We start from the raw sequence: 57671 nt of genomic DNA on the forward strand, positions 1-57671 counted from the left end.
TGGAAGTCACCCGGTTCCACCGCCGGGCCCGCGCCCTGCTGGCGGAACCGGCAACGGTAACCCCCGCCGGCCCGGGTGCGGCCGGGACGGGGCACGAGCTGACCCTGGGGGAGTTCCTGGCCCGGGAGAAGTTCAGCAGCTACTTCATCTCGCACTTCATGACCCCCGTGGTCAGCGCCGTCTGGTCCTGCGACCCCACCACCGCCCTGGCCTACCCGGCCCGCTACCTGTTCACGTTCCTCGGCCACCACGGCCTGCTCGGCGTCAAAGGCTCGCCGCAGTGGCGGACCGTCACCGGCGGCTCGCGCAGCTACGTCGACAAGGTCGCCGGGACCCTGCCGGACATCCGGCTCTCCAGCCCCGTCACATCCGTGCAGCGGCACGCCGGCGGCGTCGGCGTCACATACGCACAGAGCGCGGACAGCACCGGCGGCGACACCATCACCGAAACCTTTGACGCCGTCGTGATCGCCACCCACCCGGCGCAGGCCCTGCGCATGCTGTCCGATGCCTCGGCCGCCGAGAAGGACGCCCTGGGCGGCATGCCGTACTCGGTGAACCAGACAATCTTCCACCGCGACGCCGCCGTGCTGCCGGCCAGCCCCAACGCCCAGGCCTCCTGGAACTACCGCCTGCCGTCCTGCGACGCCCGCCCGGACAAGGTCCTGGTCAGCTACGACATGACCCGGCTGCAGCGGCTGGGGCCCGTGGACGGCGGCCGGTACATCGTCAGCCTCGGCGAATCGGAGCTGATCGACCACACCACGGTCCTGGACCGCATGGTCTACGAGCACCCGCAGTACACGCCGGACTCGCTGAGGGCCCAGGAACGAATCCTCGGGCTCGGCGACGAACGCCTGGCCTTCGCCGGCGCCTACCACGGATGGGGATTCCACGAGGACGGCGCCCTGTCCGGCCTCCAGGCCGCCGCCCGGCTGGGCCGCGACTGGGACCGGCTTCCGGTCAACATCGGCGCTGTCAATACCGGTACGGCGGCCGTGGACCCGGACCTCCAGCCCGCCGCTATCCGGCCCGCCGCTGTCCAGCCGGCCACAGTGGAGGCGCCATGAGCGAACGGGCAGCGATCTACCGCACGTCCATCTCCCACGTGCGGCGCACCCCGCTGCACAATGCCTTCACCTACCGCAGCTACAGCTGGTACGTGGACGTCGACCACCTCCCGCAGCTGCCCCGGCCGCTCCGGCCGCTGGCCGGCTTCCGGGTGGAGGACCACCTGGGCGACCCGGACGGGACCGTGCGCGGCAACGTGGAACGCTACCTTGCCACCCAGGGCATCAAGCTCGACGGCGGACGCATCACGATGCTCGCCAGCGCCCGGGTCTTCGGGCACGTATTCAACCCGCTGAGCGTGTTCTGGTGCCATGACGCCGCCGGGGCGCTGCGCTGCGTCGTCGTCGAGGTCCACAACACCTACGGCGAACGGCACTGCTACCTCCTCGAAACGGACGGCACCGGCCGGGCGAGCGTGCCGAAAGCCTTTTACGTCTCGCCGTTCAACGACGTCGACGGCCAGTACCGCATGAAGCTCCCCGAACCCGGCGACCGCCTCGCCGTCTCGATCGTCCTGGAGCGGGAAGGCCACCAGCCCTTCATCGCCACCATGGACGGCGTCCGCCACGAAGCGACCCTGCGGAACATCCTGTCCGCGGCGCTGGCGGTACCCCTGGCCCCGCTGCGCGTCACCGCGCAGATCCGCTGGCAGGGCATTAAACTGTGGGCGCGCCGCCTGCCCATCATCAAAAGACCACACCACCCTTCACAGGAGGCAGTTCAGTGACAATGACCGAAGCGACCGGATCCGGTACGGGACGGACAGAGGGCACCACGCGCACCAGCGCCAACACCGCGGGAGCGGTGACCAGTGCTGTGACGGCCACTGTGCCGTACACGGTTCCGCAGGCGCCCGTCACCATCGACCCGGCAATCTGGCCCAGCATCGCCACCGTGCCCACAAGCCTCAAGGCCCGCGTGGCCGGACGCGCCGCGGACGCCATCTTCAAGGCCGCCGTGCGCTCGCTGCCGCTGGCCGTCCGCTACCCGGACGGCACAGTGCTGGGCAAAGCCTCCCTTGGCCAGGCGCCCGGCGGCACCGCATACCCCGTGATGACCATCAACCGGCCCGAGGCGTTCGCCGCCCGGCTGGGCGACGGCGGCCTGATCGGCCTGGGCGAGTCCTACATGGCCGGTGACTGGGACGCCGACGACCTCACCGCCGTCATGGAGGTCTTCGCTGCCCGCGTCGGCACACTGGTTCCCGAACCGCTGCAGAGGCTCCGCGGCCTCTACCTGCCGCGGCAGCCGCGCAAGGAACGCAACACCGAAAAGAACACCCGCTCCAACATCTCGCGGCATTACGATCTCTCCAACGAGCTCTTCGCCTCCTTCCTGGACCGCACCATGACGTACTCCAGCGCGCTGTTCCCGGAAAGCGGCGACGCCCTGCGGAGCGTGGCCTGGGACGGCCTCGCCGCCGCCCAGCAGGCCAAGATCGACCGGCTGCTGGACAAGGCGGGCGTGAAGGAAGGCACCCGAGTCCTGGAAATCGGCACCGGCTGGGGCGAACTCGCCCTGCGGGCCGCCGCCCGCGGCGCCACCGTCTACTCGGTCACGCTCTCCAGCGAGCAGCAGGAACTGGCCCGCCAGCGCGTCGCCGACGCCGGCTACGCTGATGCCGTCACGATCGAGCTCAAGGACTACCGTGCCGTGGAGGGCGAGTACGACGCCGTCGTCTCGGTCGAAATGATCGAGGCCGTCGGCTTCGAATACTGGGCCACGTACTTCCAGACGATCGAACGCGTCCTGGCCCCCGGCGGCAAGGTGGCCATCCAGGCCATCACGATCGCCCACGACCGCCTCATGGCCACCCGCACCAGCTACACCTGGGTGCACAAGTACATCTTCCCCGGCGGCGTCATTCCCTCCGTCCGGGCCATCGAGGACATCACCGAGAAACAGACCGGACTGCGCGTCCGCGAACGCCTCGCCATGGGCGAGCACTATGCCCAGACCCTGCGACTCTGGGAGGAGCGGTTCATGGGCCGGGCCGAGGAGGTCGGGGCCATGGGCTTCGACGCCATCTTCCAGCGGATGTGGCTGTTCTACCTGTGCTACTCCCGGGCCGGCTTCGAGACGGGCTACCTCGACGTGCAGCAGATCGTGCTGGATCGTGCCTCCTCCAAGGGCGCGGCCGCATGACGGCGGCGCTCGCTGACACCATCGCCGAGGTCCTGCGGCCCGTCGTCGGCGGGGAACTGCCCGTCCGGCTCGTCGTCTGGGACGGCAGCGAGACCGGCCCGTCCGGCGCGCCGGTGGTCCGGCTGAACTCGCCCGACGCCATACGCCGCCTGCTGTGGGCGCCGGGGGAGTTGGGGGCCGCCCAGGCGTACGTCACCGGTGAACTCGACGTCGACGGCGACCTCAATGCCACGCTCGAGCACCTGTGGAAGGTGGTCCGTGACCGCGGCCTCTCCGGCATCCGTCCGACGCCGGCCCTGCTGGCCGGCGTCGGACGGATCGCCAAAACCGCCGGCGCCCTGGGCGCCCCGCCCCAGCCCCCGGCCAGTCAGGCACGGGTCAGGGGCCGGCTGCACAGCCTGATGCGGGACCGGGCGGCCATCAGCCACCACTACGACCTCAGCAACGACTTCTACGCCCTGATCCTGGACCCGCAGATGGCCTACTCCAGCGGTTACTGGACGGACAGCTCACCCGGGTACGGACTCGAGGACGCCCAGCGGGACAAGCTGGACCTCGTCTGCCAAAAGCTCGGCCTGGCCCCGGGGATGCGGATGCTCGACGTCGGCTGCGGCTGGGGCTCGCTGAGCCTGCACGCCGCGCAGCACTACGGCGTCGACGTCGTCGGGGTCACCCTCTCGGTGGAGCAGAAGGCGTTCATTGACGCCCGCATCAGGGAGCGCGGGCTGGAAGGACGCGTCGAGATCCGGGTCCAGGACTACCGCGAGATCCCGGACGGGCCGTTCGACGCCGTCGCCTCCCTCGAGATGGGCGAGCACGTCGGCCAGCGCAACTACCCCGTCTACGCCGCCGCCCTGTTCGGCAACGTCAGGCCCGGCGGCCGGGTCCTGGTGCAGCAGATGTCCCGGAACGGCAAGCACCCCGGCGGCGGCCCGTTTATCGAGTCCTTCATCGCCCCGGACATGCACATGCGCCCGGTGGGGGAGACCCTCGGCTTTTTGGAGGATGCAGGGTTCGAGATCGAGGGGGTGCAGGGCATGCGCCGGGACTACGTCCGGACGCTGGAGGCCTGGTACGCCCGGTTCGAGGAGAACCATGACGCCGCCGTCGCCATGATGGGCGAGGAAATCGCCCGGGTCTGGCGGCTGTACCTCGTGGGCGCGCTGCGCAGCTTCGCCGAGGCCCGGATGGGCGTCGACCAGATTCTCCTCAGCCGGCCGGAGTCGCTTGGGTAGGTACCCGTGGCGCCGGTCACTGCGGAGTGTTGGAACGCGGGGTGTTAGAACAATCACGATCCGATGAGGCGGACACCACGGTGTCCGCCTCATTCGTGTTCCCGGACACCAGATGTAGTGGCCGCCACCACCACCGGACACCCCCGGACACCCCCGAAAAACGTGCGCGACACGCCGTCTGCGGTGCGACACGCGGGGGTGATTAATGTGGCTAACTACTCCACAGGGTGTGGATTTCGTCCGCCAAAACAGCTGAATTCCGGACATTTGGCGGGCCCCCTCCTGTGGATTATCGGTGGGTTAAATGACATACTTGTAATACATCATCTTGGGGTCCACGTGAGGCTCTTGCACTACATGTAGTATCGACATACAGTTCCAGCAGAGCATCAGCGCGGGGCAGTCGGAGCCGGGGAAGCGCTCCGAACAAGACTTTCAACAAAGGGGACAAGGACCATGACCGTTACGGTTTACACGAAGCCGGCCTGCGTTCAGTGCAACGCGACCTACCGCGCGCTGGACAAGAAGGGCATCGCCTACCAGAGCGTCGACATCTCCCAGGACGCGGAGGCCCTCGAGCGCCTGAAGTCCCTGGGCTACATGCAGGCCCCGGTCGTCGTCACCGACCAGGACCACTGGTCCGGTTTCCGCCCGGACAAGATCGAAGAACTGGCGCAGGCCGCCGCCGTCGCTGTAGCCTGAAGCGCTCCGGACGCCGCTACCAGGCAGGATTTGACGGTAGATGAGGTGAGTCCAGTGGTTGTGACAACTGAAGATCGGGCAACTACTGAAGATCGGGCGGCCGCCACGGCTGACAGCGGGGAAGCGGTCAGCACAGCGGCTCCCGAGATCACCCACAGCCGCCTCATCTACTTTTCCTCCACCTCGGAAAACACCGCACGTTTCGTTGCGAAACTGGGCGTCGAAGCCGCCAGGATCCCCCTCTATTCGAAGGACGCCCCGCTGGCGGCCCGGGAACCGTACGTTCTGGTGGTGCCGACCTACGGCGGCACCGGGGGAGAGGGATCTGTTCCAAAGCAGGTCATCAGGTTTTTGAACGACCCGGGCAACCGGACGCTGATCCGCGGAGTGATCGGGGCCGGCAACACGAATTTCGGGGATAACTACTGCATGGCGGGGGACATCATCGCCGCAAAATGCAACGTCCCCCACCTATACAGGTTCGAACTCATGGGCACGCCGGAAGACGTCTCCCGTGTACAACAAGGATTGGAAGAGTTTTGGACACGACTGTCGCAGACAAAACAGTAACCGGGGGCACAGGCTCCCACGGGGGCACGGCCACGGCTCTTGAGAAGCAGGAAAAGCACGAGATGCCGGCCGCGTACAAGGGCCTGGGCTACCACGAGCTGAACGCCATGCTGAACCTCTACGGCCCCAACGGCGAGATCCAGTTTGAGGCCGACCGCGAGGCCGCGCACCAGTATTTCCTGCAGCACGTGAACAACAACACCGTGTTCTTCCACGACCTCGAGGAAAAGCTCGACTACCTCGTCAAGAACGAGTACTACGAGCGAGAAACCCTCGACCAGTACACGATGAACTTCATCCGCGAGCTCTTCAACCGCGCGTACAAGAAGAAGTTCCGCTTCGAGACCTTCCTGGGCGCGTTCAAGTTCTACACCTCCTACACGCTGAAGACGTTCGACGGAAAGCGCTTCCTGGAGCGCTACGAGGACCGCGTCTGCATGGTGGCCCTGCACCTGGCCCGCGGCGACGAGAAGCTCGCCACCCAGATGGTCGACGAGATCATCGAAGGCCGCTTCCAGCCGGCCACTCCGACGTTCCTGAACGCAGGCAAGAAGCAGCGCGGCGAGCTGGTCTCCTGCTTCCTGCTCCGCATCGAAGACAACATGGAGTCGATCGGCAGGTCCATCAACTCCGCCCTGCAGCTGTCCAAGCGCGGCGGCGGCGTGGCCTTCGCCCTGACCAACATCCGCGAGGTCGGCGCGCCGATCAAGCAGATCGAGAACCAGTCCTCCGGCGTCATCCCCGTGATGAAGCTCCTCGAGGACAGCTTCTCCTACGCCAACCAGCTCGGTGCCCGCCAGGGCGCCGGCGCGGTGTACCTGCACGCGCACCACCCCGACATCTACCGCTTCCTGGACACCAAGCGCGAGAACGCGGACGAGAAGATCCGCATCAAGACCCTCTCGCTCGGCGTCGTCATCCCGGACATCACCTTCGAGCTCGCCAAGCGGGACGAGGACATGTACCTGTTCTCCCCGTACGACGTCGAAAAGGTCTACGGCATGCCGTTCTCCGACGTCTCGGTCACCGAGAAGTACTACGAGATGGTGGACGATTCCCGGATCAAGAAGACCAAGATCAAGGCGCGCGAGTTCTTCCAGACCCTCGCCGAGATCCAGTTCGAATCCGGTTACCCGTACATCATGTTCGAGGACACCGTGAACCGGGAAAACCCGATCGACGGCAAGATCATCATGTCCAACCTGTGCTCCGAGATCCTCCAGGTCTCCCAGCCCACCACGTACAACGATGACCTGTCCTACGACCACACGGGCAAGGACATCTCCTGCAACCTGGGCTCGCTGAACATCGCCAAGACCATGGACTCGCCGGACTTCGGCCTGACCATCGAGACGGCCATCCGCTCGCTCTCGGCCGTCTCGGACATGTCCAACATCACCTCGGTGCCCTCGATTGCCCGCGGCAACGACCAGAGCCACGCGATCGGCCTCGGCCAGATGAACCTGCACGGCTACCTCGCCCGCGAACGGGTCCACTACGGCTCCGAAGAGGGCCTGGACTTCACCAACATCTACTTCTACTCGGTGGTGTACCACGCGGTCCGCGCCTCCAACCTGCTGGCCATCCAGACCGGCCAGACCTTCGGCGGCTTCGAGAAGTCCAAGTACGCCACCGGCGAGTTCTTCGACAAGTACACCGAGCAGGAATGGGTCCCGCAGACCGCCAAGGTCGCCGAGCTGTTCAAGAACATCCACATCCCCACCCAGGATGACTGGCGCGAGCTGAAGGCCTCCGTCATGGAGCACGGCATCTACAACCAGAACCTGCAGGCTGTTCCGCCGACGGGCTCGATCTCCTACATCAACAACTCCACCTCCTCGATCCACCCGGTGGCGTCCAAGATCGAGATCCGCAAGGAAGGCAAGCTGGGCCGCGTGTACTACCCGGCGCCGTACCTGACGAACGACAACCTGGAGTACTACCAGGACGCGTACGAGATCGGGTACGAGAAGGTCATCGACACGTACGCCGCCGCCACGCAGCACGTGGACCAGGGCCTGTCCCTGACGCTGTTCTTCAAGGACACCGCCACCACGCGCGACATCAACAAGGCCCAGATCTACGCCTGGAAGAAGGGCATCAAGACCATCTACTACATCCGTCTCCGCCAGCTCGCGCTGGAAGGGACCGAGGTAGAGGGCTGCGTCAGCTGCATGCTGTAGCTTCAACTCAATCGTGACTGTACGACGGCGGGCGCCCGCCCGCCGTCGTACGCTTAACTTAACGAAGAACCCAACCTTTAGGGGATGACATGACCGAAAAGGTCAAGCTGCTTAGCCACGTCGAGGCGATCAACTGGAACCGCATCCAGGACGACAAGGACGTGGATGTCTGGAACCGCCTGGTCAACAACTTCTGGCTGCCGGAGAAGGTGCCGCTGTCCAACGATATCCAGTCGTGGGCGACGCTCACCCCGGACGAGCAGCAGCTCACCATGCGCGTGTTCACGGGCCTGACCCTGCTGGACACCATCCAGGGCACTGTCGGCGCCGTCTCCCTGATTCCGGACGCCCTCACCCCGCACGAAGAGGCTGTCTACACGAACATCGCGTTCATGGAGTCCGTGCACGCCAAGAGCTACTCCTCCATCTTCTCCACGCTGGCCTCCACCAAAGAGATCGACGAGGCATTCCGCTGGTCCACCGAGAACGAGAACCTTCAGAAGAAGGCCCAGATCGTCATGGACTACTACCAGGGCGACGACCCCCTTAAGCGCAAGGTGGCCTCCACGCTGCTGGAGAGCTTCCTGTTCTACTCGGGCTTCTACCTGCCGATGTACTGGTCCTCGCGGGCCAAGCTGACGAACACGGCCGACCTCATCCGCCTTATCATCCGCGACGAGGCCGTGCACGGCTACTACATCGGCTACAAGTTCCAGAAGGGCCTGGAGAAGGTCTCCGAGGAGCGCCGGCAGGAGATCAAGGACTACACCTTCGAACTGCTCTTCGAGCTCTACGAAAACGAAGTCCAGTACACGCACGACCTCTACGATTCCGTCGGCCTGGCCGAGGACGTCAAGAAGTTCCTGCACTACAACGCCAACAAGGCGCTCATGAACCTGGGCTACGAGGCCATGTTCCCGGCTTCGGTCACCGACGTGAACCCGGCCATCCTGTCGGCCCTGTCGCCTAACGCGGACGAGAACCACGACTTCTTTTCGGGTTCGGGTTCGTCTTATGTGATTGGCAAGGCTGTCAATACTGAGGATGAGGACTGGGACTTCTAGTCTCCTACCTTTAGTTTGGTCGACAGCGAGTCGGTGGCGGCACTGTGAGGTCTACTGCTGGCCGATTTCCAACATAGATGGGCATGTTGCACGGTGGTTGGCCACGTATTTCGATTATCTGGCCAACCACAAGAGGACTTCCATCCTTGCTTGAGCGCAGATCAGTGCTTGGCGCTGCTTGATCTGTACTTCTACTGAAACAGCTCCGGTGCGCAACGCATGCTCCTCCGAGGAGGGCTATGAGTCACCAACATTCCACGGTTCCACTTCAGGTAAATCACGGGCAGCGTGAATGTCCGCTCGGTTTGGAGGCAATATTCATGAATACCGAAAGCAATTCAACATATCAAGGCGACTCCACTGGGGGCCAAACGCTGGAGTTCTCCGAGTCACGTAAGTCGTTTGACTCGCTGTTCGTTTCGACCCCGATTGTATCTTCGCAGTCGCTGCTCGCAGTGGCGGACAGCGGCAATTCCGGATCGGTTTCGGACTCGTCCAGAGAGTGACATTGTCATCTTGGACCTCACTGGTCCCGTTTGTGCTGTTCGTCGCGCCAGGGCTTCTGTTTGACCTTCTGAGCCGCGGACGCAGGGTTGAAGTCGATGAGTCTGCTTTTCGGGAGGCGAGCCGGGTTGCGCTGGCGTCGGTTGCGCTCGGTGTCCCTGGTGCAATCGCTGCGTATCTCGTCTGGAGGGCCACAAATGGCTCGTCGCCCGACTTGGGCAAGCTAGTCTCCGGAGACAATGAGTACTTCCGCGAACAGGCCGGGGCTCTCTTCTGGGCCGTCGTCGGCTACGCCGTCGGCAGTGCCGTAGTTGCCTGGGCCGTCAACTACGTCCTGGAGCTAGCCAAAGGTAAGAGTCTCACTCCGAGTCACTCCCAGTGGACCCAAGTATTCCGGCTAGAGCGGCCAACAGGTTCGCGAGCCTACGTTCGGGTGAATACGAAATCTGGACTGTGGTGGGGAGGCCTGGTGATCCACTACACGGCAGATCTTGAAGTGGCTGGGCGGGAAATTACACTTGCGCCTCCGATCTCTCGGGGTAGCGAAGGCGGAACGGTCTGGTCGCGGGATGCCGAACTCCAACGTCTGATTATCCGTGGTGATGAGCTCGAAAGCATGTCGGTCATGTACGTGGCATCCGATGAGACCGTACCGTCCCAGCGGTCCAGGCAGTGGCGTTTCTGGCGCCCGAGGACGGCAGCACGAGATCAACCGAGCGACGGCCTTCCGGTGCAGAACGCTGGAAGTCGAGATCGCGATTAGAACGGGTCTAACCGCGACAAGGAGGCACCACCGTGCGGCTCCAATGCTTTTGGTTGTCTAGGGGCTAACTTGCTTGAATGAGCATGTAGCGTACGCAAAATCTCCGTTTCATTGTGAGGAAGCGCCGGCAATTTGCCCAAGGCTCGGACGCAAGCCCTCTTGCGACTCACCTGCGAGATCAAATCGGCGGCGTCATAAGCAATAAAGAGGGGCCAGCCTTTTGCAACGAACACTCGAAAAAGTCCCGGCCATGCAACTCCGCTATGGGCTTCATACTCTCTGGCCTCGGCTGTACTTTGTCGATTCTTTACGGCACGAGAGATTGTTGTTGCGCTAGTTTCCGAAAGCGCGACGGTGACAGTTGGAAAAATGGTCTTGCGCGCTGAACCATCATCTTTGAACGATCTCCAGGTGGCATAGTCATCAAAGTTGAGCGCTTGCTCTAGCGCCTTGTGCCCCTGACCGCATAGCCGCCTTGAGAAGTCGATAAGGACGGCTGGGTTAGACCGTACATACGATTTGGATTGCAGGACGTCTAGAATCCATCGGGCCTTCTGGCCAAAGGATGCACTCCATTCGAGCCGGGCATGGGGTTGGAGGGAGTTCGAGGTCTGTCGTGCAAACTCGAATGCTGAGCATACGCTCAACATATAGGAATCTTTGATGTGCCATCCGTGCAGGGGGCAAACGACGGCATCAACTGACATAAAAATATTGGAGCTGTTCGGGAAGCGCAGTGTCTCGACGGAGGCAGATTTCACCCAGCCGTTTATCATGGACAAATTGTCTAGCATATATTTCCAATGCCGTTGGGCTGTCTTTAATTCGAATGGAGTTGGATCCGCAGCCTGTCTTGATCGGTTACATCTTGAGCAAGAAAGTGCATAATTAAACAGAGAGTCCTTTCCGCCTTTGGAAGCTGGAATGACGTGATCTATGTCGACTTTGAGGGCAGTCCGCCTGGGGTTTGCCCCTTCAAATAGTTGATAATAGTCAACTAGTATCTCGGCACATCGATAGCATCGACCATCGTAAACAACGCAGGTGACAATTTTAGATCTCACGTCCGAAGATCTAAACGGGAACAGCCAATGTGGCAGCGTGAAGTCGTCATGCTGTTGTTGTGTGTTCACCCAAGTCTCAATTCTGATAATGCAACGCGGCTATTTCAGCCCGCTGTGTCGAACTTCCAGGATCGTTCGATATTACTCAAGTCCTCTACTTCTCGTCCCAAGGGTAGATGCCTACGTGCCCCGCGCCTCAGCAAACCGCGGCGCCATGGATTCCATCTGCTCCATGACGAGCTTGATCGCCTCGGGCTGCTTGTCCGGCGGGTATCCGAAGCGGACCAGGAGCCGCTTGATCGAGGACCGCAGCTTGGCCCGAACATCGTCACGCACGGTCCAGTCTGTGCGCACGTCCCGGCGCATCACCGACACAAGCTCGCGGGCGATGTCAGCCAGTACGCCTTCGCCCTGAACTTCGACAGCCGATTCATTCGAAGCCACAGCGTCGTAGAAGGCTAGTTCGTCTGTATTCAGCGGGGGAGTGAACTGCGCACCGCGGTTGCCTTCGGCGGCCACCTCACGCGCCAGCTCCACCAGCTCCGCGATTACTTCCGCCGACGTGAGCTGCTGGTTGGTGTACTTCTTCATCAGCTCGGTGATCCGCTCGGAGAAGGCGCGCTGACGGATGACGTTATTGCGAGTCGTCTTAGCCGACTCATCGGCGATGAGCTTCCGCAGTGCCTCGATGGCCAGCTGCGGATTCCGCGCCTGCTGCGTCTTCGCGATGAACTCCGGCGTCAGATCATCCAAGGACGGCTTGGGCATGCCGGCAGCCTCGTAGATGTCCAGGACCTCGCCCGAAGACGTTGCGGTAGCGATCAGATTGCCCAGCAGCCGCTGTATCTCTTCCGGCACGGGCTCGCCGCTGGCCTGCCGGTCCGCGGCGTCGAACTTGGCCATGTACACGCGGGTCTCTTCGTAGACCTGGATCTCTGGCCGCAACTCCGCCAGGGTCTCTGACCCCGAGCACAGTGCCCAGGCCCGGGAGAGCTGGCTGGAAAACCGCCGGTACTTCGAGGCCAGAGTCTCCTCGCCGGGGACCTGCTGGTTCCCTGGCGTCTCCGGGCTGCGCAGGTAGTTGGCCGCGCCCGTCGCCGCGGACACGAACGCCTTGGGGCCGCCCTTCATCAGCACGGACTTCCAGTCGTATCCGGCGAGCAGCCCCCGCAGGGACTCCACCAGTCCAAGGGCAGCACCTACGGCTTCGTCAATGTTCTTGCCGACGGGCTTGTTCGCTCGGTCGGACTGCGTGTATTCGCCCAGGGCCTTGGCCAGGTTTTCCGCCAGCGGGGCGTACGCCACCAGCAGACCGTCCTCCTTGCCGCGGAATGTGCGGTTCACGCGGGCCAGGGTCTGCATCAGCAGCGCGCCCTTGAGCGGCCGGTCCAGGTAAAGGGTGTGCAGCGGCGGGGAGTCGTAGCCGGTTAGCATCATGTCCTTGACGATCACCAGCTCCAGCTCGTCGTCCACGTCTTTGAGCCGTTCCTTCACCACAGCATTCGCAGAATCTCGACGGACGTGCTCGGAGACCGGCGGGACGTCAGACGCGGTACCGGAGTAGACCACCTTTATCTTGCCTTTGGCCAGGTCATCGGAGTGCCACTCGGGCCGCAGCTCCACGATCGCCGTGTACAGCTTTGCGCAGATTTCCCGCGTGCCGCCCACGATCATCGCTTTGCCCGGCGCTTCGATGAACTTGACCATCCTGGCGCTGCGGTTCTCCCAGTGCGCAACCAGGTCGGCGGCCAGGGCCGCGATCCGCTGCGGCGCACCGTACACGGCGTTAACGACGGCGACGCTCGCCTCGATGCGCGCCCGCTCGGTGTCGTCCAGACCAAGGGTGGCCTCGTCGGCGGATTTGTCGAGGTCATCCTCAGTGATATCGGCGGCCAGGCCAACCTTGATAAGGCGCGGTTCGAAGGACACCGGGACCGTGGCGCCGTCCTCCACTGCGCGGGAGAGGTCGTAGATGTCGATGTACTCGCCGAACACGTCCTGGGTGTTGCGGTCATCGAAGGAAATCGGCGTGCCGGTGAACGCGATCAGCGTCGCGTGCGGCAGGGCATCACGCAGGTGCCGGGCGTAGCCGTCCAGGTCGTCGTAGTGGGAACGGTGCGCCTCGTCCACCACCACGATGATGTTGCGGCGGTCGGACAGCAGCGGGTGGTCGGCGCCGGCGTCCTTCTCGGACTTGCTGCGGCCGAATTTCTGCAGGGTGGTGAAGTAGATGCCGCCGGTGGTGCGGTTGCTCAGCTCGGCCCGGAGTTCGGAGCGTTTCTTGATCTGCTTGGGGGACTGTGCCAGCAACAGGCTGCGGTCGAAGCCCTCGAACAGCTGGCCGTCGAGTTCGTTGCGGTCCGTGATGACCACAACGGTCGGGTTCCTGAGCTTGGGGTGCCGGGCCACGAGGTTGGCGTAGAGCTCCATTTCCATGGACTTGCCCGAACCCTGGGTGTGCCAGACAACCCCGGCCTTGCCGTTGCTTTCTACAGCCTGAACAGTGCTGCCCACGGCCTTGGTCACGGCGAAATACTGGTGCGGCTTCGCGATCCGCTTGGACAGCCCTTCCGACCCCTCATCAAACGCGGTGAAGTTGCGGACCAACTGCAGGAACCGCTCCTGGTTGTACAGGCCATGGAGTGCGGTCTCCAGCGCGGTCACCGCCTCGCCGTCCTCCATGTACCCGGGTGCGACGGGTAGGCCGTCGTCGTCGACGTTCCAGGGCGAGAAGTGATTCAGTGGAGTGAACGGAGTGCCGTACTTGGCCTGGATCCCGTCCGAGGCGAGCGTGAACACGCAGAAGCGGAACGCCATGGGGAATTCGCGCAGGTAGGTCTGCAGCTGGGCGTGCGCGGTGGCGACATCGGCCGTGGCGCTGCCGGCCTTCTTCAATTCGATGACGCTCACCGGCATGCCGTTGCAGTAGAGCACGACGTCGAAGCGGCGCTTGTAGTCGCCCTGCACCAGAGTGACCTGGTTGACGGCGAGCCAGTCGTTCTGGTCCGGGTCCGAACTGAGCAGGTGGATGGTGGGGTTGGCGTCGTTGCCGTCCGAGTCGATATAGCTGAGCCGGTAGCCGTCCACCAGGTAGTTGTGGACGCGGTGGTTCTCGGTGATGGCGTCGTTGGACTTGGGCGACGTGATCTCGGCGAGGGCCTGCTGCAGGTACTGGACCGGAACCGTCGGGTTGAACCGCTGCAGGGCCGCGAGGAGCCGGTGTCGGATCAGCAGCTCACCCCAGGAGTCCCGCTCGCCGGTACCCGGGGCGATGTCCTGCCCGGCAGCGGGCCGCCAGCCGAGCGGCTCGGCCAGGAGCTCCAGGGCCATGCCCTCCCAATCGGCCTCGGAAAAGGCTACTGCGGGTGCTGCTGTCACGATGGTTCCCCCTGATGGACCGGATGTCATTCTGAAATGTTGTGCAAATCCTGCTTCGAGGTCGGAGGCGCTGGTCAGGCCGGCTCGTCCGACCTCACACTCCCGCGTCCTCCAGCACCTTCTCCGCGTCCTTGACTCGCAACTTGCCGGACATGAGTTGGGGGAGGAGAGCGTCGCGGAGGCGGCCCAGAGAAGCATTTTCGACGACGGCTGCCACAACCGTGTTGAGGAGTGGTCCAACCTCGGCTTCTGTGGCGAGCATTGCCTCTGAATCGAAGTCGGGAAAGTCCAAATGGTTAAACGTCTTCATCGTAATGGTGTCGAATACGGAGCCGTGGGCAATCTCCTTGGCTCTCAGAGTTGCACGCAGGACGGCGAAATAAAGGACGCCGGGTGGAACATCACCAGGAACGAATCCGTAGCAGGACTGATTGAATGACGCGGGTACGGCTAGCCGGGCCACCGTGCCGACGGTTCCCCTAGCTGTGAGGATGACACTTCCCTTGGGGAGCGGCCTCGCTTTGGTTCCCTCGACGGCGACTTCTGTGATCTTTTCAGCCGTGTCGGTCACGACTCCAAACTCGGCGCCTGTTATGTCTTTGGCTGAAGCCCAGAGCCGGTCGCCGTCCCAGAAATCCGGACGAGACCGCGGCGGGGTTCCCCCCAGAACGGGGCTCAGCACGTCGCTCATGGGACGCGTCTCGAATTGTTCAGCCGAACGATCATAGATCAGGTCAGCAAGGCCGCCCGCCCTATCTGCAAGTTTTGTGTTGGCAGCGATCTTGTCATCGAGCGCACCCAGAACCTCAGCGATGGCACGCTGCTGATCAAGCGGTGGGAGCTGAAGCGGAACCCGTTCCAGTATTTTCTGGTTAAGGGAAAGCATTGTGGACCCAGAAGCATGCTGCAGCAGCCAGGCCTTTGTCGCCTCGCTTTGAAATTGGTAGCCGACATAGCGGGAGTCCACAGTGGACGGCAGTCGGACCCGAATTCCATCGGAACCCAAGAACCAGCCTTCCTCTGATCTCTTGACCCACGCACTTCTGTCAACGGCGCCCTTCCGGCCGAATACTATGTCACCGGTCTCCAGCAGATATTCGGGCAGGCGCTCGGTCACTTCAGCGGGTGCACACGGAGTGTCTCTTCTCAGACTCAATGATCCATAACCGACTTCACCCACCGAAATGATCGGAACGCCCGTTTTTGAGTACTCATTCGCTTTCAGCGCGGTGCCGAACGGACCGGTCTTAATTGACCCACCGTATTCATGGATGAGCCCTCCGAGAGTTTCTGTCGTTGTCACGAAACCCTCCCCAACTGCTCGCGCACAATCGAGGCTAGCCGTTCGGATTCCTCGAACTGCTCAAACAACTCCTTTGAGAGCCGGGCGATCTTGTCCTCGATCGGCTCGCCGTCGTCCTCGACATCGGCCGCCCCGACATACCGGCCGGGGGGTCAGGGCGTAGTCCGCGGCCTTGACCTCCGTGAGGGTGGCTGAGTAGCAGAAGCCTGCTTCGTCGTCGTACGTCAGACCGGCCTCAACCGCCGAAGGTGTGCCGCGCCAAGCGTGGAAGGAGTTGGCGATCTTGGCGATGTCCTCATCGGACAGCGCGCGCTCGGCACGGTCTACCATGTAGCCGAGGTTGCGGGCGTCTATGAAGAGTACCTGCCCGGTGCGGTCCACGGAGCCGTTCTTGCCGGCGGTCTTGTCTTTGGCGAAGAACCAGGTGCAGACGGGGATGCCGGTGCTGCGGAAGAGCTGGGTGGGCAGCGCCACCATGCAGGAGACGAGGTCGGCCTCGACGAGCTGGGCGCGGATCTCGCCCTCGCCGCCGGAGTTGGAGGACATGGAGCCGTTGGCCATGACCACGCCGGCGCCGCCGCCGGGAGCCAGCTTGGAGATGATGTGCTGGATCCAGGCGTAGTTGGCGTTGCCGGCCGGGGGGACGCCGTACTTCCAGCGGGGGTCGGATTCGGAGCGGGCCCAGTCCTTGATGTTGAAGGGCGGGTTGGCCATGATGAAGTCTGCGCCGTTGTTGCCGCTGAGCTCCGGGTGCTGGTCCCGGGCGAAGGTGTCGCCCCAGCGGGAGGCGAGGTTGGCGTTGAGGCCGTGGATGGCGAGGTTCATTTTGGCCATCCGCCAGGTGCGCTCGTTGAGCTCCTGGCCGTAGACGGAGATGTCCGAGCCCTCCATGTTGTGCGCGGCCAGGAACTTCTCGGCCTGGACGAACATGCCGCCGGAACCACAGCAGGGGTCGTAGACGCGGCCGCGGTGCGGCTCCAGGACTTCCACCAGGACCCGGACCACGCCCGCCGGGGTGTAGAACTCGCCGCCGCGCTTGCCCTCGGCCTTGGCAAACTTCTCGAGGAAGTACTCATAGACCTCGCCGAGCAGGTCGCGGGCCTTGCTGGCGCCCTGGCCGGTGAAGCGGGCGGAGTTGAACAGGTCCAGGAGTTCGCCGAGGCGTCGCTGGTCCACGTTGTCGCGGTTGTAGATGCGGGGGAGTGTGGCGGCCAGGGACTTGTTGTCCGCCATGATGAGCTCCATGGCTTCATCGATGAGCTGGCCGATCGACTTGGGCTCGGCGCCGTCCATCGCAGGGAGGCCCTTGGCGTTGTCGGCCAGGTAGGCCCAGCGGGCCCGCTCCGACACCCAGAAGACGCCGCGGCCGGTGTACTCGTCCACGTCGTCGATCAGCTGGGCGATCTGCTCTTCATTGAGCCCATCGGCCTCCAGCTCGGCCTGGATCTGCCCGCGGCGTTCCTCGAATGCGTCCGAGACGTATTTCAGGAACACCAGGCCGAGGATCACGTCCTTGTACTGGGAGGCATCCATGGAGCCGCGCAGTTTGTCCGCGGCCTTCCACAGAGTGTCCTTGAGTTCCTTCACGGTGGACGGGGCGAGGTCCACCTTCATTTTCGGGGGCATTACTGGGTTCCTTTGGTCTGTGGTTCGGCGAGTTTAGCGCTGGGGTCTGTCAGGGTGAGGCTTCCGCCCGCTACGCCGTCCGTAATCAGGGTAGCGAGTTCTTCGAGCCGCTTGAGGCGTTCGCGGCTTTGCTGCTGTTCGTGTTGCAGCCGGGCGAGCGTTTCGCCCAGTTTCTTGCGCTGGGCGTCCGGGACGCGGCGCAGGCGCCACTGGCGCCAGGACTTATCCGCTGCGGGGAGCTTGTTGATGTCCGCAGCGACGACGTCGGGGAACAGCCCGCCGGGGTCACCGGCGTCGATCCGCAGCACACGAGCCGGGAAGGCGACGGCGGAGCCACCTTCCACATCCACCAGCGCAGCGGGGCGGGGGCTGGTGCAGAAGACGACGTCGCCGGGCCCGGTGAGCCGGCCGGAAGGGTTGTTGGTGGCGAAGTCGAGAAGGTTTATGTGCCGAGGCTGCGCGGTGTGCGGGTTGAGTAGCTCCGCCGGGCCCAAGATCCGTGTTCCGTCCCTAGAGGTCAGATCGGCGTCCTCTAGCCTGTTCCCCTTGATGTATTTGAGGTTGCCGGTAACCACAAGTTCTTGGACGGAGGTGGGCCGAGCATTCGTGCTCGGATCGCTTGGGAGCACTGCGACTTCCCGGGATTGTTCAGGCCGTGCGGCCTGCAGCATGCGCACGAGTTCCTCCACCCGAAGGGCAGCCTCCGCGCCGCTGGAACTCGGAGCCGAACCATTGGACTGGGCTGCCACCAGGGACTTCCGGCTGGCCAGCAGGAGACGGGTCTGTACCAGCCGGGCGAAGCGGAAGGAGTGGGCCCGGATGATGGCGCGGTCACCCATCGATGCGACGATGTCGCTGACAAGGTCCTGACTGACATCTTCTGTAAGGGCGCGGGTGCTGAGATCCGCCACCATGGTCCACCGCTCCGCAATGGGAACTTCAGCGAACGATGGCCCCAGCACCCACAGCGCCTGGGCTTCGCGTGGCTTGGAACGCAGCAGTCCCTGCGGCAGCCGCACGATGGCACGCACCCGGCCGGTGCGCAGAAGCCCGGACCGGAGGCCGGCGGCCGCGGCGGCCAGTGGCACATCGCAGAGAACCCGTGCCGGCGCGACGATGACAGCCCGCTGCTGATCGTCCATCTGCAGGACAAGGTGTTCCACCGCCGAGAGAATCTGCGGCGCGTCCATTCCGGGTTCCCCGGGAGACGGGTACTGCGCCACGTGGACTACAGGTCCATGGACGGCGAACTCGCCACTGGCACCGACACGGATCTGTCCGCCGTCCACACCGTGCACGCGCAGGCGGCGGCGCACCAGGCGGCCTGCACCGCCGTCGTCGTCCGCGGTCAGGAAGGTGACGGGTGCACTCTCGCCGGCAGCGTGCGCGACGCCCATCAGGAGGTCGCTGCCGCCGCGGGTGGAGTCGGCAAACACGGGGTTTCCGCCAAGGGCCGCGGCCAGTTCGACGGCCGCAGCGGCAACCAGCCCCACGGCGGATTCGGTGAGGGCGGTATCCGAGTGCTCCCGCAGCCCCGCCCGGAACCGGGCGGCAAGCAGTTGCTCGAAGGCGGCGGCGGCGTTGTAGGCACTGTCCACCAGCCGGTCCGCGAAATTTGCCGTAGAGGTGAGCGACGGGCTCTGGGCCTCAAGTTCCGAATACAGGAACGTGTCATCGGGATCGCACTCGTCCGCGATGTCCAGCAGTTCATCCCTGCTCAGTGTCCCTAGCACTTGGCCGGACATCGCCTTAAGCGTCAGCAGAGCAGTGAGGGCGTCGAATGTTTTTCCCCGTGAGGCGCCGGCAGCGGTGCCGGGCATCCGGGCGAAGGCGGCGACGTCGTTGCGGGCTTCCGGGTTGTTGCCCCGTCCGGTGGCGGCCAGCCAGGCGGCGATGTGGTCGGCGTCGAAGAGTTCCCGCCCGCCGTCGAGCCCTGCAGGCTCCGGAAACGGGTGTGAAGTCGCGGCGCTGCGTTTGCGCCACATGGAAACGACGGGGCGCTGGACCTGTGCGAGGGCGGCAACGTCCGAGAGGGTCATGCACAGGGCTTCTGCTTCGTTCACTTGCGCCTCCTTACGACGTCGATCCTCAGCTTAACTGGGCCCGGCGGCTTTTCTTGTGAGGTGCTGATAACGGGAGTTATCAGTGTTCTTTGACCTTTGATTGGCCGGGCCGCCATACCTTCGTTCTGCAGCTACGAAGGAATCCTCCGGAGCTGCGACGGCGGCGGGGAACCACGCATTGGGGGACTGGTATCCCGCCGCCGCTCAGCAGCCATCCCTGAACAGAGGAAGACACGATGTTGAACACCGAGACCAACGAGCCGGCGGGAACGCAGACCAAAGACGTTCTGGAGGAGGCGCGGCCGGCCAAGGAAAAGGCAAGGCCGGGACGGAAGCGGCGGACCTTCGCTGCGGTGGCCGTCCTGGCCCTGCTGGCCGGTGCGACCGCCGTCGGCAGCACGCTGCCGGACCCGAAGTCCAGCGACGCCTATGCGGCACTCGCGGGGGAGAAGGCGTCCGTGGAGTCCGAGCGTGACACGGCCAAGTCCAGCTACGAGTCGATGAAATCAAAGTTCGACACGTTGGAGAACGGCATGGCGGCCCGGGAAGCCAAGGTGGCCTCCCGCGAAACAGAGGTCGGAACGGCCGAAGCCTCTGTGAAGACCGCCGAAGCCGAGGTCAAGAAGCGCGAAGAAGCAGTAACCGGCGCCGAGAAGACGAAGGCGGCCAACACCATCGGCGATGGAACCTGGACCGTCGGTACGGACATCGAGCCAGGCACCTACCGTGCGGCAGCCGACGTCGGGTCCTCCTGCTACTGGGGCATCTACGCAACAGGGAGCAACGGCAGCAATATCATCGACAACGATCTCCCCGGCGGAGGCCGGCCCTCCGTTGCCCTGTCCGGCGGCCAGGACTTCAAGTCCAGCCGGTGCGGTACGTGGGAAAAGCAGTAGTAACCTGAGCATCACCTGAAAGAACTATGAGGAATTCATGAACGAAACAGACATGCCAACCGAGACGTACAACGCGGCTGCGCCAGCCGATCCGACACCGCACCCCGCTGTGCCTGGTGAAGCACAGGCGTCAGCGCAACCGGGACCGCCACCCGCCTACGCTCCGGGAGGCGGCGGGCCGGCATACGGCCATACGCCCGTGGCGGCCAAGTCCTCGAAGAAGTACCTCTGGATCGGCTTGGCCGCAGGGTTTGCCGGCGGATTGGTGGTTAGCGCACTGATCGCCGGCATCGGCAGTGGGATTGCTGCTGCATCCGTTTCGACCGTTCTTCCCAAAGCCGTCGACACCTGCAACGCGCGGGAAAAAGCCGGCATCTCCCTCGGTGATAAAGACACCTCCTTGACGGTAGACACCGAGGGAAAAGATGACACGACCGGAGCCGCCATGGAGGACCTGGTCTGCATCGTGAAAGAACTCAAGGTCCCGGACAGCGTCGTGGCTCAGATGGACTCCACGACATCTTTGCAGGGCCGACAGTCCGCCGAATGGGAAGACCTCAAGGCGTCCTGGACCTACCACCCGGACTCCGGCATGAAGCTGATTGTCACAGTCGCTAAGAAATGACCGGGTCCGGGCACCCCGTCCTCGGGGTAAAACGCGGCTGTGTGTCGTGTCCGGAACGCCCCGTCCCTTTCCAACCCTTACAGTTCAACTGATCACTTTCGCGTTACATAATTTGGGGGAATTCCTTGAGCATCAACAGCGAGCAAGTCTTGCCGCATGGGCAGATGCCTGCCGCGAGTCAAAGCACCATGGTGGCCGCCGACGCCGGGGCGGTCCCGGGGATACAGATTTACCAGTTCCGCGGCGGGGCCGGTACATGGTTCGGCACCCAGATTCTAGGGGTACTCATCACGATCTGCACCGTGGGAATCTGTTACCCATTCGCTGTCGTTCTGGTTGAGCGATGGCGGGCCAAGAACACATACCTCTACGGCCGGCAGCTTCAGTTCGTCGGCACCGGCTGGGGCATCTTCGGACTGTGGATCAAGTGGTCGCTGCTGAGCATCATTACGTTGGGCATCTACACCTTCTGGGTCTACCCGCGGCTCATGCAGTGGAAAGTCGAAAAGACCGTCTACGCGTAGACAGAACGGCCCTGCACCCTTCGGGGTGCAGGGCTTTTTTGCAGGTCGCCGGATCGCCAATTATCACTTGGGTCCGAGGCCGCCACGCACCACACCTGAAACACCACACCCCATAGACGAGGCCACGACGCATGGACCAGCAAGCAATCTTTATCGACGCCGGATTTCTCCTCGCCGTCGGGGGCATGCAAACAGCAGGCACCTCGCTCCGGTCAGCTACCAACGTCAACTTCGAACCCCTCATCCAAGGCATCCTCAAGTGCACCGAAGAATTCAGCGGCCTCCCCACCCTCCGCACTTACTGGTATGACGCATCCCGTGACGCCCTGTTCACGGACCAGCACAAACGCATCGGCATGATCTCCGGAGTGAAGGTACGCCTGGGACGCATGTCGGTCGATGGGACCCAGAAGGGCGTAGACCTGAAACTGGGCCTGGACCTCGTAGGCGTCGCCCGCAACAAGGCCGCCAGCACCGTGTTCCTCCTCTCCGGGGATGATGACCTGGCCGAAGCTGTCGAAGCCGCGCAGGACTTTGGCGTGAAGGTCGTCCTGGTGGGTCTGGAGAACACAAGTCACCGCCTCGGGGTGACCTCGGTCGCGGAGCACTTAGCGTTGCGGGTGGACAGCATCATCACTTTGCCGGTGGAGCTGGTGGAGAAGTGCTTCACGAAGCAGGTGAAGGCGGCTCCGCTGGCGCCGGTCACTTCGTCTGTCCCGGTCGTGGCGCCAGCGCCGGTTCTGCAGCCAGCGTCGCCTGCCGCGGCGATCGCGGCCACCGTCTCGGCTGAGCACGGCGGTGCCGTCCGCCCGAAGCCTTCAGCTACGCCCCGTCCTGGCCTCCCGGCACCCGTGTACCGGGTCCAGCGCCCCGAAACTGCAGACCTGGTTTATAGCTCTGCTACGGGCGGCGTTGGCTCCATACACGAGGAGTCCGCCGTGGGCGCCGCCTGCGAGGTTGGACACGCCGTCGCTGAGTCCTGGTACAACAACACCACCCAGAGCCTCCTGCGTGAACTGGTCGCTGACCGGCCCTTCCTGCCGCAGGAAATCGACCGGGTCCTCCTGAAAGACTGCGCCCAAAAGATCGGAGAGCAGAAAACCGACTATCAGGGCATCCGCCGGGAACTGCGCCGCGCCTTCTGGGAACGTCTCGACCAGCTCAACTAGGTGCTCAACGCAGCGTCACACCGTCCGTAAATTGAGGCCATAGGGGGCCGCTTTCGATCTGCCTGACATCCTGTCCGAAGAGAACGTCGGGATAGCCGCGAAAATCCTCCGGCGCTACTACCCGGTGGAGGACCCGAAGACCGGGGTGCTGAGCACTGGCAGCTCCTTTGACGGGTTGGCTGGCGGCGGCGAAACCCCCGATGTGAGGGACCGAATCACGGACAGTGACTTCGTTGCGGTGTCCTGCTCTCCGTTGGCATCCCCGCCAAAGCCGCAGTCGGCCTCGCTGACCCAGCCGTCTCCGTCCGCATAACGGAACTCCTCGGGAAGATCCCGACCGACACCAAAATGAGTGACCCCACCAGACCTAGTCCCATTTGAGACTCGCGGCGTCTGCCGACGGAGCCTGGGTCATGGCGGCGCTACGGGTCAACCAGGCCCAGTGTCCGAGGGGAAGGACTCGGATCCGACATTCGGGTACGGCTTGCGCAGAGCGATACGAGCTCCCGGTATGTTTGATGCACGGCGGGACTGATGTCCGCCTATGGAATCTTGGGGGATAGATGAGCACGGAACCGATTGAGGGTCCCGTCCTACCGACGGATTTGCCCGGGCGGACGAAGCGGTCTCTCGTCGTTGGGGCCGTCGTGCTGGTGGCCGCACTGATCGGCGGCGGTGCCTGGTGGTTCGGTAGCGCTCTTCCTGCGCAGCAGGAGGTGCAGGCTCAAGCCTCAAGCCAAGCTGCGGCGCAGACGGCCAAGGACGCTGCGGCGAAAAAGAAAGCGGACGACTCGGCCGCTTTCTGGGCAAAAGTCGATGCTGACAACAAAGCCCGAAGCGAGCAAAACGCGAAAGACGTCGCGGCCTTCAACTCGTCGCAAGAGGCGGACCGGGCTGCCGATGTGCAGCGCCAGATGGAGGCACAGGGCTGGAAACGCTATTCGGACGTCCTCTACTACCAATACGCTGCCGACTCCGAGTTCACCTGCGGGCACTTCAGTTGCACCTACATTCACGTCACGACACTGGCCCCGAACGGTTGCCCGGGCGGCATGTATGTTGCGGCGAGCATTGAGAAGGGGCATGCATCGATCGGTCTGACGAACGACATCACCGCGCCCCTAACAAAGGGGAAGGATGCCATCGTCCAGCTCCAGGACATCAGCAACCAGGGTGACGGATTTCAGCTGACAACCATGAACTGCCACGGCGGCTAGCTCTTCTTGAAAAGTGTGGCAACCGGAGGTAGAAAGCACGTGTCTTGTTCGGTGGCTGAATCTGGCCTGTACTCACGTTTGATAACGGTATCTCACGCAACATGCTAGACGCTCTGGCGATCGCCGGATTACGCGGATGGAAGGTTTTGCCGTATGGGCTGATGTCGTCCGCAGAGCCAGGTCCCATGGTGGCCACCGGAGTGGGCACTGCTGCCGGGGTCCAGATTTACCATTTCCGCGGCGGCCCGCAGCCTAGTTTTGGCACCGAGATTCTCGGCGTTTTGTTTACGATAGGTACCGCGGGCATCTCTTACCTCTTTGCCGTGGTCCTGGTCGAACGGTGGCGGGCCCAAAAACACTTATCTCCACCGCTAGCAGCTTCAGTTCATCGGCGCCGGCGTCGGTCACGCCTGGAATCTTAGCGCGGGGAGTACCGTCTGGAGTGCGCGCTGCAGTTTCGCCGGGATCAGGCTCAAGAGGCCCGGGCATCGGGATGGGTTGATTGGCCTAGCCAGCCTAGCCCAGCGAGATGCAGCTCAGCTGCCCCGAAGACCCCTGACGAAGTCGAACGCAGCACGCTGTTCCCTAAGTCCCGGATGTTCCCCCAGATCGGCTGCCAGGGCGAGCGGCGGGATTTCGTCGGGGATGACGTTGGCTGCACGGATGGTGACGTTGGGGCGGGTTCCGGGCTTGGCGGGTAACAGGAACCAGTCATTGATGAGTTCGGGCAGGTCGCGCCGGACTGCATTGTGGATCTCGCCTTCAGTGACCGGGGCAGATACTGTGAGTCAGCATGTCGCTAAGGTGACGTTGAGGATCCGATGGTCATGCTGTCGGATCCGTGGCTCCTGTCGCGGTGACGGGTGTCAGCGTATGCTCTGTCGCATGACGAAGAAGGTGCGGCTGGCCATCCTGCGGGCGCGTCATGACTCGAGTCCTGTCTTCTCCGACCAGGCAGCCATCTCGATGATGATGACGGGCGCGAACTCCGTTTTCAGCTATTGGGAGAGCACCAGTTGCGGGTACCTCGACTTTGTAGATTCTGCCCTGATGCCGTGGGTTAAGATCTCGGTCGGCGCTGACACGGGCCGGCAGGCTCAGGCCGACGCGGCCATCGGGGCGGTTCGCGCGAAGTTCCCCGCTCACGATCCGCTCGCAGGGTTCGACGGCGTCATTGTTCTGACGTACCCGGGCAAGCGGAGGGAGGTGAATCCCAGGGCTGGCCAGGCGGGTGAACCAGCGGAAGTTGACATCGGATTCGACGGAGGAGAGTTAATAACCCAGGGTTTTCCTGTTGCCGTGATCCCTGTCATGACCTCGGACTTCACGTCCATGTGTCACGAGGTGGGTCATATACTCGGCTTCGAGCACACCTATGGACTCCTCAACAACGGCGCCGATTGGGTTCCGACCGATAAGACTATCGTCGTCGACACGGTCTACGGCTCGCCCTTCGACCTAATGAGCTCGGCATCCTTCGGGACTCGATGGCTCGGCACAGGCCCGACCTACTCAGCGTCGCCGACATTCAACCTTCCGGAGACGAAAGGCTGGCCCAACCCTGCCGCTGTCTCGGCGGGCCCCATCCTGTCGCGCGCTAATCTTCATCGCTGGATGCCGGAGGCGCTTGCTTCCCGAGTAATCGGACGCGACTTCCCGACCGACGGCGGGACTGTCCAGGCACGGCTGTGGTCGCACTCCTCGAAACGGGGACCTGTGTTGCTGGTGCTGCACCCCCCTAGTGAACCTGCTTCTGGCGTGGGACGTGTCTATGTCGAGTATCGGCCGAGCCTCGGCTGGGACCAGGGCCTCGACATCCTCGGACCAAGCCTGTCGCGCGAAGGAGTGGTCGTCCACAGCATTGCGGACGTCCAGGGCGCCGGTCCGCGGGTGTGGTACCGAGGCGTGGTCCCGTCCGTCTCGGTTGACGCTGACGTGATGGTCTCGAACACTCCGCTCGCCGTCGAGGTCCAGAGTTTCGACCCAAAGCGGCAGTGGGCGGACGTCGTCGTCCGTATGCAGGGGCCTCCACAAGTGCGGATCGAGCAGCAATACCGCAGCGACGACTTCGTCGGGGTCGTTGGCGATACGTACGAGGAGAAGACTCCCTGCGGTGACAGCATCCGCAAAGGGACGTTTGCAACGTCGACCGTCTGTCAGTTCCACCTCACTGCCATGGGACTTGGCGCGGCGGGCGAGCCCGTGGCCGGTCCCGTCACAGCGACGTGGCGCGTGGGCGGAGTCGACATTTCGGGAGCGAGCGGAACTGTCGACGTGCCTTACGATGGCGCTCAGTTCACTCTCGAATACACGATCGACCCCGTAGTCTTCGAGTTGGCACTCACTTCTCGGGGCGGAGAGCGGTTCGATGTTCCCGTCGAAGTGCGCGTGTCTGATCAACTCCAGCTCGGCACAGCCGCCGACGCATTCTCGGCCCAAGGGTGGTTCGAAGGGATCCACCCGGATGACCTCGCTGTGCTCTCGGCGTGTCTGGAGAGAATCACCAAGCGATACAACATACGGCAGTGGGTCTTCAGGCGTCCGACGCCTGGGCCCGAATGGGGTGAGGTCGGGCAGTGGTCCGAAGTCGTGAAGCAATGGGGTGCAAACACGGCGAACATCGTCGACCGCGTCACGAACGATGTGGTCGCTCAGAATGCTCTTAGGCAGATCGTCCAACTCCAGCTGCCACGCGGAGGCTAGAAGCAGCGACGCAAGGCGGTGTTTCTGTCTCGTCGGCCGTCTTGCATCCCATGGGTTGCGGGCAACCTGAGTTGGTGGCTTGCTTCACGATCCTGATCGTTCGCCATGGTTGTCGTGGGAAAGGTCGAGATGGGTGAGCATGTCTGACCCCGCGCGTGGTCCGTCAGTCCTGGTCGTCGAGTTCCCAGACGATGCCGGAGGCCCTTTCGACGGCGGCCATCCAGTCTTTGGCGCTTTACGAGGAACGGGAAGGGCAGGTCTGGGCTGAACTGGCGGGCCGTGTAGTCCACCACGTACATGCCGTCCAGGTCCGCGACCAGGATGGCGAGGCCCTGGCCGCCCAACCGACGGCGCTTGAACGTGATCTCATCGTCCCATTCGGCGCCGAACGCGGACGCCCGGCTTCCTCAATGACTTCGTTGGTGGCAGCCCAGCAGTTCCCGATCGCCAGGCGTGGATCCCCGAGCTGGGCCAGGGTGACGGTGCCCTGCAGTGTGGGGGAGTGGTCGTTGATCTGAAGGTCGGCGAAGTCTTGCCGGACCCACGCTGCGACCGCGGCGCGCCGGGTGAAGTGTGTGTCCGCCGCGGTGGGCAGCTGCAGGGATGGTCCGGACAGAGTGACGGCGGTGAACCGACCGTCGCCGGCGCGCGGGTGCGCTGCCTCAGCGAACGTGCTCATGCCCTATTCTAAGCGGCGTTAGGCAGTCAATCGGTTTCTCAGCCTGAGCGATCATCACCCCGAACTCCATGATGCCGAATATCAGGAGTCGCCGAACCGATGCTCTATGGCCGCAGCGACAAACGTTGCGCTGCGCGTCGGTTTTGAGGCGTGATTTGGAGACGCCGATGCGCCGCCCTAAGCTCTCGTAGAGCGCTCGATGTCCGGGCCGAGGGGGAGCAACAACATGACGACAGCAACGGGTGTGAAGTACGAGACGAGGTCCGTGAAGACGGTTCGCGGCTTGGAAGCCAGGACTAGAGCCAAGTTAGAGAAAGAGGGCTGGGAGTTCGTCTCTCAGGAACAGGGGACAGTGCGGTCGGAGCTGACCTTCCGGCGGCCGCAACCAGAGACTCCATGGAAACTGATCGGGGCAGGTGGCGGCCTGCTCGCACTCCTCGTCGTCGGATCGCTCATCATCAGTGCGGTCGGGGGAGGGGAGAGTTCAAGCAACAGTGCCGAGGCGCTCCCGTCGCCGACTCCGTTCCAGATCGCGCCAACTGAAGCAAGCACGCCATCAGTCGAGCCCGCGACTGCTGCCCCTGTGGTCACAGCTATCACTGTCGATGAGTTGCTAGATAAGCTCAATTCCGCCCAGATGGGTGGAATCAAGACTGGGGACCAGTTTCAGCTAACTGGCGAACTGTTCATGTCCGAGCTGTGGATGACCGGCGCGGCCGGTGAGTTCACCGTCATGCTCAAGGCCCAAGGCGGAGCCCAGGATTTGTCCGTGTTCGTTGACGAGTCAGATGCTGCCGGGTGGCGGGACGGTACGAAGGTCCAGATGATTGTGGAGGCGGGTGAGGCTACGATCAACGGTGAGACCACTGACGGCTGGCTAAGGGCTCGGTCCGTGGAAATGATCCCGTAGCCGAGGCAACCGCATCCGCTCTACGACCTGCATGAATTCTGCTGCCCGTAAAACGATCCAGTAGGGGTGTCCGCCCCATGAGCTGACTGATTGCCCGCTACAGCTGGGCATCCGCAGCCCGTCGGAGTGTGCCTAGCCGCAAATGTCCAAGCTGCCGTCTATCAAGTGGCGACGATAAGATGCCATCAGCACTTTCGCCGAGCACAAAGGAACCCAGTGCGAATCGTCTCGTGGAACTGCTCTATGGCGTACTACAAGAAACGGCACCTGATCGAGGCGCTGGAGCCCGACGTCGTCATACTCCAAGAGGTCGCCAAGAAAGACATTTCCGCGGCTGAGCAATCCTTCGCGGCATGGACCGGCAGCAATCTGAACAAAGGTCTCGGAGTTATTGGATTCGCCAATGCTCGCTACAAAATTTCAGAACACGCGGATCCCAATTTGCCCTGGCATCTTCCTTTTTCGATCGACGGTCTCAACATCATTGCCCTTTGGGCGCATCAGTTGAATCGCGATCTAAGGTATGTTCGCGTGACCCATGAGATAGTCGACCGCCACGCTGGATTCCTCGGTGGCGGCGGGGCGTTGCTTATGGGGGACTTCAATAGCAACACGGTCTGGGACAGGGCGCATCCCAAGAGGAACCACAGCATGCTGGTCGAAAAGCTTGCTGGACTTGGACTCAGCAGCGTGTACCACCGCAACGCGGTGAACGACCAAGGGGCGGAGCCGACGAAAACGTACTTTCACACCTGGAACCTCCGATTCGGGCATCACATTGACTTCGCATTCCTGAGCGACGGCATCCCGGCCGAGCTCCGAGTAGGGGATTCCGAAGACTGGTTGGCGCATAGCGACCACATGCCGCTGATCTTGGACATCGCCTAGTAACACGCGGTTTTAGGCGTGGAAGCCTGCTCAGCAGCCTTCGTTCGCCGGGCGCCGAATTGCCCGGCAGCAAGTGAAGACTTCCCGAGAGCCCTGCCTGGACTGACTTTCGGGTCATTCTGCCGGTGTAGAAAAGGACCATCTTGCCTGTCCACGGGGAGACGGGAACAGGCCAAGGCCACCGTGAAATTAGTGGACAGGGGAACGGTCCTTAGGACCAAGTAGCCTGTCCATCTACATCGGTCGTCCCTTCTTTTTCGAAGTCGTGAGCGGTTCGATACGACAACTGGCTACACCATGCCCCGCGGCCATTTCGTATACCTGTCAGCCCAGAATCAGAGCTACAGCGGGACCGTCACCTTCCGGGTCACCGTGGACGGAGCCGTGGTCTCCACGAACACATCCGGCGGCGGTTACGGGATCGCGAGCTGCTCGGACTGCTGTGTTCAACTGTTCTTCCTACCCTTCGGATCCACCGCGTGATTAGAGGGGGAACAAGAATACAGCAGTCTGAGCAACCCTTGAAGTGTCCAGGTCACGCGCGGCAATCGCTTTCCCTGCGTCGGGGTCGGAGAAGATCACGCGATGTGCGTGAGCATCCTCGGCTTCATCTGTTGCCTGAGGCAGCGGTGCTTCCATCATAGGCATCATGTTTACGGCATAGCAGGGGCGGTGTCTCGCCGACGCGCCATGGCGGTTGAGGGGATCCCTGGCATTCCCGGAACCGGGCGTCAGTCGACGGTGTAGTTCAGGCAGTAGTTCTCGAACTCCTCGATGTGTTCGTCGGATTCGGACTCGCTCGGGAGAGAAGGCCTACGGGGTGAAGACGTCTTGGCAGGTCTTGCAGGGGACCGGTCCAAAGACATCCCGTTGATCCCGGCCCACGGCGCCGCGGTCGGATGTGTGGGCCGATCGGCACTAGTAGTGCTTCTTGCTGATCCCTAGCGTGGGTCCCACCGGTGTCGCAACTCAAACGGGGCGGGGCAGTTTCGGGGGATGGTGGGAACATGCGCGTTCATCGGATCCGTGCTTCTCGGCAAGGTCTCGCGCTCTCGGTGGTGCTTGCGCTTCTCCTCGGAGCATGTGCGCAAGGGGGTACGCCGCCGTCGTCAACGCGGTCGTCGTCAGGTTCGGGCAATGCGGCCTGCGATCTCATCACACCGGAGATTGCAGCCAAGGTCGATCCGAGTTTCGCCGGCACGGGACAAATCCAGTCGGGCGATACGGCAGGGAGCCCCGCATACCAGTGTGGCTACATCAGCAAGTCGGACAAAGGCATGAACGCCCTGACCGTCACGTTGACTTCTCCCGCATCGGCGGCCGACATTGCCGAGGGGAAGAAGACCCCGGACTGCTCGCCCGTGCCAGGCATTGGCGACTTCGCGTGCTTTCAGTGGACGGGGTGGTTCCGCGGCGAGGCTAACGGGGCGTCGGCGAACACGGTCCTCAAGGCGGTACGCGGCAACGAGTCTCTAGACCTGCGTGTCGTGGCCACGCCACCGATGTCTCCGGGAATCCCCGTACCCGACGGCAACGCCACGGCCCGCGCGCTTGCCCAAGCGGCCGTCGAGGGCGGGTGGGGCAACGGGAGCGCGCTCAGCGTTCCGTCCGCACCGCCCGTCGGTCCGCAGACCACGACAGACAATCCCGTGTGCGCCCTGGTCAGCGCCGATGCACTCAAGCAGGCGTTCGACGCCACAACCCAGGCTCAGGTCCTCCCAGGCGAGGGCAACTGCCGGTACACTTTCGGCGCGGTGGGCACTCCCGGACCGGACTCGCTCATATTTTCTATCGAATTCCATCCGGGCGGTGCTTCATTGCTGTCCCGGCCGGTGCCGGACGGCCAAGAGATCGAGGGCGTCGGAGACAGAGCGATCCTCATAGTCCGGTCAGACCCTGGCGGACCTAAGTCCCTCCGACCCCCAAGCGAGGTACCGCTCACGTACATGTCCCTCATGGTGGCCCGCGGCCAGAACATGGCCATCTTCACCACACAGATCCTGATCTCCCCGACCGGTCCCACAGCCGAACAGACTAAGGACAGGTTCATCGCTCTCGTCAAAGGGATCAATTTCTGATCCGGGGTCGCTCTGCGCAGGGACGATCTTCCATGCCAGGAAATGAAGGGGCAGTCAACTGCGGGGCTCTGGTGCGGTTGAGGCCGCTGGGCTGACATGAAGATGGTGGACGGCGTCGTGGATCGCGGGTCGGGCAAGTTCAGGGTCCTTCCCTTTAGCCCGATGACCAGGACTTGCGTCCCCTTGACTTCGATTGGATGCTTCCCGGCACTCTGGCCTAATGACGACCCGGGCCAGGTGCCCGCAGAGTCTCACGGACTCTAGCTTGATGCTCCATGATCGGTAACGCCTGGGAGGATCGTCCGCCAAGTGCCGCGAAGGAAGTCTTCAGCCACGGCTCTTCCTGCGCAGCCGCTTCACTAGCGGCCAAAAAACGGGCCCATTCCTCCGCGTGCTCACGGTGCGGCCGGTGACCCACCTCCACAAGCGGGTGCCGGACATAAAGGCCCTCGACGGCGTGGGCTCGGTTCTGGCGACGCCCTGCGCCCTCGTGTCCCTCGGGCCTCTACCGTGCCGCCAAGAAGCGTGCCGGGGCCACGCCCCGATTGGCAGCCATGCTCGGCTCAGCAGCCGGAGCGGTCCTGACCCTCGGAGCGGCCGCCATGATCCTCCTTACCCCCTTGACCTCACCGGAACGTGGCATCGTGAGGCCTAGCAAGAGCAAGATCGAGGGGGCAGCGGAATACCTATGCAGATAATTCGGGATGACGAGGAGCGGGTGCGAGGCAGTGGGGGAGGGTGCTGGGACGCAGAAGGGCATTCGCCATGACGTAGACCTTTCACATCGGGGCACGCTGCTCAATCGGCAAGTCAATCGGCCCGGCACAACCACCGCCCATGCTGGTGTCTGGTTCTCTGCGCCGCCCGTGGCTGGCCTAGGATGACGGCTAGGCGGTGCTGCACGAGCAAGCCGTGATGAAGGAGCGAGATTCTTGGTAGTTCCGCAGCCCGGAGCCAAACCGTTGACGTCGCTCCCGGGCGTGCCCCTGCGGCGCGTGGGCCCTACGGTGATCATCATCCTCGCGGGAGCCTACGCCTTGTATTGGCTCCTGGCCCGTCCCGGGGGGGAACCTGCCGCCCGATACGTCGGCCAACTCTTCGGCGGGGAGTCGATCCTGCTGCTCTCCATCGCCCTGGTCCTGATCAGCACCCTTCCGCAGGTGGAGCACGTGTTCGGCGGGATTGACCACGCAGCCATCTGGCACCGGCGTGCTGCAATCACCGGGACCGTCCTGCTGCTTCCGCACATCGAGCTGGCAGCCAACCCGGAGGCGACCGGCGTGGGGAAAACCCTTGCCGTCATCGGGATCTCCGGGCTCGCGGCCCTGGTGGCCTGGGCCATCCTGCCGCGCTGGCGGACCATGGTCCCCGCGCGGGTGCGTGACCTGGTCCTTGGCCTCGGAAGCGCCCGGCCGGTCCGCCTGGTGGGCCGCCTGCTGGGTGGTTACGAGCGCTGGCGGGGCTTCCACCGTTTGACGGGAATATTTGTTGCGGCCGGGTTCTTCCACGGACTGCTGGACGCCACCGCGTTCGACGCCGCCCCCGGGCTACGGTGGAGTTTCGTGGCCATCGGCGGCGTCGGGCTGGCGTTCTACGCCTATCGGGAGCTCCTGGCGCGCCGCTTCCTGCCGCACCACGACTACCAGGTGGACCAGGTCAAAGCGGTGGCCCCGGATCTGGTGGAGCTGCGCCTTGCACCGCTCGGCAAGCCGCTGGACTTCCGGCCTGGCCAGTTCGCCATGATCTACCTGGAAACCAAGCAGGGCTGGCAACGCCATCCCTTTTCCATGTCCGGTTCGGCCCGGGACCAGCACCTGCGTATCACCGTCAAGGCGCTTGGGGACCACACAACAAGGCTTCCTGACGTGGTGCAGCCCGGAATGCCGGCGGTGGTGGGCGGACCCTACGGCCGGTTCGACAGGCACAAGGGAACGGAACACCAGGTCTGGATTGCGGCCGGTGTGGGAATCACACCGTTTCTGAGCTGGCTGCGGTCCCTGGAGGGGGATCTGCGGGAGTCAGTCCACTTTTTTGTCACCTCGGCAGGGCCGTCCCCGTTCGCCGCGGAAATCACATCCATCGCGAAAGACTACCCAAGCCTGACCGTGCACCTGGTGGACACCGCCGTCGACGGCCGGTTGACGCCCGAGCAGGTGCTTGCCGCCGTGGACACCCCGCCCCGGAAGCTCTCGGTCTTCATGGGTGGGCCGGATCCCATGCTCCGGCAGTTCCGGAAGACCTTCCGTTCTGCAGGAGTCCGCACAGCCAACATCCACCGCGAGTACTTCCAGTGGCGCTGAGTTGTCCGCCGGGACGAATGGGGTTCTCTGCCGATTCAGCCGCCGGCAGGATACTCACCTGATGATGAGGGGCGAAAGGCCCACGGCCTGAACGCCGCGACGCCCCGTGTGCTGACTTTGTCAGATCCGGGCCAGGCCGCGCTTCAGCGTCCGTCAATCGCGCGGTTGGTGCTGCCGCCGGGTCACTGCACGCCGTCGCTGCTCAGTATCCGGCGACCGCGTGCGGGACGTAGAGGCTTTCCAGTTCCGCCTTTTCCTCGGTGGTTAGTGTCAGTTCCAGGGAGGCGACGGCGTCGGTAAGATGTGCCGGCTTGCTCGCCCCGACAATCGGCGCGCTGACCACGCTGTTGGAGCGGACCCATGCCAAGGCGACCTGGGCGCGGGGCAGGCCGCGGCGTTCGGCAATGACGCGCACAGCTTCGGCGACCGCCCTGTCGCTTTCCTCCGTGGTGTAGAGCGTCTTGCCGAACTCGTCCTTCTCCGAGCGGTTGGTTTTCTCGTCCCAGTCCCGGGTGAGCTTCCCCCGCGCTAGCGGACTCCACGGCAGCACCCCGATCTTCTGGTCCGCGCAGAGGGGGAACATTTCGCGTTCCTCCTCCCGGTAGACCAGGTTGTAGTGGTCCTGCATGGTGACGAAACGGGTCCATCCGTTCAATTGCTGAAGGTAGAGCGCTTTGCTGAACTGCCAGGCGGACATCGAGGATGCGCCGATATAGCGGACTTTGCCAGCTTTGACGAGGTCGTGAAGGGCTTCCAGAGTCTCCTCGATCGGCGTGGCGGGGTCCCACCGGTGAATCTGGTACAGGTCCACATAGTCCGTTGCCAGCCGCGTCAGGCTGGCATCGAGTTCGGCGAAGATGGCCTTGCGGGACAGGCCCCGCCCGTTGGGTCCCTGCCGCATCGCGCCGTGCACCTTCGTGGCGATGACGGTTTCATCCCGGCGGGTGAAATCCGCCAGGGCCCGGCCTATGATTTCCTCGCTGGAACCGTTGGAGTACACGTTGGCAGTGTCAAAGAAATTGATCCCCGCCTCCACGGCCTGGCGGATCAGCGGCCGGCTCTGGTCATCCGGCAGCGTCCAGGGATGCGGGCCCCGGCCCGGGTCCCCGTACGTCATACATCCCAGTGCCAGCGGGGAGATGTCCATGCCGGTGTTGCCGAGTTTGATGTATTCCACGTTCGTCCTCCGTCAAACAGTCCCGGGCCCGGCTGCGGCCCTTGCCCCCACGCTATGTGAAGAACGGCCAACTGTGTGCACGCAAGGGGTCCCGGCCGATCCCACCGTCGCAGCGTCGCAGGCAGATGGCCGGGTTTGGAGAACCAGCCCGGTTGGAGCGGAGATCAAAGGCCGCCGGCTTAATGCCGAGCCGGCCGGCAGTGTCGTCGCAAGGGACTTAGACGACCCGTGACGGCAGCTTAATTCGGTCCGCTGGCCCGTGCTGTCCGGCTGCGAGGATGGCTTCGGAGACCGCGGGGCACACGCCTGATAAGGTCGATCCGATCCGTCAGAAACGGAGGTTGTTGGCCATTCGGAGCTACCCCCATTAACGCGGTTCAAGTGCGTCAGCCGACCGACTTCGAAAAAAGGGCCAACTAAGTTGGAACAACCGCTCATTCAAGTGATCGAAAGTTCCCGCGAACACTGGGGTCAATTATGGAGATTTGTATAGATAGATCGGAATCTCACATCCATCCAGCTCGAAGGCCGTCGGCCGACCTAGTTGGTTTTGGCCGTAATCGCCGCAGCAGGCCCCGTACGTCTTTAGTGCGGGGCTTGTTACGTCGGCGCCCAACGCGAAACCCTTCGCAAGTCCGTCCATGCGAACTCGGAGCACGATGGCACGCGTATGAAAAAGCGTGCACTCGATTCGACGTGGCCGCCGGCTGGTTGCAGGGATGTACTGAACCACATGTATCCAGGCGATGTACCGTGGACTGGATCTGTCGCCACCTACGGAGGATCATGACCTCGAACGTCATTCAAGCAACCTTTGACGGCTTCATGAAGGGCGCCGGCTTCTCGAAGAGGAGCGGATCGTGGTACCGAATCACTGATGAGGTGATCACCGTGGTCGAACTGCAGAAGTCGCGGTACGGATTGCAGTATTACGTGAACCTTGCACTATGGCTGCGCCCCCTCGGAGAGGTGAAGACCCCGAAGGAGCAGGCGTGCCATCTACGGACGCGCCTCTCGAGGCTTGCTGGAAGCGAGGAGGGCCGGCTCTCGTCACTGCTGGACCTCGACGTGCCGATGCTTGAAAGTGAGCGGTCCGAGAATCTGTTGGCTTTTTTCACTACCCACCTGGGGCCTGTTCTGGAGGCGGTTGCCAGCCTTAACAGTCTGCGCCACGAGGCGGCGCAGAAGGTGGTCGCCGCGTCGCTGGTCATGGGTCCAGCGAGAGAGCTATTGACCGCGTAGGTGCCGTCTTCAGCTCATTGCTGTCGTCACTCGAGGGACCATTTAGACATCGACAACATCTGGGACCTCTGTCGAACGTGCAACCGTCAGAAGGGCGCGCAAACCCTCGACGAATGGAATGGATACCCGTGACGATTCCGACATCGCAGCCACAACTCCCTTACGAGACGAAGTCGTATGTGTGCATCCACGTCTTCGATCGGATCCGGCCGGTGCTGTATGTGACACGCCCGGACAGTGATTGGTGCGCACTGTGCGGTGGTGATCATCCAGACGACGCGAGCTCTTACCGTGTCGTCGGGATCGGACACGTTGTCGATTACGACCCGTCGGTGGCGGAGGTGCTTGATCTTCGCCCGAATCAAGAAGCCGAGCGTGAAGCGGTTGGGGAGCCATGGCGGCGGTCCGACTTCTAGGACGCCTGCTCTTCGTGGCGCTCAATGTCGTATCGACCATCGACATAAGAATCTCCGGCCATGATCCGTTCAAGATCCACATTGGTCGATCGGCATGAGCCAGCGATCTCCCAGAGATGACGCCCTGGTGGGCGGGTTGGATGACTGGCAATACGCATCATGGATTTATGGCAGTACCCGACTCGCAGGGCTTCGTGACTCCGCATCAAGGAGGATCTGCGCTCTTGGCCTTATTGCCGAATTGCTTTTTGCCGGTGCAGCCAGGTGTGGTGGGCGTCGGTCCAGGCATCGCCGCCGGGAGAGACCAGGCCGTGGCGCAGCAGGAGCTTGGAGAGCCGGTTCCTGGCCCGCATGAGATCCGCGCGGACGTCCTCGCGGGCCCGCACCAGATCCTGGGCTGCCTCCTGCGAGGGGCAGGGACCCGCACCGGGAGACTTGGCCCGGCAGGGTCAACCGGGCCAGATGCTCGGTATCCCGGGCATCGGTCTTCACCCGGTCCCCGGAGGGTCGCTGGAGTTTGGACGGCGCCGCGACCGCGCATCTCCTGCCTCCACCGCCAACGTTGTCCACGGTCTCGGCTATCGCCGGCGCTTCGCTGCGGCTCCGCAGTTCACCCGCCGGAGACGAACTGGGCAGGAGCAGGTCTGACGATCCATGTGTGGACGCGGCCGCGCCGGCCGTCGGTGGCCAGGCCGTGCGGGGCCCGAGGTAGCGCCGACTGCCCTATTCGTAGATTTCGATGCGCGGTTCGCCCACGATGCCGCTGCGCTGGACGGCTTGCTTTAGCTCCGGGTTGGCAGCGAGGGCGCGCGCCTTCTCGACGGAATCGAAGTAGTGGAGCACCAAGACGGTGTCAGGGTCATCGGCCATCCGGTGGACGGACTCGCTTGTCACGCCGGCGGACTTCTGCATGTCTGCCGCTGAATCGTAAACCTTGCGCCAGGTGTCGTAGTCGGCGACGCGGTGCTGGATGGCTAAGAGTGCCATTGAGGACTCCTCAGGGTTGAGTGTTTGTGCGCGGAGTCGAAGGATCCGGCGCCGCTGGACAAGAGCCAAAGCTACGCCGGTGCCCTGCTCCGGGGAAGAGGCTATCAGCGGGGATGGATCGTCTGCCGGCCAAGGCACTGGGTGGCCCGGATGGGTACGCGACCGAACTCCGGCCAGGACGGGGACTGGGGCGAGCGGTGGCGGGGCGACTAGTGTGCGGCGGCGTTGCGGCTGGCGAGCTTCCTGTCGCCTGCCTGACCGACGCGGATCCCGGCTGCGGCAGCCTGGGCGGCCATCCCGTTGTCCCGGAGCCCGTAGTCGTGCAGTTGCTTTCAGGCCCAGGAGCCGGTTCAGCGGCAGGGCGATCAGCTGCAGGTCCGACGCGCTCTTGACCGTGGCGTAGGCGACCTGTTCGGCGCGGCGGTCCGCGGTGGCGTGCCGGCTGCAGGTCAGCGGCCAGGGCAACCACCTTGGTGGTGGGCTCTTCCGGTTCACCGAGGCTGTGCCGAACCATTTGTGCCAGACCGTGGCCACGACCTCCGGGGTGACGGGCATGCCGGCGACTAAGTGGCACGGTGCCCGCCGGGCGGGGGAGTGCTCCATGATCCCGAGGCGACCGACGTGTCCCGCCCGCCGTCGGCGCGCGGGTGCACTGCCCCGGTGAACTTGCCGATTAGGTGGGGGATTCCAAGCCCGAACACATCTCCTTCGCGGCTGAAGTGATTACGAAGATCTGTACACCATGGGCAGCGTGTCTCTCACGTCGGAACTGCACCTGAGAGATTCGGCAAAACTACGGAACCGGCGCCACAAATTTCCAATTAGACGGGCCGAGATGACCCGGTTCGCAGGCACGTGCATCCGCGCGATCCCGGCGATTCCTTGTTGGAAGTTCTTCCAAATTGATTTACATCTCACCGTCGCGTCGTCGTTCGTTGTGAGACGTCGACCATATTGGAAGAAGCGCATCGTCTAGTTGGTTGGAAGTCTTCCAAGTAGCTGCCACTAAAGCGGGCCCTGCGCGGCAAGTCGTGCAGGGCCCGCTTTGTGAGTCCAGTCTGGGGCAGAGGGCTCAAGGCCACCGGCTGATGCGCCCCCGGCCAGCACGGCCAGCCAGCCTCCGCGCGGCGCGCGCGACACGGTACAGGTGATCGGAAATGCTCTGGTCCGGTTTGACCGCGACAACGCGGATCCGGGGGAACGTTGTCGGGTTGGACGAATGGGTGGGCCTGCGGAATCACCCACCGGCCGGCACTCGCATACGCCCTGGCCTTGATCACCGTGACAGCCTTCCGCTGGCTCATCGTCAGTCCCATCCCTCAAGGATGTCCACGGCCCCGTCGTTCCCGGACCTTTTCAGATGAGGCAACGTACCCGGCTCCACGGACCTTTTCCATGAGTCAACGCGGGCCCTTGTCCTGTGCGGGGGGCCGAGGCTAGTCTGACCTCGACCGTCGGCATTGCCGCGGGCGCGTCACCGCCGATCAGGAGGATGCCTTGAAGTTTGATCTGAACACCACCGCCGTTGTACTCATCGAATACCAGAACGATTTCACGTCCGAGGGCGGCGGGCTGCATGACGCTGTCCGACCGGTCATGGAAAAAACGGACATGCTCGCCAATACGGCTCGCGTTGTAGAGGCGGCCCGCGCGGCCGGTGTCACGGTAATGCACGCGCCCATCACCTTTGCCGAGGGCTACAACGAGCTCGGCAAGCATCCGTACGGGATCCTCAAGGGGGTCGTGGACGGTGGCGTGTTCGTCAAGGGAACCTGGGGTGCGGCCATCATCGACGAGCTGGCGCCGGCCGAGGGCGACATCGTCATTGAAGGTAAAAGGGGTCTCGACACCTTCGCCAGCACAAACCTGGACTTCATCCTGCGCAGCAAAGGCATCACCACCATCGTCCTGGGAGGGTTCCTGACGAACTGTTGCGTCGAATCAACCATGCGCAGTGGCTACGAGAACGGGTACCAGGTCGTGACTTTGAGCGACTGTGTCGCTGCAACATCGGTTGAGGAACACGACAACGCGATCGCGTACGACTACCCGATGTTCTCCACCCCGATGACTGCCGAGGAATTCTCCAGCCGGCTGTCTTAGCTTTGCAGAGGACTAAGGCCGCACCGTCCGGCACGAAGCCATGGTGCGGTCCTTCTTCTGCCTCCGCCCTTATTTGGGGCCCGCGCCCACACCGGCCTCCCTAGACGACCCTTCTATGGCGTCGAGTCAAGCCATGAGTGTTTGGAGTTGGCGGAAGATCTGTCTGGCGATGAAGCGCTTGAGGCAGCGGCGGATTTCGCGTGGGCTCCTGCCTTCTGCGGTGCGTCTCTCGATGTAGGCGCGGGTGGCGGGGTCTGTGAGGCTTCTGGTCCGGGCGACGACGTCCAGGGCGCGGTTGAGTTGGCGGTCTCCGTAGCGGTTAAGCCGGTGCCGGTGCGTGCTGCCTGAGGACGCCGGGATGGGGCTCGCGCCGGCCAGTGCTGCGAAGGCCGCTTCCGAGCGGACACGGCCATGGTGCGAGTACGCGGCCAGGATGATCGCCGCGGTCACTGGGCCGACCCCACGGATGTCCAGGATTCCCGGGGCCATGAGCTGGACATGCTCGGCCAGGGCCAGCTGGTTGGCCTCCAGTTCCGTGCCGAGGGCGATGACGGCGGACGCGAGCCGCCGTGCCTCGGCCCGCGCGACAGTGGCGGCAGCGCCGTCGCCCTGTCTTGCCCGCCAGCCCTGGACCGTTGCGACTTGGGCACCGGTCAGTGGGGAGCGTGCGTCGATTCCCAGGTCCAGGGTCCGCAGAAGGGCGGTCAGCGCGTTGCGCGCGCCCGTGCGCTGGGTGTCCATCGAGCGCCTGGCGGCCAGGAGGATCCGCAGTGCTTCCCACAGGCCCTCGGCCCGCGGGTTGACGAGTTCTGTGGTGGCCGCTCCGAGGACGGTCCGGGCGGCGGCGACGGCGTCGATCGCGTCGGATTTGCCGTGGGCGTGGCGGGACTGCCGCCGGGGCGGCCTGGCCTCGCAGACGGTGAAGCGCTCCGCCTCGAGCAGGCGCGTCAACCGGGCCCCGTAGGAGCTCGTCCCCTCGACCGCGACCAGGACGTTCCCGGACTGGGTGCGGCGGCGGATCCACTCCACCGCCCGGCTCATGCCTGCCGCGCTGGCCGGAAACGTGTCGGTCTCGATCACCGCGCCCGCGGCGGTGGTGAGAACTGAGAATGTGTGGGTTTTGGCGTGTGTGTCCACGCCGACGACGTGTGTGTACTGTTCTGCGACTGTGGTCATGTGCTCGCTCCTGTCCCGATGGGGTGCGGTCGAAACCAGCCGGAGGATCACCCTGAGGCAAATCTCTAACGAGTCACGCCGCACCACCGGGGCGAAGCGGACAGCCTTCTATCAAGCCATCGGAGTGGGCCGACTGCTCCCGGGACCTCGGGGGCGGACAGGTCGTCTATAAGACACCGCAGAGCGGGTCAGATATGAAGGGAGTCACGCCCAGGCGGTCCCGGAAAGCAGTCTGCCAACCAACCTCGGGCCGGTCACTACCCATTAGAGATATGAAGTGTGATCGGATCCTGCCGGTCCGGGGCCGGCCCATTATCGCCGGGCGGTCCTGCAGCGCCGGCTTGGGGTGCTCGCTGCCCCCGGATGAAGGGCGGCGCTGCGGGACCTGGACCCCCGGCGGTGATGTCCTCTATCCCGGACGGGCAGATTCCGGCAGGAACGGGGGCCGGGGCCTTCTGTTTCACAGCGTCCGTGGGTTGCCATTAGCGGCTCCCGTGGCCTGCGCGGCCCTGTCGGGGGTGCAATGGTAGTGCCACATGTGAAGTTGGGAGGTCCCGGCTATGTTCGAGCATACTTTCATCGGTCTGGATGTTCACGCGGTCAACGTCGTTGGCCATGCGCTGAACCCGGACACCGGCGAAATCACACGACACACGATGACCGCCGATCCGGCCGTGGTGCTGGAGTGGGTCCGCCGGTTCGAGCCGCCGGTCAAGGTCGTCTACGAATCGGGCCCCACAGGGTTTGTCCTGGCCCGCCACCTGCGGGCCGCGGGGATCGACTGCGTCGTCACGGCGTCCTCGAAACTGTTGCGCGCCCCCGGGGACCGGGTGAAAACCGACCGGCGGGACGCCCGGGTGCTGGCCGAAATGCTCGCGGTCGGCTCGGTCACCGAGGTGCGCATCCCGGACCCTGACGAAGAAGCGCTGCGGGATTTGTCCCGGCTGCGCTCCGGCGCGGCCAAGGACCTCGCGCACGCCCGCCAGCACGTGAACGCCATCCTGCTGCGCCACGGCATCCGCTACCGTAAAGACACCCGGTGGACGAAGGAACACCGTCTGTGGCTGCACCGACAGCACTTTGACGAACCCGCCCTCCAGTTCAGCTATCAGGCCGATGTCGAACAGGCCGAACTGCTGGCCGCCCACCTGGCACGGATCGACAAGCAGGTCACCGCCACGGCCGCTGCGTGCCGCTACACCCCGGTCATTGACGCGCTGATGTGTCTGCGCGGCATCCAGATCACGACCGCGTACGGCCTCGCCGTGGAGATCGGCGACTGGAACCGGTTCACCGGCTCAACCATCGGCTCCTATCTCGGCCTGGTCCCCAGCGAGCAATCCTCCGGCCAGTCCCGGCACCAGGGCCCGATCACCAAGGCAGGGAACACCTACGCCCGCAAACTCCTCATCGAGGCCGCCTGGCAGCACCGGCGCCCCTATGCCCGGCCCGGGGAACGGCTGCTGCGCCAACTTGACCTCGTCGCCCCGGCGACACGCATCCGCGCCCTGGAAGGAAATCACCGGCTGCACCGCAAGTGGGAGCACTTCGATGAGCGCGACAAGATGCCGGTCAAGGCCAACACTGCGGTCGCCCGCGAGCTCGCCGGCTGGTGCTGGTCACTGGCAGCCCCGCTCCAGCGAGGAGAACGCATGAACGCGGCCTGAACCCATGAACGTGCCACCGGGACGGGGTGGACGTGTGATGGCAGCACCAGGAGCTAACCCGGGAGAGTTCTATGAGCAGACGGCCCGGCCCCGTCGACGCTCGATCCTAGACACCGAAACGCTCCAGCCGAACAATCGTCATGCGGTAGCCAACCCGCGAATATCAGTCTGACACTGCAGTCGAAACGACCCGCCAACACCCTTCACCACGGACCGGCAGGCACCAGATGAGCGGCCCCGGAACCAAATCCCAGGAGCCGCTCATCTATGCCTCTTGACAACCAGAACTACATATCAGAACTCTGTAGTGCCACGCAGCCGACGGGGGCGGCCGTCCGGGTCCACGACGAGGCGGCTAAGCGGAACCGCCCAGAGACGTTGGAGGGAGGACACGGGTTCTGGGGTGTGGAGGCGCGCATGTCCGGCGGGGCGAGGCGAGCGCTGCCCGGATTCGTGCCATTGGTCGAGAGCGTCTGCGGTGGAGTTCCAAAGCTTGAGCCCGGCCCCCGGATCAAGGAGCCGGGGATCGTCCTGGTTTAGGCCCAGGTGTTCCGCCCAGAGTTGGAGCCGGAGCCCCTGGGCCAACGGGCGGGAAGCGTCGTGGCCCGAGTCTGTGCCGGGAGTTTCCCGGTTGTCGGCAGTGGCATCGAGTACGGCGCAGGTGAGCTCACTGTCGGTGGTCCAAGATCGGCGGTTGAAGTTGTCTGAGCCGCAGGTCATCCAGGTGTCATCGATGATGCAGATCTTGGCGTGGACGTAGATCGGGGTTCCGGCGCTGTTCTCCAGATCGAACACGCCGACCCTGTCGGGCGCGACCCGGCGCAGCATCCTGATGGCACGCAGTTGCCCGATCCGGATAGCCGGTCCTGCTATAGCACCGTCGGAGTCGGGGTAGCGGGGCACGACGGCGATCACGTTCAATTCGGGGTTCCGTTCGAGGGCCTCCGCAATTCCGGTTGCGACCTCTGTAGACCACAGGTACTGGTCCTCGATGTAGATCAGCGAGCGAGCGCGGGCGAAGGCCTTCGCATAGCCGCGGGCAATGCTGCGTTCCCCCTCGGGTGCGAACGGGAACGGAGGACGTTTCACCCCGTAGGTGCGCAGCAGCTGCACGGAGTGAGGGCCCGCCGGTGGGGGCGGCGGCGCAGTCTCCGGGAGCGGTTCGGGGTGCCGGGGCATACGGGCCAGACGTTGCAGCAGCATCCGGTAGGGGGTGCGCCGGTCCAGGGGATGGGGGTCGTTCCACCGTTCAGCAAACACTGCCAGGACATCAGCCACCACGGGGCCACGCAGTTCGAGGGTCGCATCGTGCCACGGGGGGCGTTTCCCGTACCGGGAATCCATGTCCACCGCTTGCGGGTCTCCCGCGTGGCCGGCATCGTCCCGACGGCTGTGGGAAAGGTCGATCCCGCCAACGAACGCGACATCCCGCGACGGATTGTCACGATGGCGGATGACGAAGAGTTTTTGGTGATGGGAGCCGAAGAGGCGTACACGCTGATCCAGCAGCACCTCTCCGCCGGCGTCGTTGATCTGATGACTTAGCAGCTCGTTGGATCGGCTGCTGATCGGGGCCGATACGCGCTCTCCGTGGGATCTCCAGACAAGGCCCCGCACTTCCACGCCTGCGCGGGCCAAGCCGGAGAGCACGTCGCCGATCGACGGTCCGTCGGCCAGCAGCCGCTCGTCGGCGTCGCCGCGCCAGTCGGTGAACCACACGCGGTCTCCCGCCTGCAGAGCCGTCAACTCCTCATGCAGTCGGGCGAAGTAGGTTGCTCCATGAATCAGGGGCCGCACTAGATTGCCCTCCGACCAGGACAGCGATCCGGCACCCCCCGCGTGGACGTCTGTGGCCAGATTCCCCCGCTCGGCGCGACTCAGAAACCACGTACCAGCATTACTGTCCACTCAGTCCTTCTTTCGGGGCCCGTTGCTGCTAGTGTCCGGTCTCAAAAAATAGCCTACGACTGTGCTGACCAATGCCATCGACAGGGTGATCAGCGTCCGGTTCAAGCCTATGTTTTGTCGGGCCGTGAGTAGGAGGAGCCGGAGGGCGTCCGTTCCAATAGCCCGAAGTCGATCATGTAGCGGCGCAGCATCACGACGTCATCGGTATAACTGAGGAGCCGTTCATTTACCTGCTTTTCCGTTAGGTGTTCGCCCGGCTCGATTGCTTCGCTGGCAATCCAGGCCAGGAGCTCCCGCCGTTCCGCCATGTTGGCTGGATACCGATCGATTCTGCCTAGGCGCATGAAGCGAGCCACTCCGGTCTGCGCCTGTCGCCGGGGTTGCTGCGTGAGCAGGTCGCGGAAGATCGCCTCAGACGCCTCCAGTTCGTTGGCAGCATTCCGTTCGACGAGCCCTGACTCGAGCAGGGCGGCGATGGCCCGGTTCCGCCGTTGGTCATTCAGATCAGCAACCACGTCGGCGAGCTTGGCGCCCAGTACGATTTGCGCGTAGACGGTCCGCGCGTCCTTGTTGGCGAGGGCCGCCACCACTCGCCGCCAGTGCGGTCCGCTCAGCCGCGTCCCTCCGGTCACAGCCTTCTCCTCACTCTGCGACCACCCATTCTGTGCCGGTCAGCGTGTGTCTGGTCAATAGGCAAGATCGTAGTCCGGCGCGGACGCGACGGACAGAGTGGGCAAAAGTGTCGGGACACGGCAACACCCCCTTCCCTAAGGCCGCCAGATGGTGGCCGGTGTATCGGAAGGGGGTGCAGCCAGGGGCGTTCGGATCAGGCGTCGGCGGGATCCTCCACCGGCGCGACAGGGGTCTCTGCCGCGGATTCTGCCGCCTTTTCGGCAGCTTCCGCGTCGGCCTCGACGGCGGCCTGCGCAGCTTCGGCGGCGGCTTCCTCTGCAGCTTTCGCGTCAGCGGCTGCCTTTAGGGCTGCCACTTTCGCTGCCGTGGCTTCACGCTTCTGGGCTTGGGTGGCCTTCTTGGCGACCTTCTTGGCCTCCTGGGCGGCGTGCTTCTGTGCGACATCCGCAACGGCGGCAGCGTTCCTCGCCTCGGCGGCAGCCTTCAGGGACGTGACCTTGGCCTTCACAGCGGCAAGCTTCGCGGCGGCTGCCTGCTTCTTCAACTGCGCCTTGGCCTTTGCCTCAGTGGCCTTTGCGGACGCCTTCACGGAGACCGAGTGTGCGGCCTTGCTCGGAGCCGCGTTGGCGACACCGGCACCTGCACCGGTGAGAACGGCGGCGGTCAGGACTACAGCGCCCAGTTTCTTTGCAATCGACATGCGTGATACTCCAATGATGAGTGGCCCGGGCCGTGCGGGCGGGGATCTCGCTCGCCGGTTGCCGTCAGCCTAAAGTGGAAGCAGAGAGTCGTTCAACCGGAAGCGCCGATGCTTGGCAGAACCTTGGCGAATGCTGTGACTTCAGTTTTTCGGGCCCCAATTTTGTGCCGGCTACACTCGCGATGGACGGCTGCCGGTCTTCAGTTAGCCCTGGCGGTTCGCGTCCAGGACGGTGACGTCCAGGGGCATGCGGTTGGCGCGACGGAGGCGTCCGGCCAGCACGTTGCGCACCCCGCGGGTCACCATGGTCGTTTTGGTCAGATCCCGGAACTCGGCGGCGTCCGACGTTACGAGGTCCAGGAGAGGGCGCGCGGCGTCGTCAGGGTTCTGCCCCCAGAGCCCGACGACGACCTGCAGCCCGCCCAGTCGATGCTCGTACCCTGGCTGGGACGTGACGTGCCCCAGCATGTCTGTCATCACCAATCCCGGATTCATGCCATGCACCCGGACGCCGGTGCCCTTGGTCTCCAGCCGCAACGTCTCGGTGAACTGGCGGACCCAGCGCTTGCTCGACGCATACGCGTTCTGCAGCGCGACCGGCCCCTGGTCGCCGTGGCCATAGACGTTGACGAGATCGCCGCGGCCTTGGCCGAGGAACACGGGCAACGCAACCCTCGACCCGTGGAACGTGCCGAGGATGTTCGTGCGCACCACTCGCGTGAAGTCATCGACCGGCGTGGACGCCGTGGGCCCGTAGACACCTGAGGCTCCGGCGTTGTTGACCCAGATGTCGAGCGTCCCGCGGCCTAAGGCCTCGTCGCGCACGGCTTCGACGTCGGCCAGCTCACCGGTGTCGCAGTGACGTCCGGACGCCGCGATCCCTTCCGTGTGCAGCCGCTCGACGGCGGCCGCGACGTCCACTTCCGACCTGGACGCCAGCACCAGCGTCGCGCCCTGATGCCCCAGTAGCCGGGCCATTGCAAACCCCAGACCGCGTGTCGAGCCAGTCACGACCGCCACGCGGCCGCGGAGGACGTCTCGTTGCGAACCCATGCTCTTCTCATACGCGCAACGGCCGCAGAGAGCAAGAGCGAGACGCGCAGAGGGCCGGAATATTGCCGGATCCGCAGGTGGCAGCCCGGCCGGACAAGTTCCTTCGGGACTCAAGGCGTCCCAATGCGGCGTGCTTCCGGCGGATTGCTCGATTGCCGTCAAGAGCTAGCAGGGGTCGCAGTCGAGTGCGAACGCTCCTATTTATCGTGCTGTCGGCGCACCAATTCGGATATCCAGATGGGCGCGAACGGAGATGTGCAGTTCGGGGGAGTCGGATAATCCTTGAGCACCTCCAGGCGCTCACCAATGTCGATGGCGCGGGCGCGGTGCTCGGCATGCTCGATCCCGATCTGGGCCAGGCAGTGGTTCATTGCCCACTGCAGGCGGTCCGGGGCGTCCTTCATCCCTGCCTCGATGACGTCGAGCAGTCCTGCGAGGTCGAGGCCCTCGGGCTTCTTCGCCACGCGTTCGCTGGTCAGCGCCCAGCCGGCACTAGCCACTACCGGATCCGGGTCGGCCAACCAGGTCAGGCGCAACTCTTCGGAGTGCGGGCTCTTCTTCACCACGTAGTTCACGTGCCAGTCGTGCACCTTGGGGCTGCGCGCCTGGCGCAACATGAAGTCCAACTCTTGACGTTCGAACGCCTTCGGGCGGCAGATCAGGACAGCCAACAGTTGCGCAGCGGTGTCATCCGTCTCCCAAAGCTGGCGCGCGAGGTCCTGCTGGGTCTTCAGCCGCTTCGCGAGTGCACGCAGTTTGCCGAGGTTCACACCGTGATCGTCACCGTGTTTCTCGTTCACCACGCGTGCCCTCGGGTCCTCAAGATCGGCCAGTTCGGCCATCACTTCGGCCACCGTCGTCTCGGCCACCTCGGCCTCCTGTTCATCAGATATGAGGTTGAGCCTACTTGGAAACCGGTCAGCCTGCGCCGTCAGGAGCGCACTCGGGATGCGGTTGAAGAGGGGTGTTGGCCAAACCCCGAGGGTCAAAGAATCTGAAAAACTCCCAGACGCCGATTCCGGTTCCATGGTTCAATGACGTGACGTCGGGCACGTCAATCCGGAGATCAGCTCGTGTTGAAGGTCGAACGTTAGCCCCTGGAAGTGCAGAGAGGAAAGCGCGATGAGCGAAGACCAAGCGGCACCTGAGACGAAAGGTGTCACGTCGGAGTTACTTGCAACGGTTGACCTCGGCCCCGAGATCGAGGGCATGGCCGGTCGCCAGCTTCGAATGCGTATGGTGACCTTCGAGCCAGGGGGAGTCTTCGGCCCGGTGCACGACCATATAGACCGACCAGGCATCGTCTACATCTTGCAAGGAACGATCACCGACCATAGGAATGGAGTCACTACGGACTACGGGCCGGGGGTGGGCTGGCCCGAGAACAGGGACACCACTCACTGGCTGGAGAACAGAGGAACGATTCCCGCGTTGGAGATCTCGGTCGACATAGTCAGGCAAGACTAAGGTCAGGCCCAAGATCGGAATCGACCCGCGACTTGTCGTTCAGGCGGATTGGTACAGGGCGGATTCGTGGGTGGGGTCGTCGAGGGGTGCCGGCCAGCCGGGGTCGTCGGTGTCTGCGGCGGGGAATGGGTGCCCGGCCGTGAAGTGGTGCCAGTCGGGGAAGGGATCCGGGGGCAGTTCCGGCTCGGGATCCTGGCCGGGATCCTGGATGGGGTCCTGGATGCGGTTCTGGTCTGGGTGCCCGGTGGGGCCCGGGCCCGGGAGATGGTCCGGATCCGCGGGCACGCCTCGCTCCGCCCGTGGGTCTGTGTCTGTTTTCGTGATCGGGAGGTGGGCGGGCCAGCGGGGCGGTTCCCAGTCCTGATGCTCGCTCGGATAGTAGCGTTTTGAGGGTGAAATCCAGCCCGGCGGGCTCGTTGTGGTGGCCCCGACGGGTGTCCAGGCGGAGGAGTGTTTGAGGCGGTGGTGTTTCGGGCAGGGCTGGCCCAGGTTGGCGATACCCGTGGTGCCCCCGTCGGCCCAGGCCAGGAGGTGGTCCGCCTCGTTGTCCAGGGAATGGTTGTTACAGCCGGGAAACGGACACCTGCCGTCACGGAGCCGGAGCCAGTGCCGCTGCGCCGCCGTCAGACGGTAGCTGCTCCGCCCGATTTCCAGCGGCGCCCCGTCCCGGGGATCGGTCAGGACCCGGTAGAAGGAACCCGCGCCGCCGGCGACGAGGCGGCGGGCCATCGACGGCGGGATCGGACCGTACCCGTCCAGGACGGCCGGTTCGTCCGTGAGGCCCAGCAGCGACAGGACCGGCACGGTGACCAGGACCTGCGCCCGCGGCACCGGAACACCCCCGCCCACACACCCGCCCGTCCCGCCGCCGGCAAGTCCGTTGGTGGTGCCCCCGCCGGCAAGTACGTTGGTGGTGCCGTCGCCTGTTCCGCCGGTGGCGTTGGTGAGGAGCCAGGTCGCGGCGATGTCGGCGCGGAGCTGGGCCAGGGTCCGGGTCTCGGCCGGGCCCTGCAGGGCCCGGGCGGCGGCGGTGGTCCGTTCCCAGATCCCGGCCGCGGTCTCGGCCGGGAGCCGGGCCGAGAGCCAGGCCATGCCGTCCCGGTCCGGGACGAACTCCACCCGCCGGTCCGCGACGCTCACGGTGTGGCGTGCCTCGATGCTCTCCGGATGGTGGCGCTCGCGCCAGGTGCGGGCCTTGGCCCGGAACCGGGACGGCACGAGCCCCCCGGCCGCACAGCCCCGGGCCGCCCCGGGCGCGGCCGGGTCCAGGAAATGTCCCTCCATCGAGGCCGCCCCGGCAGAATCCAGGCCGCCGGTTTCCTCGACAAGGATCCGGGCGTGCTGCCAGGAAATCGTCCCGGCCCGCAACGCCGCCCAGGTCAGCGGCAGCCCGGTCGTCAACGCCCGGGCCTCGGACAACAGCGCCCCGGCGGCGCGTTCGCTCACGGTCAGGACACACGCGACCTCGGCGACCAGCGCCATCTCCTGGACGGCACGGTCCCGCACAGATCCCGCCGGCGGGGCCAGGAACCTCGCCGCCCGCGCGTAATCGGCGGCCAACTGAACCTTCAGCGCCGCCGTCCGGGCCTCCAACCGGGCCACCTCAGCCAACCCGTCCAACAACCCATCCGCCAAATCCCGCAACGGATCACCACCGGCGCCGGGACCAGTACCCCGCACGGCACCCGCATCCCGCAGGGCGCCCGCATCCCGCTGGGCATCGGCGGCGGCCGAATCAGAGCGGTCCGGGCCCTCGGATCCGGACCCGAGCAAGGCAACCAGCACAGCCACAGACGCGGCAACGGCCTCCACCGCCACCCCGCTGTCCCCGCTCCACGCCACCCTGCTTCTCATACCCCAAGTCTATGAAGAGGCACCGACAATCTTGATGCTGCTCCGACGGGACGCCGGCAATATTGATGAATTTGCCGGTCCTCTGAAAAACACCGCAGTGCCGGACGTCTGGCGAGGTCTGGCCTCATTCACGTCGCGGGGAAGGTGATCTCGCTCCAGAGGTTGCCGGGTCCGACGTGAACCCGGGCGTCTGCGACTGGGGCATCAGCCCTGACGATGTGGGTGTTCACGGTGGTCAATGCGGCCAGCAGTGCCCCGTTCGGGATGTCGCCCCACTGCTCGACTTTCCCGTAGGGGAGCATCGCGTAAGTTCCCTGGTTGCCGATGGCGCTGGTGACGTAATCGCGTGGGGTGGCGTTGTGGGAGCCGTGGTGGCCGATCTTGTAGAAGGCAGGGTTTGAGACGAGAGCGCGGGCCGCCGGGTCTTGAAGGACATGGTCCCAGGCGCCTTCTTGTGAGTCGCCCACGAAGACGAGTCTGGTGCCCTCGACGTCGAGAACGAAGTAGATGCTGGTGTTGTTGACGGAGCGCTCGAGGATGGAGGCCGCCGCCAGAAGTTCGCTCGCGTCGTCGAGGAGGGCTCCGAGGTTGAGGGTTGCCAAGGTGCTGAGAAGTTCGATTCCGATGTCGTGGCTCACTTCGTCGGGCGTGACACTGTAGATCCCGGCGAAAAGGGGCGCAGCAGGCGTCTGGCTGCCGGGGGAGTCGCTCGCGGGTTCGGCATCCAGAGCCTGTTGCATGGCAAGCCAGCGGGCAGACGCGGGAGGGTTCATGAGTTTGAGCTGGTCAGGGTCACGTGAGGGTCCGAGGACATGAATGGTGACATCGGGCAGTGGCGTGCGGATGACGTTGAGCTGCGCGATCCTGTCCGGGAGGTAGCGGACCGTCGGGACGTTGAGAAAGTGCTTGCCGTTGCGTCCGAGCAGGCGGTCCATGGCGTCCTCGTTGCCCAGCGAATTCAGAGCCAGAGTGCCGGCAACCCCGAGAGCCAGGGTTCGTGCTTCGTCGTTCAGCGCTGCGGGCGCACGGCCGATCAGGGTGTTCAAGCTTGTTGCTGCGCGGGCGAGACCGCTCTTGAGTCTTTTGGCGTCGTCGTCGGAATCGTCTTCGACGAATGACACCCAGACTTCGCCGACCTGGACCTTTTCCCAGTCGTCGTAGGCGAATCCGGTGATGTGGTCGGCATGGTGGTGCGTTGCTACGACCACGTCGAGAGTGGGGGGTCCTCCCGGTGCGGCCGCCTCGGTGAGGTCGGAGATGATCGCACGTACGACGTCGAGGAGGGGCCGCGCCTTGCCCAGGCTATGGACGCCGCAGTCCACCAGCATCCGCCAGGCCTGATCGTCGCGTTTGACGGTGACCAGGAAGGCATCGCCGAAGCCGACGTCGTACATGCGGACGGTGACGGAGGACGCTGGCATGCTCAGGCTCCGTCCTGGCCGGCGTGCAGGCGCGCGAAGGAGAGTCGGAGGGTTGCCGGTTCGACGGTCCAGGCCGAGAGCGCGTCCATGTCTTCGACGTCGCCCATCCAGTCGCGGATCGACCGCAGCCGTTCGGTGCCGGCCTCGTGGAAGTCCAGTGCGCAGCCTCTGATGTCCCCAGACAGGTCGTCGAGTTTTGTGTGGTCCGAAAGCGGCAGCGGTTTGGTGACGAGAAATTCGACCTGTCCGTCCACGCGGGCGATGACGGTGGTGCCGGCGCGAATCGCTGCGCGTTGATTTGGCGGGATCTGGGCGCCGGCGTCGTCGGTCCGCTGATCTTCCAGGTCGTCGCGACGCTGGGCGAACTGGATGGCGACGATCGGTCGGGGTTGCCCGTCGGAGGCCCACAGGTAGACGACCCGGGCACTGACCATCTCGATCTTCCCTGCGGCTTTGTCCAGGCCAAGTTCATAGGCGTGTTCTACTCCCCAGCCGCGAATGAGCTCCTGAAGGTGTCTGGCATCGGGCTGTGACGTCAACTGGCCATGTGGCGCCTGTCCGGGAACCGCCCGACCGGGAACAGCATGCCCGGTGGCCGGAGTGGTGTCAGAATCGTCGGCGAAATAGACGGTGCTGCCGGTGTCGAGGTCGAGTGTTGCTTCCAGGATCAGGGGTGCCAGGTCGATGGCATTGATCCCGTCTCTCAGGTTCATGTCCAGTGGCGGCTTGGACCAGACGAGGGCCTCGTCAGCGAGGGAGGTCACTCCCGGCGGGTAGATACCGCGCCGACGGAAGGCCTCGACAAGAATTGCCCTGAGGTGTCCGGCGTCATCGGGGTAGAGTCCCTGGTCCGCGGTGACGATCGCCCGGACGACATCACCGAAGGTCACGTCGACGACGGGGAGGTATTCGAATGCCCGGACCACCATTTCCAGGAAACGGTCGGCATTCATCGCCGCCGTGGCGGTGACGCGATTGACCAGGTCTGTTGGGAGCGCTCCCGGCGGCAGGACCCCGGTGCCTGCACTGGCGATACGTCGGAGATCGGCGATCTGCGACTTGTAGGTGTCAATGAACGCGTCGAAGACGGCGGCGACGAAGCACGCCCCGCGATCGTGTGGTTCAACGGATTTCAGGAACGCGTCCGGGGTGCGGGGGGATCCGATCGCGGACCTCAGTGCCGCACCGCGTCCGGTGGACGCGCCGAACTCGGTTGCAAGATCCAGCAGCGCCGACCCCTTCTCGAGGGTGCCTTCCGATTTCGCTACGGCATCGGAGACGACTTCGGGGAAGCCGAAATGGTTAAACAGTGCAACGAGGTCGGCTATTGCCTCATGCCATGCGAGCACGTCCGGGTGAGTGGGTTCGGAAAAGTACTTGCGCATGCGGTGCACGATGGCATGAGTGACTTCATGGGCGACCACGTCAACGGACAGACAGGTGAACATCATCTGGCCCGGCAGGTTGGCTCCAGGGTCCCTCTCGTCGGCACGGAAGTAGCCGAAAAGGACAGCCCGCCGGTCCTTGTCGAAGTAGGCGTTACGTCCCTCGAACGCATGCGGGACGAGGCGGAGTTTGTCGTCGCCACGCCAGCGGAAGCGGAAGCCGCCAAATCGTTCAAAGCGTTCGATCACGCTCATCGCCACTGCGTAGACGACTTGCTGATGGGTTCTTGGATCGCTTTCCGAGGGGCGCATACCCCGTTGGGCGAGGATGGCGGCGGCGTTCAGGTCAACCGGCAAATACCAGAGGTCACGGGCCACGTCATAGTCGACGACCTGCAAGAGCCGGCCGGCCGGGCCGGGCCTGAGGTCCCTTTCGAACGGGATGTCGATCGTGAGGAACCTGCCGGAAAGGCGGGTCGACATCGGATCGAACGCATACGCACGAAGTAGCCGCCGGGCCGGCAACACGGCCTCGGGCCGGTCCCTCCTCGCGGGAGTCACTGCTCAGCCCGAGCCGACGCAGGCGTCGCTTGTTGCCCGGCCCAGTCCGGATCGGCCCAGACCACATTGGCGGGTGCCTTGAACGTTGGATCGGCCACGGCCCGGGTGTTCACGCTGGCGTGGACGGCGGCGCCGGCGGGGACCTTCCTGTTGCGTGTGCCGAGCAGCACCCATGCCCGGCCGCGGCGGTGCAGCTCCGCGGTCGCGTCAGCAGGGGTGACCGCGCAGGCGGCACCGACGGCGCGGGATCGAACTAACAAACCCTCGGCAATCCCGCCCTCGATAATCCACTTCAAGGCGATTCTCGAAAGCCGCGGAGCAGGGGTCGGCTTCCCCGGGCGCGCTGCCTGGCCGGCGGGTGTTTTGTCGACGAAGGTTCCTCCGACATCGCTGTGCACACCGGCGAACCAAACCTCTTCCAGGGACCCGTCCGTGCGGGCGTCGACCAGGTACTCCTTGAAGGGAGCCCGCTTCTCATTGATCGACACTGCATGGCGGATTCGCACGGCATTGGGGAGTTCGCGCGTAAAAGGCCAGCGGATCTCCCATCGGAGGAACCCTGCAGCCTTGACGGTGTCCCACACGCCCAGGTACCTCACCGGCACGGTCGATTTGCCGTCGACGTGCTGCGCGAACACTTCCGACGTGAGGTGCACCTCGTCCCAGTCAATCCTCCCTTCACCGCCCCGACGGGCATAGGTGGCGACCACATACGGAACGAGGTTCTCCGAACCTGGACGCATCACGCCGATGGCGCGAAGAATCCCCACGAGGGCACGAGCCGTATACGCGCCGCGGCTAAACCCGAAAATGAAGATCTGATCCCCGGGGGCCCAGTTCTGCATCAGCCACGCATAGGCTTCCCCAAGGTTCTGCCGCAGACCCCACCCGAACGCGAGCCCGCCCACCCGCGAGATCGACCTGGCGAGAGGAGTCCACGCCCCGGCAGACGCAAACGTCCCGACCCCAGGGTCGTAGTAGGCGATCTGTTTAGTCGGATCGGAATGATCGAGTAGCTCGTACAGAAGGACGACGTTGGTGTTGCCCTTGGCGCGCACCTGCGCACCGGTCCCATCCAGACACACCACCAGATTCCGGGACATTTGAAACCTCCCCGCCGGGCACGTACCGCACCTGCCGCACCTGAAGCCGATCATCCCCCTCCAGCGCCGCCAAGGGAAGAGGAAGTTGCGAACCGGGTCAGCACTCAAGTGCACCCGGCTTCCCGCAGGGCGTCACCCGTCCCGGGAGAGATAGGACAGTGCGGCGACGACGTGGGCTTGGACGCCCACGGACAGAGTCGGCTCGATCATGGGGGCGAAGGAGGGGGAGTGGTTCGCCGGGATGTCCCGGGCCACTGTTCCCTTCGAGGCCGCAGCGCGGTAAGCATCGGGGTCCGCGCCGCCGAGGAGCCAGAACGTGTAGGGCACGCCGAACGCGTCCGGAATGCGGCTGAAGTCCTCGGACGCCGTCTGCCGCTCCGCCGTGCGCACAACCTCTGCCCCGAAGCGGGCGGTAAACGCCGTCCGCACCCGTTCTGTCACAGCTGCGTCGTTGCTGGTGAGCGGGAACTGGTCGTAATACTCGAACTCAGGTTCCCGGGGCGATCCGGCGGCAGAGCACTCGCCCTTGACGATCCGCTCAACCGCGGCGAGCACGCCGGCCCGGATTCCGGCGTCGTACGTGCGGATGTTCAGCAGCAGCGTGGCGCGGTCCGGGATGATGTTCGATGTCGCCCCGGCATTGAGCGCCCCCACGGTGACGACGGCGAACTCGCCGGGCTTCGTCTCCCGGGAGACGATCGACTGAAGCCTGAGCACTATTGAGGCGGCCATGACTACCGGGTCCACGGACATGTGCGGCATCGAGCCGTGCGCGCCTTTCCCGTACACCGTGATCTTGAGCGAATCGCCGGCGGAGAGGACCGGTCCGATGGTGGTGGCGACTGTCCCCGCCGGTATTGGCATCACGTGCTGGGCAAAGGCGACGTCGGGCCGTGGCACTTTGGTGACAAGTCCGTCGTCGATCATTGCTTGGGAACCTGCCCCGACTTCTTCGGCCGGCTGAAAAAGGGTGATGTAGGTTCCGGACCAGGCTCCACGCCCGTCCGCCATGAGCTTGGCGGCTCCGAGCAACGCACTGACGTGAAGGTCGTGACCGCACGCATGCATGATCCCGTTCACCGCCGACGCATAGGACAGCCCCGTGGCCTCCGTGACAGGCAGTGCGTCCATGTCGGCGCGCGCCAGAACAGCCGGGCCGACCCCGTTCGCGAGGACGCCGACCACGCCCGTTCCTCCAATACGGGTCACCGAATACCCGAAGGCAGTGAGTTTCTCCTCGACAATCTTCGACGTCTCATGCTCCTCGAAGCTCAGTTCGGGATGCCGGTGAAGCCGGGTGTAAATCTCCTGCAACCAGCCGAGCTCGGATTCCAGGCCTGCCAAAACTGTCTCGGAACTGCTCATGCGCATCTCGCTCTCGGAGCTTCAAAACGCCCGCGTGCGCCGGGCGCAACAGATAGAAACCAGACTAGGCCCGTGGAGCCATATTTGTAGTGCCAGGGGCGAGTAACGCGAAGGCTCTGACGGGTAAGAACCGGATATTAACACGTAGCCGCCACTCAGGAGGTGGCGACTCCTGACTCGTTAAGATGGCCTCTGCGTGGCCGGTTATTCCGGCCGGATGAATTCGGCGGCATGACGCAATCGCGCCGCAGTCAGGGCTTTTATCCCACATTGTTATTGGGTCATCGCGGGTCCTTCAGCATTGGCCGGCAGAGCATATTTCACTTCAATGACGACTTGCGAGGAATTCATGCGTCGAGCGATTTTGGAACGTTTAATAGTCATCGCCGCAATAGTGTGTTTCAGTCTGGTGCCGCTGCCCGCCAAGGCAGCCACTGGTGTGGCGACAGACAAGGTTGTCAGTAAACACCAGTCTTCGATTTCGCGATCTGTGGTATCGCCAGCTTTCACAACCAGCCAATCCAAGGAATTGTTGATCGCATTTGTGAGCGCTGATGGCCCGGCGGTCACCGGTTCCCAGCAATTCACCTCGGTCACCGGTGGAGGGCTCACCTGGCGCCTGCGTAAACGGACCAACGTTCAGTATGGGACGGCTGAAATCTGGCAGGCGGTGGCGAGCAGCATCCTCACGAACGCCACTGTGACGGCTACGCACAACGGGTCTTACCAGGCGTCCATAACGGTTGCGACGTTCACGGGCGCGGACACGGCCACCGATGGAGCAGTCGCGGGAGCCAACGGGCCCACGGGTGCGCCCAGCGCTTCGCTCACGACAACCCGCACCGGTTCCTGGGTCTGGGGCGTGGGAAACGACTGGAGCAGGGCCATCGCCCGTACAGTCGGAAGCGGTCAAACTAAGGTAGATGAGTTCCTTGCCAGCAACGGTGACACGTTCTGGACGCAGCGCCAGACCGTGCCCGGTACGGCGACAGCGCCGTCGTCCGTGAGAATCAATGACACCGCTCCGACTACGGACAAGTGGAATATGTCTCTGATCGAGATTCTGCCCGCCCCGACCCCGCCCTCGGCGCCGGTGTTCACCGCGGCCACGCCACCGGCGACGGCGACGGTGGGAGCCGCGTACACCTACACCTTCGCCGCGACAGGGAACCCGGCCCCGACCTTCCGGGTCTCGTCCGGTGCCCTGCCCGCGGGGCTGGGCCTGAACTCCACCACCGGGGTCCTGTCCGGAACCCCGACGACGGCGGGCCCGGCAACGTTCACGGTCACCGCCACGAACGGGGTCAGCCCCGACGCGGTCACGCCCTCGCTAACCATCACCGTGAACCCCGCGCAGTCGCCCGACGGTACCCAGGCCGCCGTCGTCTTCGGTTGGGGCCCGGTAGTAACCGGGGATGAGTTCACCTATACAGGCGCGCCGAATCCCTTGAAATGGAATGTGTACAACAGCACGGGACATGCGGGGAACGGGATCCGGAGCCCGAACGCCTGGGCCGTGGACGGCAGTGTCGCCACCGTCAGCGGTGACTCGGCCGGCACCACCGGCGGCATGTCGGCTAGGTTTGCCCAGCAGCAGTACGGCCGCTGGGAGGCCCGGATGCGAACCAGCGACCGGGATCCGAAGTACCATCCAGTCCTGATCCTCTGGCCGAACAACAACACGTCGCCCAACTGCGCGGAGATTGATTACGCCGAAGGAACGTCCGATACGAGCAAGATCAAGTTCTTCCTGCACTACGCGTGCAGCGGCTCGAACTTCCAGACTCAGGCAG

The 57671-nt window shown here is 64.1% G+C and carries 45 protein-coding genes and 3 pseudogenes (2 of these 48 cut by a window edge); 26 read left to right on the forward strand and 22 right to left on the reverse strand.

Annotation, left to right across the window (positions count from 1 at the left end; genetic code table 11):
• The 9 genes from ACVWYS_RS07025 to ACVWYS_RS07065 all read left to right on the forward strand — a co-directional run.
• Nucleotides 1–1070 carry the 3' portion of an NAD(P)/FAD-dependent oxidoreductase gene (locus tag ACVWYS_RS07025; protein ID WP_456509535.1) on the forward strand. The gene continues 400 nt to the left of window position 1, outside the view, so the window shows 1070 of its 1470 coding nt (coding positions 401–1470); its start codon lies beyond the left edge, outside the window; it ends in the stop codon at nucleotides 1068–1070.
• Complete coding sequence (locus ACVWYS_RS07030) at nucleotides 1067–1798, forward strand: DUF1365 domain-containing protein (protein WP_456509536.1); 732 nt, start codon at nucleotides 1067–1069, stop codon at nucleotides 1796–1798. Before ACVWYS_RS07025 ends, ACVWYS_RS07030 begins: the two co-directional genes overlap by 4 nt.
• Nucleotides 1795–3216 carry a class I SAM-dependent methyltransferase gene (locus ACVWYS_RS07035; protein WP_456509537.1) on the forward strand — a complete coding sequence of 474 codons (1422 nt, stop codon included), beginning with the start codon at nucleotides 1795–1797 and terminating at the stop codon, nucleotides 3214–3216. Before ACVWYS_RS07030 ends, ACVWYS_RS07035 begins: the two co-directional genes overlap by 4 nt.
• Nucleotides 3213–4451 carry a class I SAM-dependent methyltransferase gene (locus tag ACVWYS_RS07040; protein WP_456509538.1) on the forward strand — a complete coding sequence of 413 codons (1239 nt, stop codon included), beginning with the start codon at nucleotides 3213–3215 and terminating at the stop codon, nucleotides 4449–4451. Before ACVWYS_RS07035 ends, ACVWYS_RS07040 begins: the two co-directional genes overlap by 4 nt.
• Before the next feature lie 456 nt (nucleotides 4452–4907).
• Nucleotides 4908–5153 (forward strand): glutaredoxin-like protein NrdH, encoded by a 246-nt coding sequence (gene nrdH, locus ACVWYS_RS07045; protein WP_018773329.1) that lies wholly within the window; start codon nucleotides 4908–4910, stop codon nucleotides 5151–5153.
• Nucleotides 5154–5300: 147 nt separating this feature from the next.
• Complete coding sequence (nrdI, locus tag ACVWYS_RS07050; protein ID WP_456510280.1) at nucleotides 5301–5723, forward strand: class Ib ribonucleoside-diphosphate reductase assembly flavoprotein NrdI; 423 nt, start codon at nucleotides 5301–5303, stop codon at nucleotides 5721–5723.
• 62 nt (nucleotides 5724–5785) lie between these two features.
• Nucleotides 5786–7906, forward strand: a complete 2121-nt coding sequence (nrdE, locus tag ACVWYS_RS07055) for a class 1b ribonucleoside-diphosphate reductase subunit alpha (protein ID WP_091253813.1) — start codon at nucleotides 5786–5788, stop codon at nucleotides 7904–7906.
• A gap of 89 nt (nucleotides 7907–7995) precedes the next feature.
• Nucleotides 7996–8970 (forward strand): class 1b ribonucleoside-diphosphate reductase subunit beta, encoded by a 975-nt coding sequence (nrdF, locus tag ACVWYS_RS07060; RefSeq protein WP_091253615.1) that lies wholly within the window; start codon nucleotides 7996–7998, stop codon nucleotides 8968–8970.
• Between the two features lie 502 nt (nucleotides 8971–9472).
• Nucleotides 9473–10237: a DUF6338 family protein gene (locus tag ACVWYS_RS07065; protein WP_456509539.1), complete on the forward strand. Its 765-nt coding sequence runs from the start codon at nucleotides 9473–9475 to the stop codon at nucleotides 10235–10237.
• Here the strand turns inward: ACVWYS_RS07065 and ACVWYS_RS07070 are convergent.
• The 6 genes and pseudogenes from ACVWYS_RS07070 to ACVWYS_RS07095 all read right to left on the reverse strand — a co-directional run bounded on the left by ACVWYS_RS07070 (nucleotide 10234) and on the right by ACVWYS_RS07095 (nucleotide 19671).
• On the reverse strand, nucleotides 10234–11013 hold the full coding sequence (locus ACVWYS_RS07070) for a hypothetical protein (protein WP_456510309.1): 780 nt from the start codon (nucleotides 11011–11013) through the stop codon (nucleotides 10234–10236). The genes ACVWYS_RS07065 and ACVWYS_RS07070 overlap by 4 nt on opposite strands.
• Before the next feature lie 87 nt (nucleotides 11014–11100).
• Nucleotides 11101–11370: pseudogene (locus tag ACVWYS_RS07075) on the reverse strand (HNH endonuclease); the annotation flags it as partial.
• Nucleotides 11371–11481: 111 nt separating this feature from the next.
• On the reverse strand, nucleotides 11482–14709 hold the full coding sequence (locus ACVWYS_RS07080; protein ID WP_456509540.1) for a type I restriction endonuclease subunit R: 3228 nt from the start codon (nucleotides 14707–14709) through the stop codon (nucleotides 11482–11484).
• 64 nt (nucleotides 14710–14773) lie between these two features.
• Entirely contained in the window at nucleotides 14774–15982 is a 1209-nt protein-coding gene (locus tag ACVWYS_RS07085; RefSeq protein ID WP_456509541.1) for a restriction endonuclease subunit S, read from the reverse strand.
• Nucleotides 15979–17608 (reverse strand): annotated as a pseudogene (locus ACVWYS_RS07090) (class I SAM-dependent DNA methyltransferase). The gene ACVWYS_RS07085 and the pseudogene ACVWYS_RS07090 overlap by 4 nt, the downstream one beginning before the upstream one ends.
• On the reverse strand, nucleotides 17608–19671 hold the full coding sequence (locus ACVWYS_RS07095; RefSeq protein WP_456509542.1) for a hypothetical protein: 2064 nt from the start codon (nucleotides 19669–19671) through the stop codon (nucleotides 17608–17610). The pseudogene ACVWYS_RS07090 and the gene ACVWYS_RS07095 overlap by 1 nt, the downstream one beginning before the upstream one ends.
• Nucleotides 19672–19907: 236 nt before the next feature.
• On the opposite strand from ACVWYS_RS07095, the gene ACVWYS_RS07100 reads away from it, so the two are divergent.
• The 7 genes from ACVWYS_RS07100 to ACVWYS_RS07130 all read left to right on the forward strand — a co-directional run bounded on the left by ACVWYS_RS07100 (nucleotide 19908) and on the right by ACVWYS_RS07130 (nucleotide 26805).
• Nucleotides 19908–20567, forward strand: coding sequence for a hypothetical protein (locus tag ACVWYS_RS07100; protein ID WP_456509543.1), 660 nt, complete (start codon nucleotides 19908–19910; stop codon nucleotides 20565–20567).
• Nucleotides 20568–20766: 199 nt separating this feature from the next.
• Entirely contained in the window at nucleotides 20767–21192 is a 426-nt protein-coding gene (locus ACVWYS_RS07105) for a hypothetical protein (protein WP_456509544.1), read from the forward strand.
• 164 nt (nucleotides 21193–21356) lie between these two features.
• Complete coding sequence (locus tag ACVWYS_RS07110) at nucleotides 21357–21716, forward strand: DUF898 family protein (RefSeq protein WP_456509545.1); 360 nt, start codon at nucleotides 21357–21359, stop codon at nucleotides 21714–21716.
• A gap of 131 nt (nucleotides 21717–21847) precedes the next feature.
• Nucleotides 21848–22885 carry an NYN domain-containing protein gene (locus ACVWYS_RS07115; RefSeq protein ID WP_456509546.1) on the forward strand — a complete coding sequence of 346 codons (1038 nt, stop codon included), beginning with the start codon at nucleotides 21848–21850 and terminating at the stop codon, nucleotides 22883–22885.
• 103 nt (nucleotides 22886–22988) lie between these two features.
• A complete protein-coding gene (locus ACVWYS_RS07120) occupies nucleotides 22989–23198 on the forward strand; it encodes a DUF6308 family protein (protein WP_456510281.1) in 210 nt (69 codons plus the stop codon).
• 334 nt (nucleotides 23199–23532) lie between these two features.
• Nucleotides 23533–24102, forward strand: a complete 570-nt coding sequence (locus ACVWYS_RS07125) for a hypothetical protein (protein WP_456509547.1) — start codon at nucleotides 23533–23535, stop codon at nucleotides 24100–24102.
• A gap of 885 nt (nucleotides 24103–24987) precedes the next feature.
• Entirely contained in the window at nucleotides 24988–26805 is a 1818-nt protein-coding gene (locus ACVWYS_RS07130) for a hypothetical protein (RefSeq protein WP_456509548.1), read from the forward strand.
• A 235-nt stretch (nucleotides 26806–27040) separates the two neighbouring features.
• Here ACVWYS_RS07130 and ACVWYS_RS07135 read toward each other — a convergent pair whose 3' ends face one another.
• Nucleotides 27041–27484 (reverse strand): hypothetical protein, encoded by a 444-nt coding sequence (locus ACVWYS_RS07135; protein ID WP_456509549.1) that lies wholly within the window; start codon nucleotides 27482–27484, stop codon nucleotides 27041–27043.
• Between the two features lie 226 nt (nucleotides 27485–27710).
• Between ACVWYS_RS07135 and ACVWYS_RS07140 the strand changes: the two genes are divergently transcribed.
• The 4 genes from ACVWYS_RS07140 to ACVWYS_RS07155 all read left to right on the forward strand — a co-directional run bounded on the left by ACVWYS_RS07140 (nucleotide 27711) and on the right by ACVWYS_RS07155 (nucleotide 33660).
• Nucleotides 27711–28394, forward strand: a complete 684-nt coding sequence (locus tag ACVWYS_RS07140) for a hypothetical protein (protein WP_456509550.1) — start codon at nucleotides 27711–27713, stop codon at nucleotides 28392–28394.
• Between the two features lie 216 nt (nucleotides 28395–28610).
• Nucleotides 28611–29282, forward strand: coding sequence for an endonuclease/exonuclease/phosphatase family protein (locus ACVWYS_RS07145; protein ID WP_456509551.1), 672 nt, complete (start codon nucleotides 28611–28613; stop codon nucleotides 29280–29282).
• Nucleotides 29283–30559: 1277 nt separating this feature from the next.
• Nucleotides 30560–31360, forward strand: a complete 801-nt coding sequence (locus ACVWYS_RS07150) for a hypothetical protein (RefSeq protein WP_456509552.1) — start codon at nucleotides 30560–30562, stop codon at nucleotides 31358–31360.
• A gap of 932 nt (nucleotides 31361–32292) precedes the next feature.
• Entirely contained in the window at nucleotides 32293–33660 is a 1368-nt protein-coding gene (locus ACVWYS_RS07155; protein ID WP_456509553.1) for a ferredoxin reductase family protein, read from the forward strand.
• Nucleotides 33661–33862: 202 nt separating this feature from the next.
• Here the strand turns inward: ACVWYS_RS07155 and ACVWYS_RS07160 are convergent, their stop codons facing one another.
• Nucleotides 33863–34837 (reverse strand): aldo/keto reductase, encoded by a 975-nt coding sequence (locus ACVWYS_RS07160; protein ID WP_456509554.1) that lies wholly within the window; start codon nucleotides 34835–34837, stop codon nucleotides 33863–33865.
• A gap of 786 nt (nucleotides 34838–35623) precedes the next feature.
• Here ACVWYS_RS07160 and ACVWYS_RS07165 point away from each other — a divergent pair.
• Together ACVWYS_RS07165 and ACVWYS_RS07170 are read left to right on the forward strand one after the other, a co-directional pair.
• Nucleotides 35624–36079, forward strand: a complete 456-nt coding sequence (locus ACVWYS_RS07165) for a DUF4304 domain-containing protein (RefSeq protein WP_456509555.1) — start codon at nucleotides 35624–35626, stop codon at nucleotides 36077–36079.
• Nucleotides 36080–36192: 113 nt separating this feature from the next.
• Nucleotides 36193–36495 carry a hypothetical protein gene (locus ACVWYS_RS07170; RefSeq protein ID WP_456509556.1) on the forward strand — a complete coding sequence of 101 codons (303 nt, stop codon included), beginning with the start codon at nucleotides 36193–36195 and terminating at the stop codon, nucleotides 36493–36495.
• Between the two features lie 248 nt (nucleotides 36496–36743).
• Here the strand turns inward: ACVWYS_RS07170 and ACVWYS_RS07175 are convergent.
• Nucleotides 36744–37029, reverse strand: a pseudogene (locus ACVWYS_RS07175) (IS110 family transposase); the annotation flags it as partial.
• A gap of 189 nt (nucleotides 37030–37218) precedes the next feature.
• Nucleotides 37219–37482, reverse strand: coding sequence for a cyclase (locus tag ACVWYS_RS07180; RefSeq protein ID WP_116768562.1), 264 nt, complete (start codon nucleotides 37480–37482; stop codon nucleotides 37219–37221).
• 1497 nt (nucleotides 37483–38979) lie between these two features.
• Between ACVWYS_RS07180 and ACVWYS_RS07185 the strand changes: the two genes are divergently transcribed.
• Nucleotides 38980–39585, forward strand: coding sequence for a cysteine hydrolase (locus ACVWYS_RS07185; RefSeq protein WP_456509557.1), 606 nt, complete (start codon nucleotides 38980–38982; stop codon nucleotides 39583–39585).
• 126 nt (nucleotides 39586–39711) lie between these two features.
• Here the strand turns inward: ACVWYS_RS07185 and ACVWYS_RS07190 are convergent, their stop codons facing one another.
• Complete coding sequence (locus ACVWYS_RS07190; RefSeq protein ID WP_456509558.1) at nucleotides 39712–40761, reverse strand: IS110 family RNA-guided transposase; 1050 nt, start codon at nucleotides 40759–40761, stop codon at nucleotides 39712–39714.
• Between the two features lie 560 nt (nucleotides 40762–41321).
• Here ACVWYS_RS07190 and ACVWYS_RS07195 point away from each other — a divergent pair.
• On the forward strand, nucleotides 41322–42428 hold the full coding sequence (locus tag ACVWYS_RS07195; protein ID WP_456509559.1) for an IS110 family RNA-guided transposase: 1107 nt from the start codon (nucleotides 41322–41324) through the stop codon (nucleotides 42426–42428).
• 294 nt (nucleotides 42429–42722) lie between these two features.
• Here the strand turns inward: ACVWYS_RS07195 and ACVWYS_RS07200 are convergent, their stop codons facing one another.
• The 5 genes from ACVWYS_RS07200 to ACVWYS_RS07220 form a co-directional block, all read right to left on the reverse strand.
• On the reverse strand, nucleotides 42723–44174 hold the full coding sequence (locus ACVWYS_RS07200; protein ID WP_456509560.1) for a phospholipase D family protein: 1452 nt from the start codon (nucleotides 44172–44174) through the stop codon (nucleotides 42723–42725).
• A 269-nt stretch (nucleotides 44175–44443) separates the two neighbouring features.
• Nucleotides 44444–44968 (reverse strand): DUF2087 domain-containing protein, encoded by a 525-nt coding sequence (locus ACVWYS_RS07205; protein ID WP_456508832.1) that lies wholly within the window; start codon nucleotides 44966–44968, stop codon nucleotides 44444–44446.
• 194 nt (nucleotides 44969–45162) lie between these two features.
• Nucleotides 45163–45669, reverse strand: a complete 507-nt coding sequence (locus tag ACVWYS_RS07210; RefSeq protein WP_456508833.1) for a hypothetical protein — start codon at nucleotides 45667–45669, stop codon at nucleotides 45163–45165.
• 204 nt (nucleotides 45670–45873) lie between these two features.
• A complete protein-coding gene (locus tag ACVWYS_RS07215) occupies nucleotides 45874–46722 on the reverse strand; it encodes an SDR family oxidoreductase (protein ID WP_456508834.1) in 849 nt (282 codons plus the stop codon).
• A gap of 197 nt (nucleotides 46723–46919) precedes the next feature.
• Nucleotides 46920–47591: a DNA alkylation repair protein gene (locus ACVWYS_RS07220; protein WP_456508835.1), complete on the reverse strand. Its 672-nt coding sequence runs from the start codon at nucleotides 47589–47591 to the stop codon at nucleotides 46920–46922.
• Between the two features lie 253 nt (nucleotides 47592–47844).
• Here ACVWYS_RS07220 and ACVWYS_RS07225 point away from each other — a divergent pair, with 253 nt between their 5' ends.
• On the forward strand, nucleotides 47845–48189 hold the full coding sequence (locus ACVWYS_RS07225; protein WP_456508836.1) for a cupin domain-containing protein: 345 nt from the start codon (nucleotides 47845–47847) through the stop codon (nucleotides 48187–48189).
• 39 nt (nucleotides 48190–48228) lie between these two features.
• Here ACVWYS_RS07225 and ACVWYS_RS07230 read toward each other — a convergent pair whose 3' ends face one another.
• From ACVWYS_RS07230 to ACVWYS_RS07255, 6 genes are all read right to left on the reverse strand, one after another.
• Complete coding sequence (locus tag ACVWYS_RS07230; protein WP_456509561.1) at nucleotides 48229–50043, reverse strand: DUF222 domain-containing protein; 1815 nt, start codon at nucleotides 50041–50043, stop codon at nucleotides 48229–48231.
• 128 nt (nucleotides 50044–50171) lie between these two features.
• On the reverse strand, nucleotides 50172–51464 hold the full coding sequence (locus ACVWYS_RS07235) for an MBL fold metallo-hydrolase (RefSeq protein ID WP_456508838.1): 1293 nt from the start codon (nucleotides 51462–51464) through the stop codon (nucleotides 50172–50174).
• 2 nt (nucleotides 51465–51466) lie between these two features.
• Nucleotides 51467–53377, reverse strand: a complete 1911-nt coding sequence (locus tag ACVWYS_RS07240) for a hypothetical protein (RefSeq protein WP_456509562.1) — start codon at nucleotides 53375–53377, stop codon at nucleotides 51467–51469.
• Nucleotides 53378–53406: 29 nt separating this feature from the next.
• Nucleotides 53407–54513 (reverse strand): T6SS phospholipase effector Tle1-like catalytic domain-containing protein, encoded by a 1107-nt coding sequence (locus tag ACVWYS_RS07245; protein ID WP_456508840.1) that lies wholly within the window; start codon nucleotides 54511–54513, stop codon nucleotides 53407–53409.
• A 132-nt stretch (nucleotides 54514–54645) separates the two neighbouring features.
• Entirely contained in the window at nucleotides 54646–55878 is a 1233-nt protein-coding gene (locus ACVWYS_RS07250; protein ID WP_456508841.1) for an amidohydrolase, read from the reverse strand.
• Between the two features lie 273 nt (nucleotides 55879–56151).
• Complete coding sequence (locus ACVWYS_RS07255; protein WP_456508842.1) at nucleotides 56152–56475, reverse strand: hypothetical protein; 324 nt, start codon at nucleotides 56473–56475, stop codon at nucleotides 56152–56154.
• Nucleotides 56476–56548: 73 nt separating this feature from the next.
• Between ACVWYS_RS07255 and ACVWYS_RS07260 the strand changes: the two genes are divergently transcribed.
• Nucleotides 56549–57671: the 5' portion of a putative Ig domain-containing protein gene (locus tag ACVWYS_RS07260; protein ID WP_456508843.1), read on the forward strand. 221 nt of this gene lie beyond the right edge of the window; the window shows 1123 of its 1344 coding nt (coding positions 1–1123); it begins with the start codon at nucleotides 56549–56551; its stop codon lies off the right edge, out of view.

This window comes from Arthrobacter sp. TE12231, from assembly GCF_054062895.1.

Coding starts and splice junctions, on each gene's coding strand:
- ACVWYS_RS07030 (WP_456509536.1), top strand. CDS start 1,067: ATGAGCGAACGGGCAGCGATCTACCGCACGTCCATCTCCCACGTGCGG.
- ACVWYS_RS07235 (WP_456508838.1), bottom strand. CDS start 51,464: ATGCCAGCGTCCTCCGTCACCGTCCGCATGTACGACGTCGGCTTCGGC.
- ACVWYS_RS07165 (WP_456509555.1), top strand. CDS start 35,624: ATGACCTCGAACGTCATTCAAGCAACCTTTGACGGCTTCATGAAGGGC.
- ACVWYS_RS07215 (WP_456508834.1), bottom strand. CDS start 46,722: ATGGGTTCGCAACGAGACGTCCTCCGCGGCCGCGTGGCGGTCGTGACT.
- ACVWYS_RS07195 (WP_456509559.1), top strand. CDS start 41,322: ATGTTCGAGCATACTTTCATCGGTCTGGATGTTCACGCGGTCAACGTC.
- ACVWYS_RS07100 (WP_456509543.1), top strand. CDS start 19,908: ATGTTGAACACCGAGACCAACGAGCCGGCGGGAACGCAGACCAAAGAC.
- ACVWYS_RS07140 (WP_456509550.1), top strand. CDS start 27,711: ATGACGACAGCAACGGGTGTGAAGTACGAGACGAGGTCCGTGAAGACG.
- ACVWYS_RS07230 (WP_456509561.1), bottom strand. CDS start 50,043: ATGAGAAGCAGGGTGGCGTGGAGCGGGGACAGCGGGGTGGCGGTGGAG.
- ACVWYS_RS07170 (WP_456509556.1), top strand. CDS start 36,193: ATGGAATGGATACCCGTGACGATTCCGACATCGCAGCCACAACTCCCT.
- ACVWYS_RS07150 (WP_456509552.1), top strand. CDS start 30,560: ATGAACGCCCTGACCGTCACGTTGACTTCTCCCGCATCGGCGGCCGAC.
- ACVWYS_RS07115 (WP_456509546.1), top strand. CDS start 21,848: ATGGACCAGCAAGCAATCTTTATCGACGCCGGATTTCTCCTCGCCGTC.
- ACVWYS_RS07070 (WP_456510309.1), bottom strand. CDS start 11,013: ATGATAAACGGCTGGGTGAAATCTGCCTCCGTCGAGACACTGCGCTTC.
- ACVWYS_RS07080 (WP_456509540.1), bottom strand. CDS start 14,709: ATGACATCCGGTCCATCAGGGGGAACCATCGTGACAGCAGCACCCGCA.
- ACVWYS_RS07250 (WP_456508841.1), bottom strand. CDS start 55,878: ATGAGCAGTTCCGAGACAGTTTTGGCAGGCCTGGAATCCGAGCTCGGC.
- nrdE (WP_091253813.1), top strand. CDS start 5,786: ATGCCGGCCGCGTACAAGGGCCTGGGCTACCACGAGCTGAACGCCATG.
- ACVWYS_RS07040 (WP_456509538.1), top strand. CDS start 3,213: ATGACGGCGGCGCTCGCTGACACCATCGCCGAGGTCCTGCGGCCCGTC.
- ACVWYS_RS07190 (WP_456509558.1), bottom strand. CDS start 40,761: ATGACCACAGTCGCAGAACAGTACACACACGTCGTCGGCGTGGACACA.
- nrdF (WP_091253615.1), top strand. CDS start 7,996: ATGACCGAAAAGGTCAAGCTGCTTAGCCACGTCGAGGCGATCAACTGG.
- ACVWYS_RS07135 (WP_456509549.1), bottom strand. CDS start 27,484: ATGAGCACGTTCGCTGAGGCAGCGCACCCGCGCGCCGGCGACGGTCGG.
- ACVWYS_RS07110 (WP_456509545.1), top strand. CDS start 21,357: ATGCCTGCCGCGAGTCAAAGCACCATGGTGGCCGCCGACGCCGGGGCG.
- ACVWYS_RS07225 (WP_456508836.1), top strand. CDS start 47,845: ATGAGCGAAGACCAAGCGGCACCTGAGACGAAAGGTGTCACGTCGGAG.
- ACVWYS_RS07245 (WP_456508840.1), bottom strand. CDS start 54,513: ATGTCCCGGAATCTGGTGGTGTGTCTGGATGGGACCGGTGCGCAGGTG.
- ACVWYS_RS07180 (WP_116768562.1), bottom strand. CDS start 37,482: ATGGCACTCTTAGCCATCCAGCACCGCGTCGCCGACTACGACACCTGG.
- ACVWYS_RS07210 (WP_456508833.1), bottom strand. CDS start 45,669: ATGTCGATTGCAAAGAAACTGGGCGCTGTAGTCCTGACCGCCGCCGTT.
- nrdH (WP_018773329.1), top strand. CDS start 4,908: ATGACCGTTACGGTTTACACGAAGCCGGCCTGCGTTCAGTGCAACGCG.
- ACVWYS_RS07130 (WP_456509548.1), top strand. CDS start 24,988: ATGACGAAGAAGGTGCGGCTGGCCATCCTGCGGGCGCGTCATGACTCG.